The sequence below is a fragment of the Pseudomonas sp. D4-21 genome (assembly GCF_051132125.1).
Lineage (GTDB): Bacteria > Pseudomonadota > Gammaproteobacteria > Pseudomonadales > Pseudomonadaceae > Aquipseudomonas.
The window spans coordinates 5,539,643-5,597,313 of sequence record NZ_CP071664.1; the positions used below are offsets into that span (position 1 = coordinate 5,539,643).

At 59.6% G+C, this 57,671-nt stretch carries 41 protein-coding genes (2 of these 41 running past the window's edge); 24 read left to right on the forward strand and 17 right to left on the reverse strand.

Features of this window, described 5'->3' with window-relative positions:
• The 3 genes from J3Q04_RS25120 to J3Q04_RS25130 all read right to left on the reverse strand — a co-directional run.
• Positions 1-804, reverse strand: partial view of a 5-(carboxyamino)imidazole ribonucleotide synthase gene (locus J3Q04_RS25120; RefSeq protein ID WP_420767107.1) — the 5' portion only. It extends 282 nt beyond the left edge of the window; only the first 804 of its 1,086 coding nucleotides appear in the window; it begins with the start codon at positions 802-804; its stop codon lies off the left edge, out of view.
• 12 nt (positions 805-816) lie between these two features.
• Positions 817-1,308 (reverse strand): 5-(carboxyamino)imidazole ribonucleotide mutase, encoded by a 492-nt coding sequence (gene purE / locus J3Q04_RS25125; RefSeq protein ID WP_420767106.1) that lies wholly within the window; start codon positions 1,306-1,308, stop codon positions 817-819.
• Positions 1,309-1,640: 332 nt separating this feature from the next.
• Positions 1,641-2,558, reverse strand: a complete 918-nt coding sequence (locus tag J3Q04_RS25130) for a LysR substrate-binding domain-containing protein (RefSeq protein ID WP_420767105.1) — start codon at positions 2,556-2,558, stop codon at positions 1,641-1,643.
• 182 nt (positions 2,559-2,740) lie between these two features.
• On the opposite strand from J3Q04_RS25130, the gene aspA reads away from it, so the two are divergent.
• From aspA to J3Q04_RS25165, 7 genes are all read left to right on the forward strand, one after another.
• Positions 2,741-4,165 carry an aspartate ammonia-lyase gene (aspA, locus tag J3Q04_RS25135; RefSeq protein WP_434608793.1) on the forward strand — a complete coding sequence of 475 codons (1,425 nt, stop codon included), beginning with the start codon at positions 2,741-2,743 and terminating at the stop codon, positions 4,163-4,165.
• Between the two features lie 488 nt (positions 4,166-4,653).
• Positions 4,654-6,105, forward strand: a complete 1,452-nt coding sequence (locus J3Q04_RS25140) for an alanine/glycine:cation symporter family protein (RefSeq protein WP_434608791.1) — start codon at positions 4,654-4,656, stop codon at positions 6,103-6,105.
• A gap of 132 nt (positions 6,106-6,237) precedes the next feature.
• On the forward strand, positions 6,238-7,242 hold the full coding sequence (locus J3Q04_RS25145; protein WP_434608789.1) for an asparaginase: 1,005 nt from the start codon (positions 6,238-6,240) through the stop codon (positions 7,240-7,242).
• A 219-nt stretch (positions 7,243-7,461) separates the two neighbouring features.
• Entirely contained in the window at positions 7,462-8,454 is a 993-nt protein-coding gene (locus J3Q04_RS25150; RefSeq protein ID WP_434608787.1) for an AraC family transcriptional regulator, read from the forward strand.
• A 332-nt stretch (positions 8,455-8,786) separates the two neighbouring features.
• Positions 8,787-9,818, forward strand: coding sequence for a histone deacetylase family protein (locus tag J3Q04_RS25155; protein WP_434608785.1), 1,032 nt, complete (start codon positions 8,787-8,789; stop codon positions 9,816-9,818).
• 11 nt (positions 9,819-9,829) lie between these two features.
• On the forward strand, positions 9,830-10,930 hold the full coding sequence (locus J3Q04_RS25160) for a polyamine ABC transporter substrate-binding protein (RefSeq protein WP_434561574.1): 1,101 nt from the start codon (positions 9,830-9,832) through the stop codon (positions 10,928-10,930).
• Between the two features lie 132 nt (positions 10,931-11,062).
• A complete protein-coding gene (locus J3Q04_RS25165) occupies positions 11,063-15,649 on the forward strand; it encodes a dermonecrotic toxin domain-containing protein (protein WP_434608783.1) in 4,587 nt (1,528 codons plus the stop codon).
• A 41-nt stretch (positions 15,650-15,690) separates the two neighbouring features.
• Here the strand turns inward: J3Q04_RS25165 and J3Q04_RS25170 are convergent, their stop codons facing one another.
• Positions 15,691-17,235: a PLP-dependent aminotransferase family protein gene (locus J3Q04_RS25170; RefSeq protein ID WP_434608781.1), complete on the reverse strand. Its 1,545-nt coding sequence runs from the start codon at positions 17,233-17,235 to the stop codon at positions 15,691-15,693.
• A gap of 102 nt (positions 17,236-17,337) precedes the next feature.
• On the opposite strand from J3Q04_RS25170, the gene J3Q04_RS25175 reads away from it, so the two are divergent.
• From J3Q04_RS25175 to J3Q04_RS25185, 3 genes are read left to right on the forward strand one after another with little or no spacing between them, the layout of a single operon-like run.
• Complete coding sequence (locus J3Q04_RS25175; protein WP_434608780.1) at positions 17,338-17,979, forward strand: FMN-binding negative transcriptional regulator; 642 nt, start codon at positions 17,338-17,340, stop codon at positions 17,977-17,979.
• A 2-nt stretch (positions 17,980-17,981) separates the two neighbouring features.
• Positions 17,982-18,428: a GNAT family N-acetyltransferase gene (locus J3Q04_RS25180; protein ID WP_420766113.1), complete on the forward strand. Its 447-nt coding sequence runs from the start codon at positions 17,982-17,984 to the stop codon at positions 18,426-18,428.
• Between the two features lie 10 nt (positions 18,429-18,438).
• Entirely contained in the window at positions 18,439-19,107 is a 669-nt protein-coding gene (locus J3Q04_RS25185) for a GNAT family N-acetyltransferase (protein WP_420766112.1), read from the forward strand.
• Positions 19,108-19,159: 52 nt separating this feature from the next.
• Here the strand turns inward: J3Q04_RS25185 and J3Q04_RS25190 are convergent, their stop codons facing one another.
• From J3Q04_RS25190 to J3Q04_RS25200, 3 genes are all read right to left on the reverse strand, one after another.
• Positions 19,160-24,469 carry a dermonecrotic toxin domain-containing protein gene (locus tag J3Q04_RS25190; RefSeq protein ID WP_434608777.1) on the reverse strand — a complete coding sequence of 1,770 codons (5,310 nt, stop codon included), beginning with the start codon at positions 24,467-24,469 and terminating at the stop codon, positions 19,160-19,162.
• 158 nt (positions 24,470-24,627) lie between these two features.
• Entirely contained in the window at positions 24,628-29,523 is a 4,896-nt protein-coding gene (locus J3Q04_RS25195) for a dermonecrotic toxin domain-containing protein (RefSeq protein ID WP_434608775.1), read from the reverse strand.
• A gap of 265 nt (positions 29,524-29,788) precedes the next feature.
• On the reverse strand, positions 29,789-30,685 hold the full coding sequence (locus J3Q04_RS25200) for a homocysteine S-methyltransferase family protein (RefSeq protein ID WP_434608773.1): 897 nt from the start codon (positions 30,683-30,685) through the stop codon (positions 29,789-29,791).
• A 113-nt stretch (positions 30,686-30,798) separates the two neighbouring features.
• Here J3Q04_RS25200 and J3Q04_RS25205 point away from each other — a divergent pair, with 113 nt between their 5' ends.
• The 3 genes from J3Q04_RS25205 to J3Q04_RS25215 all read left to right on the forward strand — a co-directional run bounded on the left by J3Q04_RS25205 (position 30,799) and on the right by J3Q04_RS25215 (position 34,734).
• On the forward strand, positions 30,799-31,620 hold the full coding sequence (locus J3Q04_RS25205) for an ABC transporter substrate-binding protein (RefSeq protein WP_434608771.1): 822 nt from the start codon (positions 30,799-30,801) through the stop codon (positions 31,618-31,620).
• Entirely contained in the window at positions 31,617-32,453 is an 837-nt protein-coding gene (locus tag J3Q04_RS25210; RefSeq protein ID WP_434608769.1) for an amino acid ABC transporter permease, read from the forward strand. Before J3Q04_RS25205 ends, J3Q04_RS25210 begins: the two co-directional genes overlap by 4 nt.
• A gap of 190 nt (positions 32,454-32,643) precedes the next feature.
• The gene (locus J3Q04_RS25215) at positions 32,644-34,734 is read left to right on the forward strand and encodes an autotransporter outer membrane beta-barrel domain-containing protein (protein WP_434608767.1); all 2,091 of its coding nucleotides are present in this window, start codon (positions 32,644-32,646) and stop codon (positions 34,732-34,734) included.
• A 63-nt stretch (positions 34,735-34,797) separates the two neighbouring features.
• Here the strand turns inward: J3Q04_RS25215 and oadA are convergent, their stop codons facing one another.
• Complete coding sequence (gene oadA, locus J3Q04_RS25220) at positions 34,798-36,606, reverse strand: sodium-extruding oxaloacetate decarboxylase subunit alpha (RefSeq protein WP_305497698.1); 1,809 nt, start codon at positions 36,604-36,606, stop codon at positions 34,798-34,800.
• Between the two features lie 12 nt (positions 36,607-36,618).
• Positions 36,619-38,034, reverse strand: coding sequence for an acetyl-CoA carboxylase biotin carboxylase subunit (locus tag J3Q04_RS25225; RefSeq protein ID WP_420766105.1), 1,416 nt, complete (start codon positions 38,032-38,034; stop codon positions 36,619-36,621).
• A gap of 187 nt (positions 38,035-38,221) precedes the next feature.
• Between J3Q04_RS25225 and J3Q04_RS25230 the strand changes: the two genes are divergently transcribed.
• On the forward strand, positions 38,222-39,184 hold the full coding sequence (locus J3Q04_RS25230) for a LysR family transcriptional regulator (RefSeq protein ID WP_420766104.1): 963 nt from the start codon (positions 38,222-38,224) through the stop codon (positions 39,182-39,184).
• On the opposite strand, the gene J3Q04_RS25235 is transcribed toward J3Q04_RS25230, so the two are convergent.
• The 3 genes from J3Q04_RS25235 to J3Q04_RS25245 all read right to left on the reverse strand — a co-directional run bounded on the left by J3Q04_RS25235 (position 39,126) and on the right by J3Q04_RS25245 (position 43,397).
• Positions 39,126-39,335 carry a PA3496 family putative envelope integrity protein gene (locus J3Q04_RS25235; RefSeq protein ID WP_434561552.1) on the reverse strand — a complete coding sequence of 70 codons (210 nt, stop codon included), beginning with the start codon at positions 39,333-39,335 and terminating at the stop codon, positions 39,126-39,128. The two genes, J3Q04_RS25230 and J3Q04_RS25235, sit on opposite strands and share 59 nt — an antisense overlap.
• A 155-nt stretch (positions 39,336-39,490) precedes the next feature.
• Positions 39,491-40,357, reverse strand: a complete 867-nt coding sequence (gene hexR, locus J3Q04_RS25240) for a transcriptional regulator HexR (protein ID WP_003187110.1) — start codon at positions 40,355-40,357, stop codon at positions 39,491-39,493.
• A 175-nt stretch (positions 40,358-40,532) separates the two neighbouring features.
• A complete protein-coding gene (locus J3Q04_RS25245) occupies positions 40,533-43,397 on the reverse strand; it encodes a putative bifunctional diguanylate cyclase/phosphodiesterase (protein ID WP_420766102.1) in 2,865 nt (954 codons plus the stop codon).
• Positions 43,398-43,657: 260 nt separating this feature from the next.
• Here J3Q04_RS25245 and uvrD point away from each other — a divergent pair, with 260 nt between their 5' ends.
• The 3 genes from uvrD (at position 43,658) to J3Q04_RS25260 (ending at position 47,503) form a co-directional block, all read left to right on the forward strand.
• Complete coding sequence (gene uvrD, locus J3Q04_RS25250) at positions 43,658-45,841, forward strand: DNA helicase II (RefSeq protein WP_434608763.1); 2,184 nt, start codon at positions 43,658-43,660, stop codon at positions 45,839-45,841.
• A gap of 244 nt (positions 45,842-46,085) precedes the next feature.
• Positions 46,086-46,958 (forward strand): Tim44 domain-containing protein, encoded by an 873-nt coding sequence (locus J3Q04_RS25255; RefSeq protein WP_434561548.1) that lies wholly within the window; start codon positions 46,086-46,088, stop codon positions 46,956-46,958.
• A 137-nt stretch (positions 46,959-47,095) separates the two neighbouring features.
• Positions 47,096-47,503 carry an SMI1/KNR4 family protein gene (locus tag J3Q04_RS25260; RefSeq protein ID WP_003187120.1) on the forward strand — a complete coding sequence of 136 codons (408 nt, stop codon included), beginning with the start codon at positions 47,096-47,098 and terminating at the stop codon, positions 47,501-47,503.
• A gap of 21 nt (positions 47,504-47,524) precedes the next feature.
• On the opposite strand, the gene J3Q04_RS25265 is transcribed toward J3Q04_RS25260, so the two are convergent.
• Positions 47,525-49,288 carry a cation:proton antiporter gene (locus tag J3Q04_RS25265; protein WP_434608761.1) on the reverse strand — a complete coding sequence of 588 codons (1,764 nt, stop codon included), beginning with the start codon at positions 49,286-49,288 and terminating at the stop codon, positions 47,525-47,527.
• Between the two features lie 265 nt (positions 49,289-49,553).
• Between J3Q04_RS25265 and J3Q04_RS25270 the strand changes: the two genes are divergently transcribed.
• Positions 49,554-50,039, forward strand: coding sequence for an acyl-CoA thioesterase (locus J3Q04_RS25270; RefSeq protein ID WP_434608759.1), 486 nt, complete (start codon positions 49,554-49,556; stop codon positions 50,037-50,039).
• 45 nt (positions 50,040-50,084) lie between these two features.
• Here the strand turns inward: J3Q04_RS25270 and pdxY are convergent, their stop codons facing one another.
• Positions 50,085-50,957: a pyridoxal kinase PdxY gene (gene pdxY / locus J3Q04_RS25275; RefSeq protein ID WP_420766098.1), complete on the reverse strand. Its 873-nt coding sequence runs from the start codon at positions 50,955-50,957 to the stop codon at positions 50,085-50,087.
• Positions 50,958-51,076: 119 nt separating this feature from the next.
• On the opposite strand from pdxY, the gene J3Q04_RS25280 reads away from it, so the two are divergent.
• A complete protein-coding gene (locus J3Q04_RS25280; protein WP_434561546.1) occupies positions 51,077-51,499 on the forward strand; it encodes a DUF3301 domain-containing protein in 423 nt (140 codons plus the stop codon).
• Between the two features lie 12 nt (positions 51,500-51,511).
• Here J3Q04_RS25280 and J3Q04_RS25285 read toward each other — a convergent pair whose 3' ends face one another.
• Positions 51,512-52,477 (reverse strand): CobW family GTP-binding protein, encoded by a 966-nt coding sequence (locus J3Q04_RS25285; protein WP_434608755.1) that lies wholly within the window; start codon positions 52,475-52,477, stop codon positions 51,512-51,514.
• Between the two features lie 27 nt (positions 52,478-52,504).
• Here J3Q04_RS25285 and J3Q04_RS25290 point away from each other — a divergent pair, with 27 nt between their 5' ends.
• Complete coding sequence (locus J3Q04_RS25290) at positions 52,505-52,858, forward strand: NADH:ubiquinone oxidoreductase (RefSeq protein WP_434608753.1); 354 nt, start codon at positions 52,505-52,507, stop codon at positions 52,856-52,858.
• Here J3Q04_RS25290 and J3Q04_RS25295 read toward each other — a convergent pair.
• Together J3Q04_RS25295 and zigA are read right to left on the reverse strand one after the other, a co-directional pair.
• Positions 52,855-53,505 carry a DUF1826 domain-containing protein gene (locus tag J3Q04_RS25295; protein ID WP_434608751.1) on the reverse strand — a complete coding sequence of 217 codons (651 nt, stop codon included), beginning with the start codon at positions 53,503-53,505 and terminating at the stop codon, positions 52,855-52,857. The two genes, J3Q04_RS25290 and J3Q04_RS25295, sit on opposite strands and share 4 nt — an antisense overlap.
• On the reverse strand, positions 53,505-54,713 hold the full coding sequence (gene zigA, locus J3Q04_RS25300) for a zinc metallochaperone GTPase ZigA (protein ID WP_434608749.1): 1,209 nt from the start codon (positions 54,711-54,713) through the stop codon (positions 53,505-53,507). Before zigA ends, J3Q04_RS25295 begins: the two co-directional genes overlap by 1 nt.
• A 131-nt stretch (positions 54,714-54,844) precedes the next feature.
• Here zigA and J3Q04_RS25305 point away from each other — a divergent pair, with 131 nt between their 5' ends.
• From J3Q04_RS25305 to J3Q04_RS25320, 4 genes are all read left to right on the forward strand, one after another.
• Positions 54,845-55,237 carry a glutamine synthetase gene (locus tag J3Q04_RS25305; RefSeq protein ID WP_434561536.1) on the forward strand — a complete coding sequence of 131 codons (393 nt, stop codon included), beginning with the start codon at positions 54,845-54,847 and terminating at the stop codon, positions 55,235-55,237.
• 105 nt (positions 55,238-55,342) lie between these two features.
• Positions 55,343-56,239: a GTP cyclohydrolase FolE2 gene (gene folE2, locus J3Q04_RS25310; protein ID WP_434611692.1), complete on the forward strand. Its 897-nt coding sequence runs from the start codon at positions 55,343-55,345 to the stop codon at positions 56,237-56,239.
• On the forward strand, positions 56,236-56,904 hold the full coding sequence (locus J3Q04_RS25315) for a metal ABC transporter ATP-binding protein (protein WP_420766090.1): 669 nt from the start codon (positions 56,236-56,238) through the stop codon (positions 56,902-56,904). The genes folE2 and J3Q04_RS25315 overlap by 4 nt, the downstream gene beginning before the upstream one ends.
• Positions 56,904-57,671 carry the 5' portion of a metal ABC transporter permease gene (locus J3Q04_RS25320; protein ID WP_434608746.1) on the forward strand. It continues 99 nt past the right edge of the window, so the window shows 768 of its 867 coding nt (coding positions 1-768); it begins with the start codon at positions 56,904-56,906; its stop codon lies beyond the right edge, outside the window. Before J3Q04_RS25315 ends, J3Q04_RS25320 begins: the two co-directional genes overlap by 1 nt.

A 57,671-nucleotide genomic window follows, 5' to 3' on the forward strand; every position in this document is an offset into this window, starting at 1 on the left:
GGTCCAGTGCCCGGAGTTGTGGACACGCGGGGCGATTTCGTTGGCCTTGAGGCCCCCGTCCACTTCGAAGAACTCGAACGCCATCACACCAACGTAGTCAAGCTGCTTGAGCACGCGGCTGGAGTAGTCTTCGGCCAGGGCTTGCAGTGGATGGTCGGTGCTGGCGACGGACAGCTTGAGAATCCCGTCCTTGTGGGTGTTGTGCACCAGCGGGTAGAAGCGGATTTCACCGTCGCGGGCACGCACGGCGATGAGCGAGACTTCACCGGTGAACGGCACGAAACCTTCCAGCAGGCAGCCGACGCTGCCCAGCTCGGCAAAGGTGCCGGCGACATCTTCAGGGTTGCGCAGGACTTTCTGGCCCTTGCCGTCGTAACCCAGGGTACGGGTCTTGAGCACGGCCGGCAGGCCGATTGAAGCGACCGCGGCTTCCAGGTCAGCCTGGGACTGGATGTCGGCAAAGGCCGGCGTCGGGATGCCCAGGTCCTTGAACATGTTCTTTTCGAACCAACGGTCGCGGGCGATACGCAGGGCTTCGGCGCTCGGGTAGACCGGGACGAACTGGGACAGGAAGGCCACGGTTTCAGCCGGGACGCTTTCGAACTCGAAGGTCACCAGGTCGACCTCATCGGCCAATTGGCGCAAGTGATCCTGGTCGCCATAATCGGCCCGCAGGTGTTCACCCAAGGCAGCGGCACAGGCGTCCGGCGCCGGGTCCAGGAAAGCGAAGTTCATCCCCAGCGGCGTACCCGCCAGGGCCAACATGCGACCCAACTGGCCGCCACCGATTACACCGATCTTCATTCTTCAACAACCTCAGGCAATGCGTGGGTCCGGATTGTCCAGGACGCTGTCTGTCTGCTCAGCGCGGAATTTTTTCAGCACGGTATGAAATTGGGGATGCTTGGCGCCCAGGATACTCGCCGACAGCAGGGCGGCATTGATCGCGCCGGCCTTGCCGATGGCCAGGGTAGCGACCGGAATGCCGGCCGGCATCTGCACGATCGATAGCAACGAATCGACACCCGAGAGCATCGAGGACTGCACCGGCACGCCCAGTACTGGCAAATGAGTCTTGGCCGCACACATGCCTGGCAAGTGGGCCGCACCACCGGCGCCGGCGATGATCACTTCGATGCCACGCGCGTCGGCTTCTTCGGCGTACTGGAACAGCAGGTCCGGGGTACGGTGGGCAGACACCACTTTCACCTCGTAAGGGATGCCGAGCTTTTCCAGCATATCGGCGGTGTGGCTAAGGGTGGACCAATCGGACTTGGAGCCCATGATCACGCCAACCAGTGCACTCATCGTCGTGCCTCTTCTCTCTGGGCGCCCTGGGGCGCGTCAAAAAACAACAAGCCACGCAGGAAACCGGCGTGGCTTGTTGTACGAATGATGGTCGGATGAACCGACCGAAGGCCGGGCAGTATACCGAAAACGAAGGATTAAACGCACTTTCGCCGACCATCTGCTTTTTGTGGTGAAGCGGTGATTTTATTGACTTAGAAGTCAATGTTGCAGCACCGCAAATCCCTTTGTGGGGGCGGACCTGCTCGCGATAGCGGTGTATCAGTCGAGCAAGTATTGCCTGCTAGTCCGCCATCGCGAGCAGGCTCGCTCCCACAGGGTTTGCAGTGCTATCAAGATCCCGTGACACCCTGCACCACCCCACCCTCGAGCTTGCGCCACAGCAACCGCACATTGGCCTTGCGCACCAGGGCGCAGCGGTACAGGCGGATCTCCAGCGGGACATGCCATTGCGCCCCGCCGCAGATCACCAGCTCGCCCCGGGCCAGTTCGTTGCGCACGCTCAGGTGAGGCACCCAGGCGATGCCCAGCCCTTCCAGGGCCATGCTTTTCAGGCTGTCGGCCATGGCCGTCTCGTACACCGTGGTAAAGCGCAGCGCACGCTGGCGCAGCAATTGGTTCACCGAACGCCCGAGAAACGCCCCCGCGCTGTAGGCCAACAGCGGCACGCTGGCTTCGCCTTCGAGGTCGAACAACGGCCTTGCGTGTGGATCGGCCGCGCACACCGGCAGCATCTCGGTCTGGCCCAAGTGCAACGAAGGGAAAATCTCTGGATCCATCTGCATGGCTGAATCGGGGTCATAAAAAGCCAGCATCAAGTCACAACCGCCCTCGCGCAAGGCGTGCACGGCATCGCCGACGTTCGTGGCGACCAGCCGCGTGGCGATGTTCATACCTTCGTTACGCAGTTGAGCGATCCAACGGGGGAAGAAGCCCAGCGCCAGGGAGTGGGCCGCCGCCACCTGGATGACTTCTCCCTGCCCGCCTTCGAGATGATGCAAATGCCGCAGCACTTCGCCCAATTGCTCGACCACCGTGCGCGCCGTCACCAGAAATAACTGCCCCGCCGCCGTCAATTCGATCGGCGTGCGCGAGCGGTTGACCAGCGTCAGCCCCAGCGCCGCTTCAAGGCTGCGGATCCGTCGGCTGAAGGCCGGTTGCGTCACGAAGCGGCGTTCGGCCGCCTGGGAAAAGCTGCGCGTCGCGGCCAAGGCACTGAAGTCCTCGAGCCATTTGCTTTCTAGATTCATTACCGTCCTCCCGAGGGACGCACCAAAGCAGGTCACACGCTCGCCGCACTGTCGGCGTCACACGGGCATTATGCCGAATATGCATAGGCCAGTGTTTAACAGCATTGGCCCAAATTTTTCTGAAAGCCTAGGATTCACAGCGTTCCGGCTCTGACCGGGTCCTTATTGAGATGATTTCCATCATGTCCTCCGCTGCATCATTCCGCACAGAAAAAGACCTGCTTGGCGTACTCGATGTACCGGCGCAAGCGTATTACGGCATCCAGACCCTACGAGCGATCAACAACTTTCGTCTCTCCGGTGTCCCGATCTCGCATTACCCTAAACTGGTGGTCGGTCTGGCAATGGTCAAGCAAGCCGCCGCTGACGCCAACCGTGAGTTGGGCCAGCTCAGCGAAGCCAAGCACGCCGCGATCAGCGAAGCCTGTGCACGGTTGATCCGCGGAGATTTCCACGAAGAATTCGTGGTGGACATGATCCAGGGCGGCGCCGGCACGTCGACCAACATGAATGCAAACGAAGTCATCGCCAACATCGCGCTGGAGGCCATGGGTCACCAGAAGGGCGAATACCAGTACCTGCACCCCAACAACGACGTGAACATGGCGCAGTCCACCAACGACGCCTACCCGACCGCGATCCGCCTGGGTCTGCTGCTGGGCCACGACGCGTTGCTGGCCAGCCTCGACAGCCTGATCCAGGCGTTTGCCGCCAAGGGCGAGGAATTCAGCCACGTCTTGAAAATGGGCCGCACCCAACTGCAAGACGCCGTGCCGATGACCCTCGGCCAGGAATTCCGTGCCTTCGCCACCACCCTGAGCGAAGACCTGGCGCGCCTGAAGACCCTGGCGCCCGAGCTGCTGACCGAAGTGAACCTGGGCGGCACCGCCATCGGCACCGGCATCAATGCCGACCCACGCTATCAGGCCCTGGCCGTACAGCGCCTGGCAACCATCAGCGGCCAGCCGCTGGTGCCGGCCGCCGACCTGATCGAAGCCACCTCCGACATGGGCGCCTTCGTGCTGTTCTCCGGCATGCTCAAGCGCACCGCGGTCAAGCTCTCGAAGATCTGCAACGACCTGCGCCTGCTGTCCAGCGGCCCACGCACCGGCATCAACGAAATCAACCTGCCGGCCCGCCAGCCAGGCAGCTCGATCATGCCGGGCAAGGTCAACCCGGTGATTCCGGAAGCGGTCAACCAAGTGGCATTCCAGATCATCGGCAACGACCTGGCCCTGACCATGGCGGCCGAAGGCGGCCAACTACAACTGAACGTGATGGAGCCGCTGATCGCCTTCAAGATCTTCGACTCGATCCGCCTGCTGCAACGGGCCATGGACATGCTGCGCGAGCACTGCATCGTCGGCATCACCGCCAACGAAGCGCGCTGCCGCGAGCTGGTCGAGCACTCGATCGGCCTGGTCACCGCCCTGAACCCGTACATCGGCTATGAAAACGCCACCCGCATCGCCCGTGTTGCCCTGGAAAGCGGCCGCGGCGTGCTGGAGCTGGTGCGCGAAGAAGGCTTGCTCGACGACGCCATGCTCGACGACATCCTGCGCCCGGAAAACATGATTGCTCCGCGTCTGGTCCCGCTCAAGGCTTGATCGACGCCACCACCGCTCACCAGGTCGAGGGACTAGACACCTCTCACCTTTTGAGGGCTTGGGGACTCGTACCCCAAGCCCTTTTTTTTAACCGTCAACTGAGGCGCCAGCGAAATTTGTAGGAACAAGCCTGCTCGCGACAAACAACGACGCGCTGCCGTTGTACCCCGCGTCGCCAGCCATCGCGAACCGGCTTGCTCCTTCAGGAACCTGACCGAAAGGCCAGGAGATAAAAGGGTTCGTTTCGTCGTATGCACCACAACTGTGCAGACGGGCGTCGCACTGATAGGTATAGTGCCGCCCCTCTTCGCATGGGTGGTCGTCGTCAACGAGGCCTCGAAACATGCGAAAACCGAACTAATAACAAACCCGCGAAGTGGACCGGGACGAAACATCGCCCCCTCTGTCGAGCCGCGTGCCGACGGACGTAACACGATGTTTCCAAATGGCCAGCATTTGCTTTTAACAAAAAACAGCGAGGAATACTCATGCTCGAAGTCATCAACGACTTCCTCTCAGGGAAAGTGCTGATCGCGCTCATTGTCGGGCTCGGTGGCTACTTCACGATCCGCTCGCGTTTCGTCCAGTTCCGTCATTTCTTTCATATGTTCGCGGTGTTCCGTGACAGCCTGAAAAGCAGCACCGACCAGCTCAGTTCGTTCCAGGCCTTGATGCTCAGCCTGGCCGGCCGCGTCGGCGCGGGCAACATCGCCGGTGTCGGCATTGCGGTGACCCTCGGTGGTCCGGGTGCGGTGTTCTGGATGTGGGTGACCGCGCTGGTCGGCATGTCCAGCAGCTTCTTCGAATGCTCCCTCGGCCAGCTCTACAAGCGCTGCGACTCCGAAGGCCAGTACCGTGGCGGCCCGTCCTATTACATCCAGCACGGGCTGCAGAAGCGCTGGTTGGGCATGATCATGGCATTCCTGCTGCTGATCACCTTTGGCTTCGCCTTCAACGGCCTGCAAGCCCACGCCGTGACTCACTCGTTGAACAACGCCTTTGGCCTCGACACCACCTACACCGGTTTGGGCCTGGCGGTATTGCTGGGCCTGGTGTTCATCGGCGGGATCAAGCGTATCGCCAAAGTGGCCGACCTGCTGGTACCGGTCAAGACCCTGGCGTATATCGCCGTGACCCTCTACGTGATCGTGCTGCAGTTCGAACACGTGCCGGGCATGCTGGCGACTATCGTCAAGAGCGCCTTTGGCCTGGACCAGGCTTTCGGTGGCCTGATTGGCAGCGCCATTGTCATGGGCGTCAAGCGTGGCGTATTCGCCAACGAAGCCGGCCTGGGCAGCGCGCCTAACGTCGCGGCCGTTGCGTCCGTCGAGCACCCGGTCGCCCAAGGCGTGGTCCAGGCGTTCAGCGTGTTCCTGGATACCTTCGTGATCTGCACCTGCACCGCGCTGCTGATCCTGTTGTCGGGCTTCTACACTCCAGGTTTCGAAGGCGACGGCATTGCCCTGACCCAGAACTCCCTGGCGGCCGTGGTCGGTGACTGGGGCCGGGTCTTCATCTCCGTGGCCCTGTCGTTGTTCGTCTTCACCTCGATCCTCTACAACTACTACCTGGGCGAAAACAACCTGCGCTTCATGCTGGGTGAAAACCGCAAGGCGCTGATGGCGTATCGCACCCTGGTCCTGGCACTGATTTTCTGGGGCGCCATCGAGAACCTGGGCACCGTGTTCGCGTTCGCCGACATCACCATGACCCTGCTGGCGTTCGTGAACCTGATCGCGCTGTTCCTGCTGTTCAAAGTCGGCATGCGCATCCTGCGCGACTACGACGACCAGCGCTCGGCCGGCATCAAGGTGCCTGTCTTCGATTCGAGCAAGTTCCCTGACCTGGACCTGGACCGCAAAGCCTGGCCAGCGAGCCCGTCGGCGCCTGCCGCCGATTCCGGCAACGCTCCGGCAAGCCTGGCTGCAGCGCAACGCTGATCAACGGTCTGTTGGAAAAAAACCGGGCGCATCCCCTGCGTCCGGCGTGACACAACATAAGGTCGGCGTCATGCTCGACCTTATGTTGCGGCAGCGAGTGAAGCTGCTGTTTTCGTCCTCGGAGAACTTCCCATGAATGCCTCGACCTATCCTGCCGCCCAGCACGTCATGGTGCTCTACACCGGCGGCACCATCGGCATGCAAGCCAGCGCCAACGGCCTGGCCCCGGCATCCGGCTTCGAAGCGCGGATGCGCGACTACCTGCACAGCCAACCCGAACTGGTCGTGCCCCAGTGGCGCTTCCGGGAAATGGCGCCGCTGATCGACAGCGCCAACATGACGCCAGCGTACTGGCAGCAACTGCGCGAAGCGGTGGTCGATGCCGTGGATGTGCAAGGCTGCGACAGCGTGCTGATCCTCCACGGCACCGACACGCTGGCCTACAGCGCCGCTGCGATGAGCTTCCAGTTGCTGGGCCTGCATGGGCGGGTCTGCTTCACCGGTTCGATGCTGCCCGCCGGCGTGACCGACAGCGATGCCTGGGAAAACCTCAGCGGCGCGCTGGTCGCCCTCGGCCAAGGCCTGGCGCCGGGCGTACACCTTTATTTCCACGGTGAACTGCTGGCGCCGACCCGTTGCGCGAAAGTGCGCAGCTTCGGCCGTCATCCGTTCAAGCGCCTGGAACGTCAGGGCGGGGGCATCAAGGCGGCTTCCCTGCCAACGCAGCTGAATTACAACCAGCCCAAACACTTGGCGAATGTCGCGGCGTTGCCGCTGTTTCCCGGCATCGGTGCCGAGATCATCGATGGCCTGCTGGGCAGCGGCATCCAGGGCCTGGTGCTGGAGTGCTACGGCAGCGGCACCGGGCCGAGCGACAGCCCGGCGTTCCTCGCCAGCCTGGCACGGGCGCGGGACAGCGGCGTGGTGGTCGTGGCGGTGACGCAGTGCCATGAAGGCGGCGTCGAGCTGGACGTGTACGAAGCCGGCAGCCGTTTGCGCGGCGTTGGCGTGCTGTCCGGCGGCGGCATGACCCGCGAGGCGGCGTTCGGCAAGTTGCAGGCATTGATTGGCGCGGGGTTGCCGGTGGATGAGGTTCGCCGGCTGGTTGAGCTGGATCTGTGTGGCGAGCTGAGCTGATCCGAACCTGCACCGAGTTGTGGTGAGTGGCTTTTGTGGCGAGGGAGCTTGCTCCCGCTCGGTTGCGCAGCGACCGCAAGATTTAGGGGGCCGCTTCGCCCGAGGCGTCGGACCGGCCCAGCGGGAGCAAGCTCCCTCGCCACAATGGCAGTGTCCTGGCAGATACCGTTCGGCATACAACTTGCTCCGTCTCCCGTCTCCCCAGGCTGGAAACGGACCATGTTGCATTCCCACCTCACCACCCTCAACGCCGTCTCCCTGGTACTCGATGCCTTCAAGCACGATGGCCTGCCCAGTGATGCATTGCTGGCCGGCAGCGGCATCAGCACGGCGGACTTGAGCCGGGCCGACACGCGCATCACCACCAACCAAGAGATGCAGGTCTGTGCCAACGCCGTGGCCCTCAAGCGCGACATTGGCTTGGAATTGGGGCGCAACATGCACGTTTCTTCCTACGGCATGCTGGGATACGCCCTGCTCACGAGTGCCACCTTAGGTGACGCTTTGCGCCTGGCGTTGCGCTACCCGGCGCTGTTGGGAACACTTTTCGAGCTGGCCTTGGAGGACGACGGCGAGCACATCTGGCTCAGCGCCGGCGACTACCGGGAGAACCCGGCCCTGGCGGTGTTCAACGCCGAGTTCTGCATGGTGTCGCTGAAGGTGATCTGCAACGACCTGCTCGGTCACCCGCTGCCCTTGCGCGCGGCGCGCTTCGAACACTCGGCGCCGGACTACCAGGCGCGCTACGCCTACCTGTTTGACTGCCCGGTGCGCTTCGACAGCTTCGATAACGCCTTCGCCTTCGATCGCTACTGGCTGGAACAACCCTTGCCGCTGGCCGACCCCATCACCCACCAAGCCATGGCCGAACGTTGTCGGCGGCAAAACACGGAATTCACCGGCCGCCAAGCCTGGCTGGGACGAATCCGCCAACTGCTCGGCGCGCAACTGGACGCCGCCCCGGGCCTGGAAGGCCTGGCCGAGCAAATGAACTGCTCGGCGCGCACCCTGCGCCGGCACCTCAAGGACCTGGGTTGCAGCTACCAAGAACTGCTCGATGAACTGCGCTTCGAGCGGGCCAAGCAGATGCTCTGCGAGGATCAGCTGCCGATCTACCGGATCGCCGAACTGCTTGGCTTCAGTGAAACAGCGAGCTTTCGCCATGCCTTCGTGCGCTGGAGCGGCGTGGCGCCGAGTCGGTTCAGGGCGTGAAAGTTGGCTTCAACACGATCCCCGTGGTGAGGAAGCTTGCTCCCGCTCGGCGGCGTAGCCGTCGCAAACCGGCTGACGCGGATTATCTATAGAAACGCGTTGGATCGGTTGGGGCGGCTTCGCCCCCCAGCGGGAGCAAGCTCCCTCGCCACGGGTTGTGAAACTGCGAACCCGTCCACGCCCCGAATCGGCTCACACCCGCGCCAACAAGGGGCGATTTACGGTCAAACCTTTTGGCCATTTCGATCCCCTTTTGGCCTCTCCTGCCGTTCTCCGAAACGCTTCGCGCCGCAAGACTGTGTTCCAACGAATCAGCCCTGCGGAGAACAAGAATGCTGACGATCTACTCAGACGATCACCACCTGCACCACGGACGCTGCGAATTGATGGATGGGCAGTTGATGCCCTGTTTCGAAATGCCGTCCCGGGCCGACCATGTGTTGGAGCGGGTCAAGGCTCGGGCGTTGGGGCCGGTGGAGGCGCCGAAGGACTTCGGCCTCGCGCCGATCCAGCGTGTCCACAGCCCGGCGTACCTGGAATTTTTCAAAGGCGCCTGGGAGCGTTGGACCGAGTTCAATCGCGACGGTGACCTGCTGCCCTACACCTGGCCGGCCCGCACCTTGCGCTCGGTGATCCCGACCAGCCTGCACGGCCAGCTCGGCTATTACAGCTTTGATGGAGGAGCGCCGATTACCGCCGGTACCTGGCAAGCGGCGTACAGCGCAGCCCAGGTCGCCCTCACCGCCCAGGCCGACATCCAGCGTGGCGCCCGTAGCGCCTTCGCGTTGTGTCGCCCACCGGGACACCACGCTGCCAGCGACTTGATGGGTGGTTATTGCTACCTCAACAATGCCGCCATCGCAGCACAGGCCTTTCTTGACCAGGGGCACAAAAAGGTTGCGATCCTCGACGTGGACTACCACCACGGCAACGGCACCCAATCGATTTTCTACGAGCGCAGCGACGTGCTGTTCGCGTCGATCCACGGCCACCCGGAGGCCGAGTTCCCGTTCTTTCTGGGCTACGAAGATGAGCGCGGCGAAGGTGCCGGCGCGGGCTTTAACTTCAACTACCCTTTGCCGGCGGGCTCGGGTTGGGAAACCTGGAGCGCCGCGCTGGAGCAAGCCTGCGGCGAAGTCCAACGCTACGATGCCGATGTCATCGTCGTGTCTCTGGGCGTGGACACCTTCAAGGAAGATCCGATCTCACAATTCAAGCTCGACAGCCCGGATTACCTGGCGATGGGCAAACGCATCGCCGCCCTCGGCAAACCGACCTTGTTCGTGATGGAAGGCGGCTACGCAGTGGCAGAAATCGGCATCAACGCCGTGAACGTCCTTGAAGGTTTCCAAAGCGCCCAATGAGGAACAACAGCATGAACAGACTCAAGCGTTTGATGGCCCCGGCCCTGTGCGCCGCGCTGCTGTGTGGCGCCGCTCAGGCCGAGGAGCGCACATTGCGCGTCTACAACTGGTTCGACTACATCACGCCCAAGGCCTTGGATGACTTCAAGGCGCAGAACAGCCAGGTCAAGCTGATCTACGACATCTTCGACACCAACGAAGCCCTGGAGGCCAAGCTGCTGACGGGCAACGCTGGCTACGACGTGGTGGTGCCGTCCAACGTGTTTCTGGCCAAGCAGATCGAAGCCGGGGTGTTCCAGCCCTTGGATCGCAGCAAGCTGCCGAATTGGAACCACCTCGATCCCAAGCTGATGAAGCTGATCGAGGCCAACGACCCAGGCAACAAATTCGCCGTGCCTTACATGTACGGCACCATCCTGATCGGCTTCAACCCGGACAAGGTCAAGGCCGCGCTGGGTGAAAACGCGCCGGTGGACAGCTGGGACCTGATCTTCAAGGAAGAAAACATCAGCAAGCTCAAGCAGTGCGGCGTGGCCTTGCTCGATTCGCCCTCGGAAATCCTGCCCCTGGCCTTGCAGCACCTGGGCCTGGACCCCAACAGCAATAAGCCGGCGGACTACGCCAAGGCCCAAGCGCTGCTGTTGAAGATTCGGCCCTACATCACCTATTTCCACTCCTCCAAATACATGGCGGATATCGCCAACGGCGATATCTGCGTGGCCGTCGGTTATTCCGGCAGCTTCTCCCAGGCGGCCAACCGCGCCAAGGAAGCCAAGAACGGCGTGACGGTGGACATGCGCCTGCCCAAGGAGGGCGCGCCGATCTGGTTCGACATGCTCGCCATTCCTAAAGGGGCGAAAAACCCGGACGACGCCTACACCTTCATCAATTACTTGTTGCAACCGCAGGTGATCGCGCCGATCAGTGATTTTGTCGGTTATCCGAACCCGAACAAAGACGCTACCGAAAGCGTCGACCCAGCGATCCGCGGCAACTCCAACCTGTACCCGACCGAAGCGGCCATGGCGACGCTGTATACGCTTCAACCGTTGCCGAGGGATGCCGAGCGCGCACGCACGCGAGCCTGGACGCGAATCAAATCCGGCCAGTAACCACGTCGTATCGGCGCCAAGGTCATACGTCGGCCTATACATAGTTACCACCTGCCCCAGTCCGTGCCTCCCTAGCATGAAAAACCCGAAGCGTTCGGCTTCGGGTTTTCATGTTCAAGGAGGGACACGCAAATGACACTCGACTCGACTGACACAGGCCCTACGTCCGACGCAAGCATCAAGGCAGCATTGCTCAACCAATTGCTTGCAGGCCCCACCTACCCGGAAGTGGCCGCCGGACTCCTGCAAGGTGCGCTCAAGGACCTTTATCCGTCCTTGGACCTGGACCCCTACACAACCGTCCTCGCCGAACCGGCCTGGGACATCGTCGGCGGCGAAATCGTAGCGTTGCCAACCCGTTATGAGTCACTGAGCAACTTACTGGCCGATCAGATCGACCAGAAACATCCGACCTTGTTGATTGAGGGTTTGCACTTCCTGACCCGGCTGCCGATTACCGAACCCGAAGTGCATTTGCCGGTGCGCATCGAGCAAATCGGAAGGTTGATCAATGAGCTGGCGCCCGCGATGTTGAAGGCCAACCAGGAACAACAACTGGCTTACTGGAACATGCCATTCGGTCATTACGGTGCCCGCTGGCATGAGCTGTCCAATACATTGCGCAAATTCTGGGACGTGCGGCAACTCAAGGGCTGGACGGCGGACGAATGTGCCATGGCCAGGCAACTTTACCTGTACCCCGACCCGCAAGACCGTAAGGATAAATTCCAAAGCCACGCGTATCTGGTCGACGTCGATGCAGTCGCTGACACTCAGGTCACTCGCTTGAACGAGAACTCGCTGGTCGTCCTGATCGGTCAGATCGATGACAAGGAGGTCATCCTTACGCACTCGTTGTACAGCGGTTATGAGAAGTTCGAGACACGTGACGCATTGGGCCAGTCCCTTACCGATCATCTATCGCTCTCTCACCCCACCACCGCGATACGCTGGCGGCTCTATGAACCGCGCGCAAACATTTTCGACAGCAAGGCCTGTGGACTTATTGGTGTGCAGGTCAGGGTGCTCGGAAACCCTCGTACGGAGTCGGACGCTGTCGCTGCTGAGCCCGAAATACCCATCAGTGGAATCGCGGTCGGACCAGGCGAGGCGTGGTTCAAGCAGCAGATACCCGATTGGTTACGCAACGCACCAGTAGCCGACCAGACGTTGTTCGCTCAATACATGAAAAACCTGTCGGCGCTGGGCAGTTCCCACGCCGGCGAAACTTACCTGGAGGATATCCCTTCGATCAAGGACTACGCGTCAAATGCCTTGAAAACCCAGATGCAATCCGACCACAGCGATGTTTCGACTCTGAAACCGGAAACAATCGTCATCGAGATAACAAGCCCGGTGGTCTGGGGGACCTTTGTCGTTCCGTTCAAGTTCGACACAACCGAGTTCAACTTAATCGATCTCGCCTTGCAAAACCTGATTGCGCTTCCACAGGGCAACAAAACCGTGAAGTCCGTGGACGGGACCGAGCTCCCCGAATGGGTGACGGTGGACTACCTTGAGCGCCTTATTACCCAGGTCGATATCGGTCGCGTCTATCCAGAGCTGATCAAACGAAAACTACTCGACGATCCAACGCAATCGTCCCGTCGAGAGCGCCTGTTCAGTTCACAGCTACGCATACAGCTGCCCCTGCTTGCGCTGGAAAGTAAATTGAAGGGGCTGGGCGATATCGATGATCGCGGCTGTCGTTACGTCGCGGCGCTGATGGAGCCGCTGGAAGCCGACCGCAAGGTTGACGGGCAAGCCATTGTCCTGCGCAAGCTGGCGTTCGTGCCAGAGTTGCAGCTCGGTATTTCCGAGGACATCGTGGCCAATATGTTTGTGATCGGCCCGCAGACACCCAGCGCCGGCCCCTGTCTGCTCTACCGCCCTCTACTCGAACCGCAGCTGTGCCAGTTCCCCTCGTTCAGCAATTTGCTCTATGCCATCAAGCAGTCAGCCACGTTGCGCCAATCGGTACTGGCGTGGCTGCCCGATGGGGTGCGGGACACTTACAGCCGACTGGTTTTCCCGGGCGCCCTGCCTTCGCCCTGGGCCGCTTTGGAGTTCGTGGCGACCCCCATCACATCATTAGCCAACGCGGGGCCCATCACCTTAAGCGACGAATCCTTGGGAGCCGATTTCATGCCGCTGTTGTTCAAGGCCAACGCCAACGCCCTGGTGACACTCGCCGATAAACAATCGGTTTCCAACAGCGAGAGCCGTTGGGAGTCGTTCAAACAGACGGGGTGGTTGATTTTCAATCTGGCGTTGCCCTATCTCGGCACCACGGCGAACACCGCGACCTGGCTCTGGCAGATACTGGAGGACTTGGAACGGTTAGCGCAGGACGACGGAGAGCGCAAGGACCAGACCAAGTGGGAGGCCGTCGTGGATTTGCTGTTAAACGTGGCGTTAGGCGTGGTCAATATTGCTATCGATCGCTCCAAAGCAGGCAGCCGCGAACGACCAACACAAGCGCCTGAAGTAGCCCCGAAACAAAATGTGCCAGCACCACTTTCCAAACCAAGCATCGAGACACTTTCGCCACTCGTGCAAAAAGAACTGTCACAAGAGCACTACGAGTTCATCCATACCAGTGGCGCCTTGATGGGTAAATCCGGCAGTCACGCCGGGCTTCTCGCTAGCTTCAGCATCGATGCGCCCGATAACCTCGGGCAACCCGAGAGCGAAGGCGTGTTCAAAGGCCTCTACCCGAAAAATGGGAAGTGGTACGCAAAGCTGGCGAGCCAGTGTTTTGAAGTCAGCGTCGAGGGCGAGCAGGTCAGCATCATCAAGGACACACGCTCCGGCCCCCCCTTGCTCCGGGACGAGCGTGACCAGTGGAGAATCGATAGTCGCTTGCGATTAAAGGGCAGCGGATCGAAAGGCGTCAGGCAGAAAGTCGTCGTCGCGGCACAACGCCGCAACATCGAATTGCTTGCCGAACTCAATAAATTTGAAGAAAGCAGAACGTATAACGAATGGGCGCTGAATATCGGTGCTCAAAACATGGAGCGGGCATCGGCCGATACCAGGGACATTTTTGCTGAAGCTTATAGAGTCTCCCTGCAAACGCAGCGGCAAAACTATGAACGGGCATTGAGCGCTTTGATGGAGTGGCCGGTCTTCCAGGCGAGGCCGGATGCTCCGCGCGTGAGCCTTGGTTACCTGAACGCGCAAATAAATTTCACTTTCGCCGACATGGACATATTGCGGGAACAATTTCTGCCCGCCATGGCGCAGGCGAGGGACATGATCACCCCTCGCTTCCAAATGCGCGAGCAACGACACGTCGATGCTGCCAACAGCATGATTCAGCTCGGTGACAACATGATCGAGCGTCTGGAATATATTGAGACACGCTTTTCCAAGCTCAAGAAACTCGGGCTCGGAGGCTTTGAGTTTGTGCGCGAATACCGCAGAAAAATGCCTTCCTACACCAGCGACGATCTACGAATTCTTCAATTGGAAATGTATCGCCACCTCTGCCTGACCCTCGACAGCGTTAAAACAATGCCCGAAGGTTGGCTGGAGATTGACCGACTGATCGACAATGCGATGGTGGCCTTCCAAACCTTGCGCGAGGCGCTCGATGAAACAACCAAGATCCGGCTGGACGAACAAATCGATGCACTCGGCAGCCTGACGGAACAGTTCACGGCCATCCAAGAGCACCTGGACTACATGGGAAACGAATATCAGGACAGCGCTAACACTCAACAACTCAAGCATCTGGGTAATCGAATAACCAAGGCAAAAGAGCGAGCGTTGCGTCATTTGGCCAAGGCCCTCGACGAGCGAAGCAATAAACGACAATCGCTGACTGTGTATGAGGAACGCCCCCGCTCCAGGAGGAAGTTCATCAGAGGCCGCTTCTGGGGAGTCGTCAGCGGCGTGGCTCGCCTGACCAGCTCGTACGAAGAAACGGGTTGGGTCGAGGTGAGGAATCCGTTATCCGGTGAAATGATCGCTTTATTCCACCGCAAAGAAACCGGTGAATGGGTCCCCCATATCGAGGCCAACGAACCTCCGGCGATCCCCGCTCTGAAAACCAGCGTCAAGAAAGGCAAAGCCCTGATCAAAGGACTCTCTGCCTTCAAAACACAAGTCCAAGATGACGTGCAGCAGCCAGACCGTACACCGTCCGGTATTTCATTGATCATGGGCGCCCATGCGAGCCGGTTCGATACAGTCGCCAATGCAATCGAAAAGGCGCTCGACCGGGCCAGGAACGAAACGGTCGAACTTGCGCCAGAAGAACGGAGTTCCGCCGAATCCTTGCGATTGCAGCTCAAGAGCGAAGCGACGGCGCTACGCGCCGAGGAACACGAGACCGTACTGGGGCTCATCAAACGAAGCCCGCCCAACATGAGCGGCGTCACTTGGCTAAACGAACGAAACCTCATCCACGTGACTAAACGAATCAACCGAAAGCGCATCAAGACCCCGGCGGGAAAGAGATACCTCGACCGGTATGAAATTCAGGACAAACAAAGCGGCAAGCCGCTATGGTTCGCGGACTTTCACTACTCCACCTTTTGGGGGGTCGACCTTAAGTTTCTTTCGGCACACCTGAGAACCCCTGAGCAGGCCAAGTCAGGCATGGCAGACATCTCCTTGGATCGATTGAACCAACGTCAATTGATTGATCGTTACCGCAGCGAAATTGCCGTGGATCAGGCCATACATGTGTTCTTTCCAAAGAAACGGCCATGAAGCCGAGCCTGGCCTGCAATTGATGTCCCGGCCGCGGGCCGTCAGACATCCCAGGCCTTAGCCAGGCTCGCCAGCGCCGTGCCGATCGCCGCGGGCGGGACTGCCGCGAACCCCAGCACCAGCCCGGCGCGGACCTGCGCAGGCGTGGTAGGCAACCAATAGCCGCTCAGGCCATTGATCTCCACGCCGATGCTGGCCGCCTGGGCAATCAATTCACCTTCACGCTCGACGCTGTCCACGGGCACCGTGACATGCAGCCCGGCGACGACCGTGGGCATGGCGCCAACACCCTCGACAGCCTTGGGCCAACCCGCCAACAACGCATCCCGCCGAGCCAGGGCCGCCCGACGCATGCGCCTGATGTGTCGCTGGAAATGCCCGGCGGCCATGAACTCGGCCATCACGGCCTGGGTGCTGACTTCGGAGTGGCGCACATCCACGGCGCGCCGTCGGGCGAAGGCGTCGACCAGGCCCGGCGGCAACACCAGATAACCCAGGCGCAGGGCCGGGAACGCCACCTTGCCGAAGGTGCCGACGTAAAGTACCCGGCCCTGGCGATCCAGCGCGGCCAACGGCGCCAGCGGCGCGCCGCTGTAGCGGTATTCGCCGTCGTAATCGTCCTCGACGATCCAGCCGTCGTTGCGTTCGGCCCAACCCAGCAGCTCCAGCCGCCGCGCAAGGCTCATGACCACCCCGGTCGGGTATTGATGGGAGGGCGTGACATAGGTCAGCCGACAATGGCTCAACGCCGCGAGCGCCGCGCAATCCAAGCCATCGCTGTCCACCGGCACGCCTCGGACGTCGGCTCCAGCCACCGCAAACGCATGCCCCGCAGCGCGATAACCTGGGTTTTCCACCGCCACCACGTCACCGGGATCGACCAACAGCTGTGCACAAAGGCTGATGCCCTGCTGCGCGCCGCTGGTGATCACAATTTGTTCAGCCGTGCACTGCAGGCCCCTCGAACTGCGCAGGTAAGCCGCAATCAGGCCACGCAAGCGTTCGTCTCCTTGAGAATCGCCGTAGCACAGCTGTTGAAGATCCGGCTTGCGCCAGAAAGCCCCGTTCAGCTTGGCCCAGACATCAAAAGGGAACAGGTCGAAGGCCGGCACACCCACCCGGAATGCACGCGGTGGTCCCGCCGGCGGCTGGGCCAGATGATGCTTTTCGACACGTAGCAGCGCGTCGCTGTGGATAACTTTACTGGATGGGCCCACAGGTAAATCGAGCCATTCTGTGGATAAACCTGTGGGTAAGCCTGTTGAAAAGCCTGTGGATGCTTTTGTGGATAATTTCTTCAGCGGCAACGCCACTGCGGACAGATTCGCCACATAGGTTCCGTCACCGACGCGTCCTTCGATAAAACCTTCGGCAAAGAGCTGGTCGTACGCACGCACCACGCTGTTGCGGGAAATGGACAAGGCCGCCGCCAGGTCGCGGCTAGCTGGCAGGCGCGTGCCGCTTGCAAGGCGACCATCCAGGACGCGGGCCCGCAATGCCTGATAAAGCTGCCGGCTGAGCCCGTGGCGGCGATCCAGTTCGATTCCAGCGGGGTTGAACGACAGCGGCGGCACGGGGTTGTTCATCACACAGCCTCAGGAATGGACCTATCAAACTGGCCTGGAGTGGCTCTTACAACAGACCAATAGCCTGCCTAGGATGCTGGCATTCGCCAAGGAAAAACTTTCATGTACAACCCAAAAGCCTTCGCCGTCCAAGACATACCCCAGTTACATCAAATGATGAACGATTGCCGCTTGGCCGTACTGGTCACCCAGGGTGAACACGGCCTACAGGCCAGCCACTTGCCGCTGCTGCTGGATACGCGACAGGGTCCCCACGGAAGCCTGCGCGGGCACATGGCCCGGGCCAATCCGCAATGGCGCGACCTGGAGGCCGGGGCCGAGGCCCTGGTGATATTTCCCGGCGCCGATGCCTACGTCAGCCCGGGCCTGTACCCCAGCAAGGCCGAACACGGCAAAGTGGTGCCGACCTGGAACTACCTGGCCGTACACGCCTATGGCACAGCCGAAGTTTTCAGCGACGCCCATCGCCTGCGCGAAGTAGTCGGCGCCCTCACCGAACGTCACGAAACCGGCCGCGCCCAACCCTGGAAACTCGATGATGCACCGGCCGAGTACGTCGAAGCGATGCTCAAGGCCATCGTTGGTTTTTCGCTGCCTATCCAGCGCCTGGAAGGCAAACGCAAGCTCAGCCAAAACCGCAGCCCCGAAGATATCGCCGGAGTGCGCAACGGTCTCGCCACGAGCACCGATCCGCAAGATCAGGCGCTGTCACGCCTGATGCCTGATGCATCCACCAAGGAGTGAACATGAGCCACACCGAGATCCGCCTCGTCACTGCTGAAGACCACGCTGCCTGGCTGCCGCTATGGCAGGCTTACCTACGGTTCTACAACACCGAACTGCCGGAAGCGGTGACCCACAGCACCTGGCAGCGCCTGCTCGACGATCGCGAACCAACCCACGGCGCCCTCGCCTGGCACGGCGATACGGCGGTGGGCCTGGTGCATTTCATTTACCACCGCTCGAACTGGAGCATAGAGAACTCCTGCTACTTGCAGGACTTGCTGGTGACCGAGCAAAGTCGGGGCACCGGTGTTGGTCGGCAATTGATCGAATTCGTCTATGCCACGGCCAAGGCCGACGGTTGTGCCAAGGTCCACTGGCTGACCCACGAGACCAACACGACCGCGATCCAACTCTACGAACGCATCGCCGAACGCCCAGGCTTCATTCAATTTCGCAAAGCCTTGTAAGGAGCACTGCATGTCGACCCCGCTTACCGATTGGAAAGGTGTCTCGGCGCCATCTACGCGCTTGCTCGAAGGGCGATTCATCCGCCTGGAAAAACTCGACCCGGCGCGTCATGCCGAGGGTCTTTGGCAAGCCCTCGAAGGCCCCGGGGCCGATCCGAAACTCTGGGACTACTTGCCCTACGGTCCCTTCAAGGTTCGTGGCGACTTCGACGCCTGGCTGGACAACCATGCAGCCAACACCGACCCGTATTTTTTCAGCGTGATCGACCGTGCCAGCGGCGAGGTGCAAGGGATCCTCAGCCTGATGTCCATCGTGCCGGCCCACGGCCGCATCGAGATCGGCCACGTCACTTTTGGCGCGCCGATGCAGCGATCGCCGAAAAGCACCGAGGCGGTTTATCTGCTGGCCAAGGAGTCGTTCGCCCTCGGCTACCGTCGCCTCGAATGGAAGTGCAACAACGGCAACGCCCGCTCCAAATATGCCGCCGAGCGGCTGGGCTTCACATTTGAGGGGGTGTTCCGCCAGCACATGGTCGTCAAGGGCCAGAACCGCGACACGGCGTGGTATTCGATGCTCGACTCGGAGTGGCCGGCGATCGGAGCGGCATTTGAACGATGGCTTAGCGAAGAAAATCAACGCGAAGGCGGGCAGGTCCGAAGCTTGGCTGCTTGCCGTTGAGCAAGAGCAGACGGCTATCGCGAGTGGCCTTGCGATAGCCATTGCTCTGTCATTATTTATATTTTTTGTATTGCCATGCCCAGTCCGGTATTCGGTTAAAACAACTCACGTATTCTGCGAACATCAGAAGGCTGTGTTCCGCTCGATTCGCCGTAAAGTCAAAGCGATACAGGTGATTCAGTACCTGCGCCGAGGTCGTGGGATCGGCAAAGACACGGTCAATCAGCTGGTGCGCGCGTGCCACATCCTGCTGGAGAGCGTTGATCAACGCCGAGGTGAAATTCGCTTCGGAGTTCAACGGGCGGACCTGCCCAAGCGCGTCGTAGATATTCAGGTCACTGTAGTAAGGGCTGATCAACTCTGTCCAAATACTCCTGGCTTCCTCGCGGGTAAAATTGTGGGTCAGATTAGCCAACAAGTTAGGGACGTCGAGCAAAATAATAGTTCTGGAGTTCGACGGAACGCCATCGGGGCCGGTTAGCAATCTGGCGATACCCGCCATACCGATATCTGTAGCACTTCCCGATTGTGGCTCCAGGAAACGAACAAAAGCTGCTAGCGGTGCTGAATGTATTTCGATGGTTCTCAGCGTCTTGTCGGTGAACCCGTGGATCCATCGGATATCGATATCGCCGGTATTCAATAGCTCCTGCACACGGGTTTCGGCATATCTGGCAATAAACTCAAGCTTCGCCGAGCTGAGCGCCGGATGACTTATCCACCTTGAAAATACAGAGACGGGCAACGCACCGCCAAGATTGGTTTCGATCACACGAGAGGCTAGAACCCGCTCAGCCCGGGCCAACAACCTACCTTTATTGCGCAGGGCACCTCGAAGTAACCCAACGGTGCGTCCAGTCATTTTTCTATAGCGGAATAACTCGATCATTCCGCTGGTCGGCCTTCCCTTGCCGGGATTCAGGTTAAGTGTATTGGCAAGCTCGGCCAACTGATGTGGATGCACCAACTCCCTGCCGTTAAGGAGCCCCCGCACATCCCCAGCACCCGCCTCGCTGCTCGGAATATAGGCTGTCGGGCTCTTGGGATAAAATTTGTACCACTCATCGATACCTACGCCGTACTCAAGCAAGATATGAATCGAATCCCGGTTCAACTGAAAATAGCCATCCCTGGCCAGAAGATCGATCGTTCTCCCACCTTCGTTGCCGACCAGCGTCATATCCAGGAGCTCTTCGACAACGCTTCTCTGGGCGGGTGTGTAGGGCGTGAATGAGGTTGCCAATCCATACAAAGGCCGGACCGGCGCCAACTGCTCGATTTGCCTCCAGAGTTCCGACGAGGAACCGACCGCAGCCAAACCTGCACGCAGCGACAGGCGTACCCGCGGCGATCTAAACAACCTATAAGGGTTAGGCGCGCCAGCGAGCAGCCTCGTTACAACATCCAGGGTCTCCCTGCCCAGAAGATTTTCAAGCGTGGTCTCCGTTTTCACAAACACCTGCCCCGCCTCCGCGACCGCCTCCTCCCCCTGGCTACCCGACGGCTGCATTCGGCGGGGGGCGTCCTGAACTTCCAGATGGCGAAACGATTCAAGGTTTTCGCGAATGTATCTTGCCGACGCCAGGCGCAACTCTGTCGGGGAGAAAACAACCCTTCCCTCAAGTTCGTCCAAGCCCTGGGTAACCGCCGAGAAGAAACAGTCACCGAGGCTTCGGATTGGAATGACACGACCTGCCTGGATCAAGTCATAGTGGCTGTCGCTCGACCGTCTCACCACCACATCCGTGGCGTAATCCGGACGGCTCGACAAACGTTCCGGGCCTGCCTGGTGCGAGAACCGCAGGGTGGAAGGGAGCCTCCCGGGCCTGACATCCATGATGACCAGGCCCCGGTTTTGCGGCCAGTTCGGAATACGGGGCACGAGTTCGGGAACGATATCCATCAGCAGAAAATCCCATTGGCCGGGCTGTTCCAGCACAGCGATCATGTCCTCGAGCGTCTGGCCAGCAGTGCCCGAGCTTGACGGGCCCGGCCGCGAGGACTGCCGCGTTGGACGGTCCCCGCCACCTCCCCGGCCGAACCCGACCGCACGCCATTCCCCATCCGGCATGCGTGCCACGGTGCTTCTCATCACGCCACTGGAGCGGATGCTCGACCCTGAAACGGGATCGACCAAGGTCGCCTCGGTTGCGTTCAGCTTGGTATTGTCGTGCACCCGGAGCACCATTCCCTCCGGTTGTCGCACATACACCGGGCGAGCGGAGACAGCGCCTGTCGCTGCATCCCGAACGGTAACGCGGTAAAACCCACCAGTGTCCGGGGTTAGCCCTCGTATAACCGTTGCATCCTTCACCGCGTAGGGGCCGTAGATTGCTTGTTCCAATGGCAACCCAATCGGTTTTTCCTGTTGGCTTAGACGAGCCAATACCTCTAGGGAGAACGATCTATTTCGTGAAGTGCCCATCGCACCTCCGATGGGTCGCGGCGCGATGCCGGAGCGGATCAAGTATTTGACAATGTTCAGGTGAAGCGGGATTTGGCCAGTCTTGGCGACCATCAAATACAGCTGCAACGCGGCGTAAGCGGGTGCCAGAAACGAAACCACGTCCAGGACCGTTTCGAACGCCATCACGGTAAGGTTGAAAATGGTTTGGTGCAGGATGTTGCGGTTGCTGTTGGAACGATGATCGGCATGGGCAATTCGAAATCTTACATGCGCCTGATGCAGCGCTTCAGACAAATCACCGCTGATCAACGCGCCCCGAACCAAGGGGCGACCGCTTCGCGTTCCGAATATTTGTTTCAGTTCTTCAGGATTGTTAGTGGCGATGCGGGAGGAGAAATAGACCTGCCATTCTTCCCGCTGAAGAAGCTGCGCAACACCATCATTGAGATTGGCAAACTCATGGAGATCATCGCCACCGGGACTGTCCGGAAAATAGACGCCAACGGTTCCCTGTATTGTCGGCCCGTCCTGATCTGAAAAAATCAACACACCGTCGACACTGGTTGCGTTGCCCAAGTTGCCATGCTGGCCTCCAACGCCTACGGTCCCGCACAACAGCAGACCGTAAACATGCACCTCCCTTCCCTGTACTCTTGCGCGATCCTTTGCCCTCGTTGATTTGATAACCGCATCCTGCCAGAGCACGACCCGTTTTTCGGTGCGTGCTGGATGGACGCTCACATCCGTCACGGTCTCTTTGAGTACATCATCATCTTTGAGGACGGCTTCGTAGCCCTTGAGGGACATATTGGCCAGGTAAGCGTCCCACCAGGCCTCCTTGTAGTCGGGCGCATTCATTTTTTCCTTGAGGTACGTCTCGTAGCAGCCGCCGATATCAAGGCTTGTCGCCATCTCGGCAAGCTCAGGCCCCTTTAAAAGAATGAAACGACGGGTCAGTGGATGGCTGATGGGTTGGCCGTCCTGATCGACCAGATAGACAGGCCGGATTTCCTTCATGGCATTGGGGTACTGCGAAGGGCGCGTATTCTCGATCATCAGTTGGGTCAGGCTGGTGGCCCGCGAGTCCTTCGAGGTACACGCGCGCCCTTGAAACAGGGTAATCAACGTCCGGTCTGGATCGGGATCAATGTCCTTGTGCAGATGCTCCTGGAGATAAGCGACGATTTTTTCGCGAGAGAACTCCGACAGTGTCTTAACGCGTCTTTTGGCAATTTCGCCTTCCGCTGTCAGCGCCTCATCTTCGAGGAAGCGATAAATGCGCTTCTGCGCAACCGTCGCGATTTTGTAGGCGCTCGGACGACTGTTCTTGAACAAGGTTTCGCTTCGGGCGATCAGCACACCGTCGAGCGCCAGCATCGGCAGTTCCAGCGATTTCTCAGCATCCAGGGCAAAGCGGGCCAAATCGAACTGCACCCGTTCCGGTGCTTTTAGAACGGCTTGTAACGCCGCGTACTGAAGATCAAGCAGGTCGTTTGCTGCCTGCTCGAATACATGCTCAGGAAGCGCCTGGTCAATACTTTGGATTTTGCGCTGCTGTCCTTGATAGACCGGGCTTACCGAATTCACCAACTCGTGGAACTCATCGAACCGCTGTATGCCTCCTTCCATGGAGTACAGAAATAAAGCCGGCTGATCACTTTGTTTGATCACCATCGCGGCCGGCCACTTCTGCGACAAGTCGCCCTCCATTTCAAGCATGACCTTATATACATGGGGAAGATGCTCTTTCCTCATCAAACTTCCCCTGGCCGACTCTGAAGGGTGAGTCGTGATGATGCTCAGCAGGCGATCCTCGTCATTGCGCAGGATCTGCTCCGCATGGGTTAACCGTGCAGAGGGATCTCGATCGGCTTTGTATAAATCGAATAAATACAGGAATCGTTGGGAAAGCCTGAGCACCAGCTCATCTTGCGCGGTAGAGGGGATAACCGGGTCGAGGGCATCTCTCACGGTCTCCTTCATGCGAAATGCGGCCAGATCATCAAGGAACTGACGTCTCAGGTGAATATTGGTGGTCGGGTTCTCGATATGGAACGCCGACGTCATGGCCGCCAGGATATGCGCATCCACCGGGTCGACGAATAGGCTTTCGGTCTCTTGCACGGTGTCCGAGCGAGTGAAAAAACCTACGCTTCCCTGGGCGTATACAGGAGGCTCGTCAGTAGACAAACAGTCCATCATGACTTCGCTGAAACTCATTGAAGAAACCCATGAGCGCGCCCCGAGGGAATCTGTCGTGAAGTGATTCACATAACAATTGTCCGGGTCGATCGCCAATAGCGCTGCGCCACGGAATTTGTTCGGCTCGATCTTTTCCCTGATCGAATTGACCAGCAAATTCTTCAGCGCCGTGTCGAACGTGGGCAAGCCTGCGAACAAACGATCCAGATCGGCCTTATGGGGGGCCAGATGTTTCAGCTGTTTAGGGCGAGCCTCTTCTTGAGGGGCAAGCGGGTTAACTTGATTGACGGAATCGGTCTCGAAAGCGAGCCCAGGCCCCCTGTAGCCCGGCGGCACGCCTGCTTGCAACTTCTGCAACAGGTTTCTTGGAAGCACAAAGCCGTCGATACGAAGTGCCGAAAAATCCCGCTTCATATGGCTTCTGTGGGGATACTCGATCCAATCCTCGCATCGGTTGAAAGCCGCGAGGGAAGCAATAAGCTTGCTTTGATAGGCCTTGAGAAAACCCTGCGTGACAGCGGCACGCAAGGGAACCGATGCGATTCTATCTTCAGCAGCCAAACCAGCGGCTCCAACTTCCCGGTAAGTCACACGAAGCGGTGTATCACCCAGCAGTCCCAACTCCAGCAACCACTGATCGGCGAACGTGTGCGGCTCGAATGCATGGCCGTCGGGTAGTGAATGAATAGGCGTTAGCGTGATGCCAGGCGCCTGGAGCGGCACGCCTGGTTCGTCGTTAAGAAATAAGGTCATGGGAGGTCCCTTTGTTTATTGAAGAACCCGACCCTATCCTTCCGTCGCCGCCATGAAGCCATACATATATATAGGCAACCTTGGACAGCCACGTGCATATGTGAATACGTGTTTCCGCAGGGTTGCCATCGCGAGCCAGCCACGCGACGGCGATTGGATCACTCCGCTTTTGGTGGTCGTCTCGTGGTTAGAAATCGACTGAGGGATTCGGGTGTCACGCCCTCGTTGGCATACTGCCAGGCCCATTCGGGTATTCCCCCGTGATGACTCAGGTAGCGTGCGAAGCTCAGACGACTGTGCTCCGCCCGGTTGCCTGAAAACCTGAAGCGCCGCAGCAATTGCTGGGCCTCTCCTTGGCTCACTGCGTAAGTCCCCAGAAGCAGTTGGTGCGCACGAGCTTCCTCGTTTAGCAGGCTGTCCACCAACGCGCCCGCGAAAGCCGATTCGGACGCCAGCGAACCAGGCCGCTGGAGCGTTTCGCGAATCAGGTCGTCGCTGTATTGCACGCTGACCAGATCGTCCCAGAGGCTTCTGGCCCCCTCGGCTGTGATTGCGGCCATATTGTGAATCGAGCTCCAGACGGCAGGGGTTTGCAACAACAAAGAGACCCGGCTATTAGAAGGAGGATTTCCTGGCGTGCTGAACAGTCTGGCGACGGCGGGTAGATCGTTGTCCATCAGGTTCCCGCGCACGCCGCCAATGAATCGCATGAAGTTCACCAACGGCCGCTGATGGAAAATAATGTCCCGGACGTTATCGTCGTCAAACGCCCGCATCCAACCGATATCGATATCGCCGGTAATCACGACTTCCGTATAACGAGTAGTGGTATAGGCGGCAATGAGCCGAAGCCGCCCATCGGTAAGGCTCGGATCGCGTATCCACTGCGACACCACGCTCAATGGCAGCATGCCGCCCAGGTTGGAAGTGATAACTGGGGACTGCAAAGCGATTTCGGCGCGCCTGAGCAAATCGGGAAACCGGCCAAGGGCTACCCTGAGCAAGTCGACAAGGTCTTCGGCGCGGTCATAGTAAATGTACTGATCCATCAACCGCGCATCGTCACTAACAAGCTTGCCTGTTTCGCGCTCAAGTCTGCGCTGGACATCCTTGAGGTCACCCCGATCTATCAGATAAGCATCCCCCACCAGCTCATCCAACTGTTCATGGCTCATTTCGCCGTGCAAGGCCTGGTCAAACTTGACGTAGGCCATGAGATTCCGGGGATGGTGATCGGTCAGCTCCCGGGCCCTCAGGCCGTATTCAAGCATGATGTGCAAGACGTCCTGGGAGAGCATGAGGTATTCGTTGTTCATCAGTTCGAGAATTTCTCGATCAACAATTGGACCCAATAATATGTCCTCGAAAAACTTGATCAGGTCGTCTTCGTTGGCCTGGTAAAAAGGAAAATCGCTCTGTATCAATTGGCCAGGCGTTCGTGGCGAGAAATGTCTGGCGATGCTATGCAGCATTTCCGGAGGCAAGCTCAAGGATTGTACATTTCGCAAATAGTCACGCAGCGAAGCTTCGGCGTATGAACGCAAATAGTTCATGATCGGTTGGAACAAGCGATGCGGATTGGGGGCCCCATGAATAATTTGCGTCAGGTCAAGCACCGCCGCCTTTCCCAGAAGTTGCTCCAACGTTGGCGCATTATCGACAAGCGCCTGCCGTATCCCGGAGACTTGCGGCGTTAGAAAACTACGGATATTGGGGTGCTGATCGATGTAATCGGCGGCGGCATTACGCAGCCCTCTTATCGAGAAGTCCCCCTGTAGCCTCCCATCATTCAGGCCGCGAGCAACGGCGTTAAAAAAGCAGTCACCGTCGGCGGTGATCTCCATGACGCGATTGCCCAAGACCAGGCTGTAATGATTTTGGCCCGTGCGCCGCAGGACAACATCCGTGTTCGCTCTGTCGGGATGAACACTGCTTGGATATACACGTTCGTCCCGCCCTGGGGTGTAGCGCACTGACCATGCGCGGCTGGCGGATACTTCATCAATGATCAACAAGCTGCGACTCTGTGGCCAACTCGGTACCTGCGTGATGATGGAGGGGACCAGGTCCATGATCTCGTTGTCCCAGTTGCCCAAGGTACGAACGGCGTCGGCGATACCCGGGTCAGTCAGGGCAGGGACCTTGGGCTTGGAAGGGCCCGACGGAGGCGGCGTTTGGGAAGGCCGTTTACCCCCGCCCTGGCCGAATCCCACGGCGCGCCATTCGCCATTGGGCATGCGTGCCACGGTACTTCTCATCACACCACTGGAACGGATACTCAGACCCGTCAATGGATCGACGATCGTGGCCTCGGTGGCGGTCATCTTCGTGTGATCGTGTACGCGAAAAACCGTCCCGTCGGGTTGCCGCACATAGACCTGTGCCGTGCCGTCATTGTTGAGCCTGGGACGATAGAAGCCTTGGGCATCAGGGGTCAGCCCTCGGATCGGAGCCGTGTCCTTAACGGCGTAACGATGATAGATCGCGTCCTCCAGGGGCAATCCGGCCAACGCTTCGTCTGCCTGTTGACGAGCTTTCACCGCCAAAAACGAGGCTTGGCCTCGTGATGGGATCATCCATCCGTGGGCACCGCCCTGCCCAAGACGGTTAGCCACTTTGTCGATGAAGACCAAGGTATCGAGATCCCGAGGAACCACACCGCTCCTGAGCATGAACGAGCCGGTTCTCACGGCTCGCTTGAATAGCTGGACACCCGGCACCGCCAGCACACCTGCTACTTCCAACAGAATACCGACCGTCATCAAGAACACCCGGACAGCGTAGTGACGCTGGACGTCCAGGTTGCTGTTGGACAAGTGATCGGCATGGGCGCTATGAAAATCTACATAAGCTCGATGAAGCGCCTCCAACAAGTCACCCGTAATCAAGCAGCCCCGAATCAACGGCCGACCGCGCCGCTGCGCTGATGAACCCTTCAATTCGTCAGCATCGGGCGCGGAAATCCGCGAGCGGAAATACGCCTGCCATTTTTCTTGCGGCAGAAGCTTCCCGACGCCCTCACCCAGATCGGAAAATTCCTGGAAGTCGTCGCCATCAGGGCTGTCTGGAAAGTACACCCCGACGGGGCCCTTGATTTCTGGTCCGAGCTGATCGGTAAAAATCAGCGCGCCATCCACGCTGAAGGCGTTGCCCATCGTTCCATGCTGCCCTCCCGCCCCCACGCTTCCTCCGAGCAGCAGGCCATGGACATGCACCCTTCGTCCGAAGACTTGGGCACGAGCCTCCGCCATCGGAGACTTCAACACGGCGGCCAACCAGAGAGGCACCAGCTTTTGCAGCTTCGGTGGGTTGCCGGTCTTGTCCAGGCCAGTAGCCTTGAACACGCTGTCGCCCCTCAGCCCGGCCTCGTAGCCCTTGAACTTCAAGTTCGCCAGATACGCCGCTTGCCATGCCGCCTTGTATTGCGGTTTGTTCATCTCCTCTCGCAGCAGGATTTCATAGTTGCCGCCGGCATCCAGGCTCTTGGCCATGCGGGCGAGTTCGCTCCCGGTCAGGGTGAGCGGAACGTCATTATCCGGGTGTCGAATGCGCTGGCAGTGCTGATCGACAAGATAGACCGTCGACACTTCGCTCATTGCCTCCGGATAATCTGGCGGGCGGAGATTATCTAGCATCAGCTGGGTCAGGCTGACGGTGCGCGACTGTCTTGGGTTGGCTTTGTTGCCAAAAGACAGCGTCACCTGGGTCCGATCCGGATCGGGCTTAATGGCCGGGTGCAACGTTTGCTTAAGGTATTGCTTGATCTTCTCCTGAGTGAATTGCACGAGCGACTGGACGCGACCACTCAGTTCATAAACCCCCTGGTACACCTGCGCTTCCAGACGACGATAGGTCGCTTGCTCAGACAGTGTCGCGGATGCGTAGAAGACCGGACGGTTGTTTTCGACTCGGGTCAACCGACGCACCGCCAATGGCCCGGAGAGCGATAGCACAGGCAGACTCAGGGCTTCTTCTGCCTGTTGGGCAAAAGCTTCCAAGGTCATCGTCCCGTCGATGGGTGTGCTCAGGAATTTCTCGAGCGCTGCGCTTTGCCGCTGGAAAAGAGCCGAGGCCGCCACTTCAAACACATGTTCGGACAGCTCGGAGGAAATATTCAGGATCGTGCGTTCCTGCCCGTCATAGAGCGGCTTCACCGCAGCGGTCATTGCCTCGAAGGACGGGAAGCCCTGCAAGCCGCCTTCCAGGGAATATAAAAACAACCGTTGTCGTTCAGTTTGTTTGATCACCATTGCGGCGGCCCACTGCTGCGGCGTTGCGCGCCCCATATCGAGCATGACCGCATAGACATGCGGGATGGGCGCTCGCTGCAAGCGCCCCCTGTCGAGCATGGAGGGGTGAGTGCTGATGATGTTCAACAGGCGGTCATCCTCGGCCTGCTGCGTTCGCTCATTCGGTGAGGCAGCCGGCTTGCGGTCGGCTTTGTACAGGCTGCAAAGGTGCAGGAAGCGCCTTGAAAGCAGATGAGCGAAAACCGCTTGCGCCGTCGATGAGCCTGCCCTGTCGAGGATGCCCGCCCAGCGCTCGCTGTTGCGAAAGAGACTGAGGTCGTCACGCAATTGCTGCCTCACCGTCTCGTTGGTGGTCGGGCCAGCTATGTAAAACGCCGACTCCATCGCTTGTAGGATTTTGCTATCCGCAGGGGAGGAAAAAATGCTGTCAGCTTCGTCCACGGTATCCGGGCGAATGTAGAAACCCACGGCACCGGCCGTATAGGTGGGCGGCGTATCGGTTTTCAAACTGCTACGCATCACGTCGGTAAAACTCTGCGAGTGCGTCAACGCGCGCCCGCCATTCGGATCGATGGCGAAGTGATTCACGTAGCAATGATCAGGGTCGATGTGTTCAAGCAGCGATGGACGGAGCTTACGCTCGGGTATTTTTTTCTTGATCGAGCTGACCAACAGATTATTGATCACCGAATCGAAATTCGGCAGGCCGGCGAATAGAAGCGCCAGGCTCTTCTGGTTGGCGTCCAGCAGCTTTGATTGCCGCAGCTGCTCTTTGCCGGCGGCGCTCAGGTCGCCGTCTGGCATGAGCGTTTCTGTTGGTACAGGCTCGCAGGACGGCTGGCGGTCACCACTCAATGGCGCCGCGTTGGGTATCGGGAGGGGGCTGGGTTGATTTGTCGAATCAGAGGGCATTGGACTGTCCAAGGGTTGATTGGAAAGTCCGGAAACCTAACGCGTCAGTCGCGCAGCACGGCCATACATATGTATGGCGTCGCTGTCGTTTTGGGTAAAAATCGTAAGCGGGGATGAACGAGCGGTCGGCCAATTCCTCGGCCAACCGCCACGCCTCTCAACCCAATCGTCGCGCCAGGACGGCGATATGCTCCGGCCCGATTCCGCAGCAGCCCCCCAGGTGACTGGCCCCGCGCTTTTGCCAGTCCGTTGCCCACTGAAGATACCCCGGTGGATCAAGGTCGTCGCGCAATGGGTCCAACCCGTCGTTGGCGGTCGCCTCCTTGGGCTGCGGCGGAAACGCGTTGGCGTAGGCACCGATGTGGATTTTCACGCCCAGGCGCTCGAACGTCTGCCGCGCGGCATCGATGGCGCCACCGATCACCTCCGGCTGACTGCAGTTGAACAGGAGCGTCTCGACGCCCAGCTGCGCTGCGACGGCCGCGGCATCCGCCACGGGTTCACCGGAACGCAGGCGCGGCACTTCATCCGTGTCCTCGTCTTTCAAGGTGAACGAGAGCCAGAACGGCTTGCCATCCCGTGGGATCCCGGCACGGATGGCTCGTGCCTCGACCGTTGAGCTTTGGGTTTCTGCCAGCCACAGGTCGACGTGGGGCGCCAGTCCCGCCATCAAAGGCGCCAGCAGCTCACTTGCACGGGACGCATCGAACAGATCGGGACGGTAGGAACCGAACAGCGGCGGCAGCGACCCGGCCACTCGTACGGTTTTGCCTGAAGCCTGCACCGCCCGCCGCGCCAGTTCACCGGCCAAAGCCGCCAGTGCCTGACCTTCGGCGGCAAAACGCGCCTCGCCAATATGGAACGGCACCACGGCGTAACTGTTGCTGGTGATCACGTTGGCGCCGCTGGCGATATAAGCGGCATGGACATCTTCCACTGCCTGGGGCGCTTCGCTCAATGCCAGCGCCGACCACTCGGGCTGTCGAAACGGCGCGCCACGGCGTTGCAATTCACGGCCCATGCCACCATCGAGAATGACTGTTGCTACGCCCATATGCGATTCACTCATAAGCTTATGAAAAATACTCACTACCGGAGTAGTTCTTATAACTATTTAATGCGCACTCTTTCGCCAATCACAACCTCTTTTTCAACCAGGGATCGCCCATGAAATTTCAACCGTTGCTGGCCCTGGGCCTGGGTCTGCTGGCTGCGTCTTCCCAAGCGCTCGCAGGTATCACCCTGGATCGTATCGAACAGAAAAAAGAGCTCGTCGGCGTGTTGATGGAAAGCTATCCCCCTTTCTCGTTCCTCAATGACCAGAACCAGCTTGACGGTTTCGACGTGGACGTCGCCAAGGCCGTCGCGCAGAAACTGGGTGTGAAGCTGCGCCTGGAAACGCCGTCCTGGGACGTGATTGCGACCGGTCGCTGGAGCGGGCGCTACGATATCTGCATCTGCTCCATGACACCGAGCAAGGCCCGCGCCGAGGTGTTCGATTTCCCGGTGCAGTACTACGCCTCGCCAGCGGTCATCGTGGTCAATGCCAAGGACGACAGCATCCATGGCGCCAAGGATCTGAGCGGCAAGAAGGTCGGCCTGACCAGCGCGTCCAGCTATGAGAGCTACTTGAACAAGAACCTGGTCATTGAAGGCGCGGAAGATACCCGGTTGAGCTATCCGTTCGAGAACGTACAGATCGCCCCGTATGACACCGATAACGTGGCGTTCCAAGACCTCGGCCTGGGCGCCGGAGTGCGCCTGGACGCGGTGCTGACCAACCTGGTGACCGCTCAGCCACGCCTGACCGAAGACAAGCGCTTCAAACTCGCTGGCGAAGCGCTGTATGCCGAGCCGAACTCGGTCGCCATCGAAAAGGGTGACGCCGAGTGGAACAGCAAAGTGCAAGAAGTCTTCGCCCAACTGAAACAGGACGGCACCCTGAGCAAGCTCTCGCAAAAATGGATCGGCGCCGACATCAGCCAATGACTTCCATTCCGCCTCCTGTCCAGCTACCGCCACCGGTGACTGAGTCGCGCCTGCATAAAATCTTCGGCTTTCGCACACGCTTGTACGTGACGTGGGCGGTCATGCTGGTGCTGTTCGCCAGTTTTTTCCTGAGTTTCGACCTGAAGTTCTCGATCATCCTCGACAAACTGCCGAACCTGCTCGGTTTGCATCTGGCCCCCAACGGCTTCCTGCAGGGCGCGGTGCTGACGTTGTTCCTGTGCCTGTGCTCGATCGTCGCGTCGTCACTCCTGGGCTTCATCACCGCGCTGGCGCGGCTGTCCAGCAGTGCGGTGGCGTTCGGCATCGCCAGCTTCTATGCGTCGTTCTTTCGCGGCACCCCGCTGTTGATCCAGATTTTGCTGATCTACCTGGGCCTGCCCCAGCTGGGCATCGTTCCTGGCGCCATTGCCGCCGGCATCATCGCGTTGTCACTGAACTACGGCGCCTACCTGAGCGAAATCTTCCGCGCCGGCATCCTCGGCGTTCCCCACGGCCAACGCGAAGCCTCCCTCGCCCTGGGCATGGGCGAAACCGTGATCTTCTGGCGCGTCACCCTGCCCCAGGCCATGCGCACCATCATCCCGCCGACCACCAACCAATTCATCTCCATGCTCAAGGACTCCTCCCTGATCTCGGTGATGGGCGTCTGGGAAGTGATGTTCCTGGCGCAATCTTATGGTCGCTCCAGCTATCGCTATATCGAAATGCTGACCACGGCGGCGATTATCTACTGGCTGATGTCCATTGCGCTGGAGCTGATTCAAGCGCGGATGGAGCGGCATTATGGAAAGGCTTATCTAAAGCGCAGCTGATCGATCGTGTATGAACCTGCTGTAGGGTAAAGCTACAGGCTCCGCCAGCCATCGCGACGATGGAGGGAACCGAGCACGACCGGCCTACGCTCTTCATCCGCCAATTCGCCTCTGCGGCGAGAAGATGGCTGGCATCGCCGCTTTCGGTGAATTTTTAAAGTGCGACCTTCTCCACTACAGGTCGCATTCAATGCCTACCCAACACCTATTCCTGCCCCACCATCTTGCCTTGGCAATAACCTTGACCCTCGGCTGTGCCGAGGTTTCGATGGCCCAGTCAGTTACCGAGGACGCCCGCCCCGTTGAAACAACCGCGAAGATGCAGGCGAGGCTCAAGGCGTTCGCGGCGGCGCCGGATACAAACATCGAACCGGTCATCAAGGCGCAGGAAGCGCCCCTATCGATGAGCGACGGCAATGACCTGGTGATTGTCAGTAAGCAAGGCGAACTTTTCGGGCCCACTGACGGCGGCGGCGGTACCAATGTTCTGCAGTTGGATATCAGCAAGGGAGGCGTAATCGGCCCAACCGGCAACTTCAACGATCTATACCTCAAGCAAGGCGAATGGTCGAACGGTGGCGCGCTCACCGGTGCAAGCCTGGTTGACTCAAAGGCAAAGCTGGCCAACACCGGTCAGATAACGGGCGCGGTGCATGTGCTTGGCGTATTCCATAACCCAGGTACCGTGACCGGGCCTGTGTTCGTTGGAAAAAACGGCACGTTCAGCGGCAACGGGACGGTCGACGCGCTGGATGTGGCGGGTTTGATCGAAGTCGCTCCAGTCATGGGTGCCCCCTCGGTTACCCATGACCTCAAGCTGTCCAAAAGCGCGACGCTGGCTTATGCAGTCGACACGGAGAAAGGCGGCGCCACGATCAAGGTTGGCGGTACCGCGACGTTAGGCAATGCGACGTTGAAGATCACGTCTCTGTCGGGCGAGTCCATCGCTGAGAACAAACACGTCGTGATAAAAGCGCAAAAAGTCGAAGGGAAGTTCGGGAACGTCATCAACGAACTGGCATTGATGACGGCAACACCTGAGTACGCCACGGGAGAGGTAGGATTGACCCTTGCGCTTAAGGACAAGGTGCCCAACGAGATCGCGCCCACGGTTAATAGCCAAGCGGTTATAGGCAGTATCGTGGAACACCATGCCGAAGCAACGGAGGCTGGCCCCGTCGTCGCTTTACCCGCTGAACAAATATCCGCCACAGAATCGCAAACCCGTCATCCCGAGTCATATCCCAACGAACCCGCGAAAGTGGCAGCCAACCCCAAACCCAACGCCGCCATCAATGCCCTGCTCGGTACCAACATGGCCACCGCCGCCGATGCCATCGACCAACTGGGCGGTTACGACACGGCAGACCTGGGCAGTGCTACTTTAAGCAGCGTCGCACCGATCAGCTCGGGAATGCTCTCCGCCATGGGCCGGAACAACCCGACGGGTGAGCATGGCAATGGCCAGGTCTGGGTCCAGGCCATCGGCAACAACGGCAGCCTCGCCAAGCAATTGGGCAGCTTTGCCCTGAAGCATTCGACCAAAGGTTTGATGCTGGGAACCGACTGGGCCGTCAGCCCCGATTGGCGCCTGGGCGTCATCGGCAGCAAAACCCAGACACGGCTGGACAGCTATCAATTCGACGGCGCGCTCGACAGTTGGCTGGTGGGTGCCTATGCCTTGCGCCAGGATGGGCCAGTGGCCCTGCGCCTGGGTGCCATTTATGGCAGCCATGACGGAAGCACCAAACGCCATGTTGCGTTCAATGGTTTCAGGGATCACCTCAAGGGTCGCTACGACGCCACGACACAACAGATCTTTGGACAGGTCGGCTACAACCTGGACGTCGGACACTTCGATATGGAGCCCTACATCCAGGTGGGTTACCAACGCTACCAACGCGACGCCTATGCAGAAAAAGGTGGCGATGCTGCATTGCAATACCACGACCAGAGCCAGGAACACTTCAGCAGCGATCTCGGCCTGCGTATCGCCCTCCCTTTTGCGTTCGACCAAGGCATGCGGTTGACGCCACGCGTGGATGTCGGCTGGAAACACCTATACGGCGACATCAGGGGCAGCTCCCATCAACGCCTGGCTAACGGTGGCAGCACCTACATCATCCAAGGGGTGGAACTGGACCGGGACAGCCTGCTCTTGCAAGCGGGGTTGGACCTGGCCATGTCGCCACGTCACACCCTGGGGTTGAGCTACAGCGCAGAAACGGGCCAGGACAACCGTAACGGCGCGTTGACCGGGCAATGGCGGATGGCGTTCTAACGGGCAAAAAAAAGGGGAGCACCTGCTCCCCCGAGGTAAAACGTTATATCGCGGCTGTTCGGATCAGCCTTCGATTTCCACCAGGATTTCGCCCGGATTGACCCGGTCGCCCTTGGCTACATGAATCGCCGTGACCTTGCCTGGGATGGCGGCCTGGACTTCGGTCTCCATTTTCATGGCTTCGGTAATCAGCACTGCTTGGCCGGCCTTCACCACGTCGCCCTCCTTGACCAGCACATCAACGATGTTGCCTGGCATGGTGGTGCTGACGTGGCCCGGCGCGGTGGCTTGCTTGCGCTTGCTGCTGCCGCCGCTGACGAACTCATTGAGCGGTTCGAACACGACCTCTTCCGGCATACCATCGATGGAGAGATAAAAATGCCGCTTGCCCTCGGCCTTGACGCCTACGCCGGTGATGTCGACGCGATAGGTTTCGCCGTGGACATCGATGACGAATTCGGTCGGTACACCTTCGCCGCCAGCGGAGCTCACGCTGCCCGCCTCTGGGATAGGCAGCAGTACTTCGGGGGTCAAGGTGCCGGCTTCACGCTCCTCGAGGAACTTGCGCCCGATGTCCGGGAACATCGCGTAGGTCAGCACGTCTTCCTCGGATTTGGCCAAGGCACCGATTTCACCACGCAACCGGGTCATTTCCGGCTTGAGCAAATCGGCCGGACGCACGTCGATTACTTCTTCGCTGCCGATGGCCTGGCGACGCAGCTTCTCGTTCACCGCGCCAGGTGCCTTGCCGTATCCGCCTTGCAGGTAGAGCTTCACTTCGTTGGTGATGGTCTTGTAGCGCTCACCGGCCAATACGTTGAAGAACGCCTGGGTGCCGACGATCTGCGAGGTCGGGGTCACCAGCGGCGGGAAGCCGAGGTCTTCGCGTACTCGTGGGATTTCCGCCAGCACTTCGTTCATGCGGTTCAGTGCGCCCTGCTCTTTCAACTGGTTGGCCAGGTTGGAAATCATTCCACCCGGAACCTGGTTGACTTGGACGCGGGTGTCCACCGCGGTGAATTCACTCTCGAACTGATGATATTTTTTGCGAACGGCGTAGAAGTACAGGCCGATTTCCTGCAGCAGTTCCAGGTCCAGGCCGGTGTCGAATTCGCTGCCCTTGAGAGCGGCGACCATCGACTCGGTGCCTGGATGGCTGGTGCCCCAGGCGAAGCTGGAGATCGCGGTATCGATGTGATCGGCGCCGTTTTCGACAGCCTTGAGCTGGCACATCGCGGCGAGGCCGGCGGTGTCGTGGGAATGGATGAAGACCGGCAGCGATTGCTCGGCTTTCAGGGCTTTGACCAATTCGCCAGTGGCGTAGGGGGTCAGCAGCCCGGCCATGTCCTTGATCGCCACCGAGTCGCAACCCATGGCTTCCATCTGCTTGGCCTGGGCCACGAATGCTTCGATGGTGTGCACCGGACTGGTGGTATAGGCGATGGTGCCCTGGGCATGCTTGCCGGCAGCCTTCACCGCTTCGATGGCGACCCGCAGGTTACGCACGTCGTTCATCGCATCGAAGATACGGAACACATCGATGCCGTTGACCGCAGCCTTGGCCACGAACGCCTTGACCACGTCGTCGCTGTAATGGCGGTAGCCCAGCAGGTTCTGGCCGCGCAGGAGCATTTGCAGGCGGGTGTTGGGCAGCGCCGCACGCAGTTGGCGCAGGCGCTCCCACGGGTCTTCCTTCAGAAAGCGCACGCAGGCGTCGAAGGTTGCGCCGCCCCAGACTTCCAGCGACCAATAGCCGACTTTGTCGAGCTTGTCGCAGATCGGCAGCATGTCTTCGGTGCGCATGCGAGTGGCGAGCAGCGATTGGTGGGCGTCGCGCAGGATTGTGTCGGTTACGTGGATCTTCTTGGACATTGTCATGATTCCTTACAGGCCTGCGTGGGCGGCAATGGCGGCGGCGATGGCCAAGGCCAGCTCTTCGGGTTTGCGCTTGATCGAGTAGTTGGTCAGTTCCGGATGGCTTTCAACGAAGCTGGTATTGAACTGGCCGCTGCGGAACTCCGGATTGCGCAGGATTTCCTGGTAATACGCGGCGGTGGTCTTGACCCCTTGCAGGCGCATGTCATCCAGGGCCCGCAAGCCGCGGTCCATCGCTTCTTCCCAGGTCAGCGCCCAGACCACCAGCTTCAGGCACATCGAATCGTAGAACGGCGGAATGGTGTAACCGGTGTAGATCGCCGTGTCGGTGCGCACGCCCGGGCCACCCGGGGCGTAGTAGCGGGTGATCTTGCCGAAGCTGGGCAGGAAGTTGTTTTTCGGGTCCTCGGCGTTGATGCGGAACTGCAACGCAAAGCCGCGGTGCTGGATGTCTTCCTGCTTGACCGACAGCGGCAGCCCGGAGGCGATGCGAATCTGCTCGCGCACCACGTCGATACCGGTGATTTCTTCGGTAATGGTGTGCTCTACCTGGACCCGGGTATTCATCTCCATGAAGTACACCTCGCCTTCGGCGAGCAGGAACTCAACGGTACCGGCATTCTCGTAACCGACAGCCTTGGCGGCGCGCACAGACAGGTCGCCGATATAGGCACGCTGTTCGGGGGTCAGTTGCGGGCTGGGGGCGATTTCGATCAGCTTCTGGTTGCGGCGCTGGATCGAGCAGTCCCGTTCGAACAGGTGCACCACATTGCCGAAACTGTCGCCCAGGATCTGCGCTTCGATGTGCTTGGGATTGACGATGCATTTTTCGAGGAACACTTCCGCCGATCCAAACGCCTTCGTGGCTTCGGAGATGACACGCGGGAAGGCCTGTTCGAGTTCTTCGCGGCTGTTGCAGCGACGGATACCCCGACCGCCGCCACCGGACGTAGCCTTAAGCATTACCGGGTAACCGATTCGGTCGCCTTCGGCCAGGGCTTCTTCGATGCCCGCGACGTTGCCTTCGGTGCCTGGCGTCACCGGTACGCCCGCCTTGATCATGCTGCGGCGCGCTTCGGTCTTGTCGCCCATCCGCCGAATGACTTCCGCCGACGGACCGATGAATTTTATTCCGCGTTCAGCGCAGATATCTGCCAGCTCGGCGTTTTCCGACAGAAAGCCATAGCCGGGGTGCAAGGCATCGCAGCCTGTTTCCACGGCGAGGTTGACCAATTTGCGCGGGTTGAGGTAACCGGCCAGCGGATCGGCGCCAATGCTGTGGGCCTCGTCCGCGCGCTTGACATGCAGCGCATGGCGGTCCGCGTCGGAGTAGACCGCGACCGAGCGAATGCCCATCTCGGCGCAGGCGCGCACGATGCGGACGGCAATCTCACCACGGTTGGCGATCAGGATCTTTGTTATCAATTGGAGGTTCCCTTGAGCCGGTGATACCACGGCCTGGGATCCAGGCCGACGCGTGACCAGATGTAACAATTGGTCGCAGCCCCACACTAGTCCTGGCTGGGGATTAACAAAAATGAATAATTATTGGGTCACGCATAAGCAAACACTTATAGTTGGGTGATCAGTCTCGGACCAGAGTGCTTGAAAAATGCGTAAGTCATTGATGCGTATGACGTTGCGTCAGCTGCAAATCTTCAATGAGGTGTGCGATCTGAGGTCCTACAGCCGTGCGGCGGATGAAATGTCTCTCACGCAACCGGCCGTTAGCCTACAGATTCGATCCCTGGAAGAGCTGATCGGCCAGCCGTTGTTTGAGTATGTCGGCAAAAAACTCTACATGACCGAAGCCGCCGAAGCGCTGCAACGCGCCAGCCGGGATATCTTCGGGCGTTTGGAAAACCTCGATATGCAGCTTTCCGACATGCAGGGCTCGCTGCAAGGCCAGCTGAAGCTTGCGGTGGAGTCCAGCGCCAAGTACTTCGTCCCGCATCTGTTCGCCGCGTTCAAGCGCCAGCATCCGGAGGTCAACCTGAACCTTACGGTGGTCAATCGCGGCCAAGTCATCCGCAGGCTTTCGGATAACCGGGATGACCTGGTGATCATGTCCATGGTGCCCCAGGACATGGGCCTGGAGTTTCTGCCGTTTCTCAATAATCCCATCGTTGCGGTGGCGCCGCCCGATCATCCGCTGTGCCACATGGGCTCATTGCGCTTGCAAGACCTGGAACCCTATACGCAGCTGTTGCGCGAGCCGGGTTCAGGCACGCGGCTGGCCTGTGAGGAATATTTCAAGGAGAAACGGGTGCATTTCACCCAGACGCTGGAGGTGGCGTCTGCCGAAGCCCAGCGTGAATGCGTGGTGGCCGGGCTGGGCGTGGCGCTCTTGACGCGCCACGCCGTGAGCCGGGAATTGTCGTCGGGCGCGCTCATCGAGTTGCCGGTGGAGGAGCTTCCGCTGTATCGCAGCTGGTGCCTTGTACAGGCCCGGGCCAAGCGCCTGTCACCGGTGGCTCATGCGTTTCTGGCATTCGTTCGCGGCGAACGTGCGCAGATCATCGGCTTGGTTGAGCGTTTCGACGGGAAACCGCCGGCGTTGCCTGCCAGTAATTGATTTCCATCAGGTCAGGATATTCGCTTATTTGCGCCAGGAGCTGACGCTGCTCATAGCGGTCTTCGATGGCACGACGGAACGCCATGCGGCGCTGGTCTTCCTGCTGGCGACGGGTTTTGGCGGCGCTGCGTTCTTCGTAGGACTGGGTCATGTCGAGACTCCCAAGACGTATACGGGAGCTTCACGATGACGGTGAGGGATGACGGTTTGGCGGCGCGAGCGTTACAGAACGATGAATTCGGCCAAATGCCCCGTGGCGAGGGAGCTTGCTCCCTCGCCCAAAAGCCCTGACTTCCAAGGCCGCGTTCAGTCGTCCAGCGCCTTCACCGACTTGGGTGACAACCGCAAGCTGCGAAGGCTGCGCTTCACGCTCTTGAGGTGGTTGACCAGGCTTGGGCCACGCGCCATGGCGACGCCCATCGCCAGCACATCGATAACCACCAGGTGGGCAATGCGCGACGTCAACGGCGTATAGATTTCCGTGTCTTCGTGCACGTCGATCGCCAGGTTCACGGTGGAGAGCTCAGCCAGCGGTGTCTGGCTCGGACACAAGGTGATCAGCGAGGCGCCGCTTTCACGCACCAGATTGGCAGTGATCAACAGATCCTTGGAGCGCCCCGACTGGGAAATACAGATCGCCACGTCGGTCGGCTTCAACGTGACGGCCGACATGGCCTGCATGTGCGGGTCGGAATAAGCCGCCGCCGTCAGCAGCAACCGGAAAAACTTGTGCTGGGCGTCGGCCGCCACCGCACCCGAGGCGCCGAACCCGTAGAACTCGACACGTTGGGCCTGGGACATTGCCGTCACGGCTTTCTGCAGCGCGACCGGGTCAAGTTTCTCGCGGACCTCCATCAGGGTGTGCAGCGTCGTGTCGAAAATTTTCAGGCTATAGTCGGCGACCGAATCGTCTTCATGAATAGCGAACTGCCCGAAACTGGCACCGGCCGCCAGGCTTTGCGCCAATTTGAGCTTCAAGTCCTGGAAACCCGAGCAACCGATAGCCCGGCAAAAACGCACGATGGTTGGTTCGCTGATGCCAACGCTGTGGGCCAGATCGGCCATGGAACTGTGCATCACGGCCGCGGGATCAAGCAGTACATGATCGGCGACTTTCAGCTCCGATTTGCGCAGCAAGTGGCGTGACTGGGCAATGTGTTGCAACAGGTTCAAGGGGCTGGACTCTTGTTATGGGCAGGTGCCGGGATGTAGCAGGCTTGTAGTTATACTACAAGAATCGGCTCTTCGCCTGTCCAATACGTAACTGAATTGACCTTGTTGTCCCTTGTTTTGGCGGGCGACGCTCCTTGTAGCCGTCTCGCAGGCTCGGCGCACGCCAAGTCCAATCCTATCCCTGCTCCCGCAGCAGACGGGCGAGGCCTTCGGCTCCAACCGGTCGACTGATGAGATAACCTTGGACTTCGTCGCAGTGCTCATTCTTCAGGAACTCAAGCTGTCCCTCCCGCTCGACACCTTCGGCCACAACCTTGAGCGACAGTCCGTGGGCCATGGCAATGATCGCGCGGGTGATGGCCGCGTCCTCGCCCCCCTCCTCCAGCCCACGAACGAAGGCCTGGTCGATCTTCACGTAATCCACCGGGATGCGCTTGAGGTAGCTCAGGGACGAATAACCGGTGCCAAAGTCATCGATGGCCAGCTTGACTCCCAGATCCCGCAGCTGTTGGAACGTAGCGATGATGTGCTCGACGCTGTCAAGCAACTGGCTCTCCGTGAGTTCCAGCTCCAAATAATGCGGAGCCAGGCCGGTTTCTTCGAGCACTTGGCGCACCAGGCTGACCAACTTGCCCTGGCGCAACTGATGCACCGAAAGGTTGACCGAGACACGAATGGACTCCAGCCCCTGGCGCTGCCATTCACACGCCTGCCAACAAGCCTGGCGCAGCACGAACTCGCCGATCGGACCGATCAGCCCGGTTTCTTCGGCGAGACCGATAAACTCCCCGGGTGGAATCTGGCCCATGCTCGGATGCTCCCAGCGCACCAACGCTTCGGCGGCATTCAGACGCCCCGTCGCCAGGCATAGCTTGGGTTGGTAGAACACTTTCAGTTGTTGTTCTTCCAACGCCTTGCGCAACTGGTTCTCCAACTGCAGACGCTCCAGCGTGCTGGCTTGCAGGCTGTCGGTGTAGAACTGGAAATTATTCCCGCCCAAGTGCTTGGCGTGTTGCATGGCCATGTTGGCCTGGCTGACCAGGGTGGAAATTTCCCGCGCGTTATCCGGCAGCAGGCTGATGCCTATGGAGGCGCTGACCACCAGTTCGTGACCATCGATCGTCACCGGCACGCGAAGCTTGGTGGCCAGTCGGGTCGCCACTCGCGCCAGGCTCGAAAGATTGCCGTAGGCGTCGAACAGTACCGCAAACTCATCGCCGGACAGCCGGGCGATGGTGTCGGCTTCGGGCAATGCGTTGATCAGGCGCCGAGCCATTTTCTGCAAAAGCTGGTCGGCGATGTCATGGCCGAGGCTGTCGTTGAGCAGTTTGAAACGGTCGAGGTTGATGTGCAGCAAGGCCAGGCTACGCCGTCCTCCCTGGCGCACCCGCTGATGGGCTTCGTTCAAGCGCTCACGGAACAGCGAGCGGTTCGCCAGCCCGGTCAGCTCGTCATAATGGGTCAGATAGCGCATCCGCTCTTCGGATTCGCGCCGCGCTGAAAGATCGGCGAAGAAACCGACTATATGGCTGATATTTCCCCGCGAGTCCCGCACGACATTCAACTGGAGCCACTGTGGGTAGAGCTCGCCGTTGGCGCGCGCCTCAACCAGCTCGCCTTGCCAGGTGCCGTGCTGCTTGAGCGCTTGGCGAATCACCGGATAGTGCCGACGCGCGTCGCGACTGCAAGGCAGATCAACCACATTGCGCCCCAGCATGTCCGCGATATCGAAGCCGGTCACTCGTGTAAACGCCTGGTTGGCGGCAAGCAGCGCGTAATTGGGATCCAAAATCACGATACCCTCACTGGCGGCCTCGAACACCGTGGCGGCCAGTTGGCGCTGCTGTTCCAGCTCCTTGCTGACGCTGATGTTGCGGCGCGTACCGACCATGCGCAGTACCCGCCCATTCGCGCTGCGCTCCACGGCCCGGCCGCGGTCTTCGATCCAGACCCAATGGCCGTCGCCGTGGCGCACGCGGTATTCGATCTGGTAATCCTCGCTGCGGCCCTTCAGATGTTCGACAAGGGCACGCTTGAGTGCCGGAAGGTCTTGGGGATGCAGGCGCGGGGTGAGATGACTGAGCATGGCCGTGATGTATTCAGGTTCCAGGCCAAACAGCTCCTTGAGCTGGGTGTGATGAACCTCGTCGGTCTGCAGGTTCCAGTCCCACAACCCCAGCTCACTGGCCTTGAGGGCCAACGCCAGGCGCGCTTCACTCTTGACCAGGGCCTGGCTGGCCGCTTCCAGTTCGAGGCTGCGCTGCGCTACCCGCGCCTCCAGGCCAACCTGCGCCGTGCGCAATTGGGCCTCGGCGGAGCGACGCTGTTCGACCTCCCGGGCCAACGCCTCGTTGAGCTGCGCGCCGCGGCTTTGTGCCTGCTGCAAATGCTCGATCAACGCCTGGTTCTGGAACCGTCGCAACATCCCGTTCTGTATCAGCCGGTTGACCTGCCAGGCCACCACGCTCAGCGAGACCAGCACCACCAGCCCGAGCCAACCCCAGCCACGTTGATGCTCGTCCGGCCCCCAGAAAAGATAAGCGATAGCCGGCAAAAGACAGGGCAAGGTAAAGGACAGGAACGCCGGTAGACTCACGGCGTAAGCGACACTGGCAGAGAGGGTCGCGGCGCCGATCAGGCCGAACACCCAAGCCTGTTGCTGGAAACTGTCTGCCGGCACCAGGGCAATGCCCGCACCGGCCAGCGTCAGGCCGGTCATGGCCGAGCCCAGAAGAAACATGCGCAACCAGACCGGGTGGGCCTGGCGGCTTGGTATCGCCGAATCGAAAGCGGCCACCTGGATCACCCGCAGCGCGACCAGCGACAGTAACCAGACCAGCCACACGCTGACCAGGAAATAGCGCTGAGGCTCCCACAGCAGCGCCGCGCAGACCAGACCGTTGATCAGCATGAACAATGTGGGCAGCAGCGAGCCCTGGTACAACAACCTGGTGCGTTCGACCGCCATTTCCGTGGCGTACTGCTTGCAGATAATCCGCGGCTCTACACGCGGGCCTGCCAGATCGGAATTGAAGGTCATAAATGTTGTTCTTGTTCTTATTCAGGGGAGCATGGTGAGCCCGAAACGATCACCGAGCATACACAAGCCAAAGGCCATCCCACACTGCCCTGGTTCATAAAAATACTGAAAAAACGCGGATCCAATTGCGCGCCGGCCACCGTAACCGAGCCCCGCCGATGCTTGCGGGCGCTGACTGACCGGTCGTCCGCAGGCGGTGTTTTGTCGGCCAATGCAAAGCTCGGTTTGCCCGAGGTGGCGCCGCACCCTAGAATGCCTCGATGCGCGATGATCTCTCCCTTCTGCTGAACTCCCTAAACGATGCCCAACGCCAGGCAGTTGCTGCCTCCGTGGGCCGTCAATTGGTCCTGGCCGGTGCCGGCTCCGGCAAGACCCGAGTGCTGGTGCACCGTATCGCCTGGTTGATCCAGGTCGAGAACGCCTCGCCCCATTCGATCCTGTCGGTCACCTTTACCAACAAGGCTGCCGCCGAGATGCGCCATCGCATCGAACAGTTGATGGGCATCAACCCGGCTGGCATGTGGGTCGGTACGTTCCACGGCCTGGCCCATCGCCTGTTGCGCGCCCATTGGCAGGAAGCCGGCCTGAGCCAGACCTTCCAGATCCTGGACAGCGACGATCAACAACGGTTGGTCAAGCGCGTGATTCGCGAACTTGGGTTGGACGAACAACGCTGGCCCGCCCGCCAGGCTCAGTGGTTCATCAATGGTCAGAAGGACGAAGGCCTGCGCCCGCAGCATATCCAGGCCAGCGGTGACCTGTTCCTGGCAACCATGCGCAGCATCTACGAAGCCTACGAGGCGGCGTGCCAGCGTGCGGGGGTTATCGACTTCTCGGAACTGTTGCTGCGGGCGCTGGACCTGTGGCGTGACCACCCGGGGCTGCTGGAGCATTACCAGAGGCGCTTCCGGCATGTCCTGGTGGACGAATTCCAAGACACCAACGCCGTTCAATACGCGTGGTTGCGCCTGCTCGCCAAGGGCGGCGACAGCCTGATGGTCGTGGGCGACGACGACCAGTCGATCTACGGCTGGCGTGGCGCCAAGATCGAGAACATCCACCAGTACTCGGCGGACTTTCCCGACGCCGAGGTGATTCGCCTGGAACAGAACTACCGCTCGACCGCCGGCATCCTCAAAGCCGCCAACGCCCTGATCGCCAACAACACCGGTCGCCTGGGCAAGGAGTTGTGGACCGAGGGCAACGAAGGCGAGGCGATCAATCTCTACGCCGCGTTCAACGAACACGATGAGGCCCGCTATGTGGTGGAAACCATCGAGAGCGCGTTGAAAACCGGCCTGGCCCGCAGCGACATCGCCATCCTTTATCGCTCCAACGCCCAGTCGCGAGTGCTTGAAGAGGCCTTGCTTCGCGAACGGATCCCTTACCGTATCTATGGCGGCCAGCGCTTCTTTGAACGCGCCGAAATCAAGAACGCCATGGCCTACCTGCGCCTGATCGAAGGACGAGGCAACGACGCGGCCCTGGAGCGGGTAATCAATGTGCCGACGCGGGGCATCGGCGAGAAAACCGTCGAGGCGATTCGCGACCATGCCCGTCACAGCCATGTGTCGATGTGGGAAGCCATGCGCCAGCTGGTGGACAACAAAGGCGTCACCGGCCGTGCCGCCGGCGCCCTGAAGGCTTTCATGGACCTGATAGAAGACCTGACCGCCAAATGCGGGGAAATGCCCCTTCACTTGATGACCCAGACCGTCATCGAGCAGTCCGGCCTGATTGCCTACCATGAAGCTGAAAAAGGCGAGAAAGGCCAGGCCCGGGTGGAAAACCTTGAGGAACTGGTCAGCGCTGCGCGCAACTTCGAAAACACCGAAGAAGATGAAGACCTGTCGCCGTTGTCGGCCTTCCTCGGCCACGCCTCCCTGGAGGCCGGCGACACCCAGGCGGACGAGCATGAAGACAGCATTCAGCTCATGACCCTGCATAGCGCCAAGGGCCTAGAATTCCCCTACGTCTTCCTGGTGGGCATGGAAGAAGGTCTGTTTCCCCACAAGATGAGCCTGGAAGAGCCCGGACGCCTGGAAGAGGAACGGCGCCTGGCTTATGTCGGCATCACGCGTGCCATGCAGAACCTGGTGATGACCTACGCTGAAACCCGGCGTTTGTATGGCAGCGAGACCTACAACAAAGTGTCGCGATTCGTACGTGAAGTGCCGAAGGGTCTGATCCAGGAAGTACGTCTTTCCAACAGTGTCAGTCGACCGTTCGGCGGCAGTCAGCAACAAGGCACCAGCAGCCTGTTTGGCGGCAGCGACATCCCGGAGACCGGCTTCAGCCTGGGCCAGGCCGTCCGACATTCGGTATTCGGCGAAGGCGTGATTCTCAACTTCGAAGGCGCCGGTGCCCAGGCTCGGGTCCAAGTCAACTTCAGCGAAGGCAGCAAATGGCTGATGCTGGGGTATGCCAAGTTGGAAGCGATCTAAAAGCCTCGGTAATCCTCTTTGTGGGAGCGAGCTTGCTCGCTCCCACAATTATTCTGAAAACATTAAATATTTCCGATAGAACTTGTTCACCTTTCCTACAGCCCAAAGCGAACAAGGCTCCTTGCGCGAGCCGAACCTGAACCTTGGCTGTCACGCAAAAGCCCGAAACACTCTGCTGCTAGCCAGCAACAGTTCACCTGTGCAACATGGCGCGCGTGCTATCCACAAATGGGAATGCCTTTATATGAAACGTTTTCTTAGCATCGCCATGGCGTTGTGCATCGGCCTGACGATGGCCATCGACGCCAATGCCGCCAAGCGTTTTGGCGGTGGTAAAAGTTCGGGCGCAGCCCCGACTCATCAGACCAGCCAGATGGCGCCGTCGTCTGCCGCCGGGTCCACTGCCGCCACCGCGGGCGCGGCAGGTGCTGCTGGCGCGGCCACCAAGGCCAGCGGCGCTTCGCGCTGGCTCGGCCCCCTGGCCGGTATCGCGGCCGGTGGTCTGCTCGCTTCCATGTTCATGGGCGACGGCTTCCAGGGCATGCAGATCTTCGACATCCTGATCATGGCGGTCATTGCCTTCCTGGTCTTCCGTTTCATCGCAGCCCGTCGTCGCAAGCAGCAGGAGCAATTCGCTCCGGCCGGCCATGCGCCGATGCAGCGTGAAGTGTTCAACCAACAACCTGCCGGTGGCTCGATCTTCGGTGGCGCGGCTGCTCCAGTGGCGCGCCCGGTGATCAACGCACCTGCCTGGTTCAACGAAGAACGCTTCATCGAAGCGGCACGCAGCCATTTCATGTCCCTGCAGCAGCATTGGGACGCAAACGAAATGGACAAGATCGCCGAGTTCGTCACCCCGCAATTGCTGGAGTTCCTCAAGCGCGAGCGGGCCGAGTTGGGTGATGGCTATCAGTCCACCTACATCGACAACCTCCAGATACAACTCGAAGGCGTCGACGATCGCGCCGACAAGACTATCGCCACCCTGACCTTCGTCGGCGTGTCGAAAGACTCTCGCTTCGACCAAGGTGAAGCGTTCAGCGAAAGCTGGAACATGGAACGTGCCCAAGGCGAAAACCAGCCTTGGCTGGTCGCAGGTATCCGCCAGAACGGTTGAACCTTTGCGCGTTTCGCAGGTTGAAATAAAAGAACCCCGGCACTTGCCGGGGTTTTCTATTTCGCGGTTGCATCTACAGCGGGCTACTGTATAAACCGCCCTATAAAACCGCGCCATCGAGAAAGAGGATCCCGGACGTGGAAGAAATCATCGAACAATTACGCGAAGCCAACGAACCCGTACCGGTTCCATTGGAATTGCCCGACGAAGACTTGCTGGTGGAAATCGAAGAGCAGCTGTTCATCGATATCCCGTTCGTGTTCCGGGAGTTTTTGCTCACCGTCAGCGATGTCGTCTACGGCAGCCTGGAGCCGGTGACCGTTACCGATCCGCAGTCCCATACCTACCTGCCGGATGTGGCCGCCAATGCCTGGGATGCCGGTGTTGATCGAAGCCTGATTCCGATCTGCCAGGACGGCGATGACTACTACTGTGTCGAAGAAGACGGCACCGTAGTGCTATGGCAGGCAGAAGAGGAGCTGATCGCCGAGGAAACGTGGGAATCGGTATGGCACTGGGCAAGGGATGTCTGGTTGGAAAGTTGATGCTCTAGCGTCCGGCGCTGATCAATGCCCGGACGATCCCTTGTGATTGTCCAGCGTTTCGAGCAAGGCCACCTGCATTCGTGTATGCAGGCGGACAAACCAGCGCCAAAGCAGGGCCGCCAAGGCAATCGCGACCACTGCGATCCATACCAGCAGCTTGTTGGTCGGCAAGATACTGGCTGACAAGGCTGCCAGCAGCAGGAAAATCACCAGCAGCGAAAGGAGCGGAATCACTTCGGCGATCACGCGACGCACGCGCTGGGTGTGGCGGCCGGCCATCTCCGGCTTTACACCCATTTCCGCCAGCAGCATCGACAACGCCTTGAGCTTGCGGTACGCCGCGATCAGGAACGGTAGCGACAGGAACAGCGAGCCGCCCCAGATCAACGCTTTCTGCCAGCTCGGATCGCTGATCCAGTCTTGCAGATAGGCAGACACTCGTTCGGCAAAATACCCCCCCGAGACAAAAATCGCGATCACCAATGCCAGGTTGACACCCACCTGCAGCATGATGCGCCTGATGATGGAAGCCAGCATGGCTCCCTCACCCTGTGGCTGGATGCTGCGCAACCATTCTCCATACATGCCCAGCACGCGCGTCAATCGCTGCGGCATTGCCGACGCCAATCTGACCGACAACGGATCAGCGGCCCGAATCAGATAAGGGGTCGACAATGTCGTGAGCACCGAGACAGCCACAGCGACCGGATAAAGGAAATCGCTGGTCACCTGCAGGGTCATCCCCAACGAAGCGATAATGAAAGAAAATTCGCCAATCTGTGAAAGCCCCATCCCGACTCGTAGAGAGGTGCGTCCATCATTTCCCGCGACAAAGGCGCCGAGACCACAAGAAAATATCTTGCCCAATACCACCGCGCAGGTAATGACTGCGATCGGCCACGCATATTGAAGCACAATGGCCGGATCGAGCATCAGCCCGATAGCCACGAAAAATATTGCGCTGAACAGATCGCGCACAGGCTCCACCAATCGCTCGATCTTCAGCAATTGTCGAGACTCGGCCATGATCGCACCGATCAGGAACGCCCCAAGCACCATGCTGTATTCCAGCTTTACCACCAGCAGGCAGAAGCCGAAACAAAGCCCCAGTACGGTAATCAACAACATCTCGTTGCTGTCGAACTTCGCCACGTACGCCAGCAATCGCGGCACCAGCAGGATGCCGACGACCAACGCGACGATCATGAACAGCGACAGCTTGCCGACCGTGGAAAACACCTCGCTGGAGCTTACGGTGCCGCTGACAGCGATGCTCGACAGTAAAGCGATGATACCGATGCCGAGAATGTCCTCGACGATCAATACCCCGAAGATCAACTGCGCAAAGCGCTCGTTTTTCATCTTCAGGTCATTCAAGGCTTTGACGATAATCGTGGTTGAGGAAATCGCGAGGATCGCGCCGAGAAACAGCGAGTCCATGGCGCTCCAGTCGAACCAGCGACCAATTTCATAGCCGATCCATATCATCAATACGATCTCTAGGAACGCAGCGATAAACGCCGTGGCTCCCACCTTGAACAGTTTGCGCAGGCTGAACTCCAGGCCCAGGGAGAACATGAGGAAGATCACGCCGAGCTCGGCCAGGGTCTTGATCGTTTCTTCATCGTGAATGAAGCCGAACGGCGGCGTATGCGGGCCGATGATAAAGCCGGCGACAATGTAGCCCAGCACCACCGGTTGCTTGAAACGATGGAACAGTACGGTGACCAACCCGGCCGCCAGCAAGATGATCGCCAGGTCTTGAATGAAACTGATGGCGTGCATTGTGGGGCTCCTTGTCGAAACGACTCCAGGTGAAGTCGGGTACGTCCGTTTCTTTTGTAGGAATACCCGGCATGACGGGTTTTTTGCAGGTTAACACCGGGACTTCTTACGAAAAGACGGTGCAATATATGGAAACAGATCCACCCAAGCGTGACGGCAAGTCGTGGCGCAGCGTCCCGATATGAGTGGTTTGAACCCGCTCACCACATTCCAGCGCCCGCAGAGGCGCGCCCTCGAAACTGCTGCCTTGAACCGTGAGAACGTTATGGAACCCGGAAACGCCCAGCTGTCGATGACGGTGTTGATGACCCCCGATATGGCCAACTTCTCTGGCAATGTCCATGGCGGCACCTTGCTCAAGTACCTGGATGAGGTGGCCTACGCTTGTGCCAGCCGCTATGCCGGCCGATACGTGGTGACATTGTCGGTAGACCAGGTGATTTTTCGCGAGCCGATTCATGTCGGCGAGTTGGTTACCTTCCTGGCGTCGGTGAACTACACCGGCAATATCTCGATGGAAGTGGGCATCAAAGTCGTGACCGAGAACATTCGTGAGCGCTCGGTTCGCCATACCAATAGCTGCTTCTTCACCATGGTAGCGGTGGATGACCAGCGCAAGCCCGCGCCCGTCCCGCCGCTGCAACCGCAGAACAGCGAAGAGAAGCGCCGCTACGAACAAGCGCAGCAACGTCGCCAGATTCGCCAGGAACTGGAGAGGCGTTATCAGGAAATCAAGGCGGACGGGCCGTAACCCGCCGTCGAAATCAAGGTGGGAGCGAGCTCGCTCCCACAGCGATCAAAGGCTGATCGGCATGGCCTCGAATCGCACGCGCGGATGGGCAATACGGTCCTGGGCGCGGACCAGCTGCAATTCGTAGCTTGCACACGCCTGGGTTTCCAACAGCACCTCATGCACGGCCGCAGCGGTGAATTCAAAGGCTGCCGACAGGCTGTCCCCCAACAGTATCCGCGCCAGGAACAGCCCCGACGTCAGGTCGCCGACTCCGACCGGTTGGCGGGGGAACGCCAGCAATGGACGGCGCAAGTGCCAGCTGCCTTCAGCCGTGACCAACAGCATCTCGAAGCTGTCTTCGGGCTTGCCGGGATAAGCCAGGTGCTTGACCAGCACGACTTTCGGGCCACGGGCCAACAGCGCACGGGCCATCGCCAGGCAGTCGAGTAGTGATTGCGCCTTGCGGCCGGAAAAACTGTCCAGCTCCAGCTGGTTAGGACACATGATGTCAGCCACGGCAGCGGCCTCTTCCAGCAGGAACCTGCCCACCTCGGGCGCGACAATGCAGCCCTTCTCCGCATGCCCCATGACCGGGTCGCACAGATACAACGCCTTGGGATTACAACGCTTGATGCGCGCCACACCCGACAGGATCGCCTGTCCCTGGGCTGCGCTACCCAGATAACCGGACAGCACCGCGTCGCAATTGCCCAGCTCGCCAATGGCCGCGATACCCTCTACCAACAGCGGTATCTGGTCCGGCGGGAGCACTTCACCGGCCCACTGCCCGTATTGGGTGTGATTGGAAAACTGCACGGTATTGAGCGGCCACACGTTTACGCCGACCCGCTGCATCGCAAACACGGCGGCGCTGTTGCCGGCATGGCCGAATATCACGTGGGACTGTATGGCAAGCAGATGGGGCGTGCGTTTCATGCGGGAAATGTCCGTAAAACGATTGAAATTCAAGCCGCGCAGTATGCGACTAAACGCAGCCTGTACGACAGACCGGCGACACAGTTAAGCTGACGGCAACTTGTTGGAGCTCTTCGTTCATGCTGACCCTTGGAAACATTTTCGTGCTGATGCTGCTGGCTACCGGCGGCGCCTGGCTGTGGCACAACCATGGCTTGCGCGAACGAGCCTTGGCGAGGGTCATGCAACATTGCGCCAACCTGAAGATCGAGCTGCTGGACGGCAACGTGGCGCTGCGAAAGATCGGATTCGTCAAGGACGCCAACGGACGGCGGCGCCTGGCACGTATCTATAATTTCGAATTCACAGTGACGGGCGAGACCCGTCATACCGGCACCATCACTCAGTTCGGTGCCCACAGCGCGCATATCGAACTGGCTCCCTACCCGATGCCCTTCGAAGAGGCCCCGCCCACGCCAGTTGAGCCGGTGCAGACCCGGCCCAGAGCTGAAGTCATCGAACTGAGCCAGTGGCGTCAGGAGCACAACAAATGGAAGCCTTGAAGCAAAGCTGATTCAGGTGCACCGAGCAATCAACAGACCCGTTTGCAGGCGATCAATGTCTTGCGGCTGGTCGAATATCAGCTCGATCCGCGAGTCTTCGCGCCGTTCACTGGCTTGCCATTGCAGTGCCGCCGCTTCCAATGCATTGGCGGAAACCCAACCGTCGGCACTGTGGATAACCATCTTCGCGCGCTTCCAGTGATGATCTGTTAGCCAATGCGTAAGCGCCGCTGTGTCGAATTGCTGGCTGGGGTGCCAGCGCCAGCCGATACTCCAGCCGCCCTCCTGCTGCTGATACAGGCGGATCGGCACCGCCGGGTCGGTCCATATGGCCGCCATTCGACCCAGGCTTTTGGGCAGGCTCAAGTTATCCACAGCCTCGCTGCCCCGAGCCGCCAGGCCAGGCAATTGGTCGATCGGCAACGCTGCGTGCTGCGTCCAGTACAGCGTCCGTCCTGGCAGTTGCATCGCCAGCCGTTCCCGGTCGGCTTGCGTAAGGGTCTCGGATTTGTTCAGCACCAGCAGTCCGGCATCCGCCAGGGTTTGTCGCTGCGCATCGGGCAACGGCTTGCCGTCCGCCATCGCCTGGGCATCCAACACCAGCACGCAGGGTTGCACCGCCAGTACACCAAGCCAGGGTGCTTCGTTCAGCTGCCGCACCAACTGCACCGGATGGCCGAGGCCCGAGGGTTCGATAAACAGCCGATCCGGCCGAGCCTTGCGCAGTAGACGCCCAAGACCGATCTGAAACGGCGCGCCGTTGACGCAGCACAAACAACCGCCGGCCACTTCGCCCAGTGCGATACCATCGCCAGCCTGGGTCAGTAACGCGGCATCCAGGCCGATCTGACCGAACTCGTTGATCAGCACCGCCCAGCGCTCGCTGGCCGGGCGCTGGGCCAGAAGATGCCTGATCAGGCTGGTCTTGCCGGCGCCCAAAGGGCCGGCTATGACATGAGTGGGGATGTGCTGCAACATAATCGACGGCTTTCGATGGAGGTGAACATGCGAATGATCGGCTGGTTGTTACTGGCGATGACGTCGAACCAGGTACTGGCCCAGGCTTGCGTGGTTCACAGCCAGGCGGAGCGGCTCGATGTGAAAGTCTGCCAGCAGAACCGCAACATTCCGCAGAAGCTGTTTGCCGATGGCTTCTGCCAGCCAAACCTGGCCGGCCAGAAGGTCGAGGTGCAATACGTCGATCAGTGCCCCGGCGGCGCGTTCGGCGTTTGCCGCAACGCTCAGGTCGCCAATATGCCTTACCGCCAGGATATTCACTACTACGGCGTGGCGACCGATGCCGCTTACCTACAGCCATTTTGCGAAGGGCAAAGCCAGGGCACCTGGCATAAGCCTTAAGCCAACCAGTCCAGCGTGAGAATCAGGCGACGCTCTTGCGGGGCGGGTTCCGGTGAGCGGTGGATCAGGCCAAACCCCTCGTTGCCGTGCCATTTCTCGCCTTTAAGCAAGCCGACATCACCGCAACAGAACTGCTCGATCACTTGTGGATCCACCGGTTCGGCCTCAGGTTGCCCCAGGCGCTGGCGATCCATGACGCCCTCCTTGAGCCACTGGCTGCCGACGCCCCCATAGGTGGTCAGCAGCCGCACCGGTACGTGATCAACGTGAAAGCGCGGGCACATGGCCTTGTCCAACGTGCGAAGACGCAGACCGACCCGTTGCGCCCCCAACAGGCAAGCAAATGCGCAAACCAGCCAAGAGACGTCGGCGATAAAGCCTTCATAGCCGTGCAGGTCGCTGAAGCCTGCAGCCAGGCCTTGCAGCGCTGGCTGGGCGTCATCATCCGGCAAGTCGAGCACCCGTGATTCGGTCAATGGCTGGTCCAACGCAAGTACCAGTGCCGCGAAATCGCCGATGTGCGCGGGAAGCTGACGTTGCCAGACCGCCAGGTTGGTGCCGTCGTCCAGGATCTTCGTGAGTATCTCCGGTGTATCGCCTTGGACCTGCTGTACCTGCAATGCCCTTTTCAGACTCGGCGCCAGCATCACGCTACCGCCTCTTCATGCCATGGGCCGAATGGATCGGACAATAGCCGCCAACTTTCGACACCAAGGGCCAATTCCTGGTCGGTGAGCAGGCAGGCGTCCAATTCGGCGGTGAGTTGACCAAAGTCGATGTCCTGGCCAATAAACACCAGCTCCTGACGGCAATCGCCGGTGACTACAGACCAGTTCTTCATGATGGCCGCTGTGCTCTCTTGGTCCTGCGGCCATTGGTTTTCTGGTACGAACCGCCACCAGCGCCCGGCAAATCCGTGGCGCATCAGGCCGCCGGCCTGGGACCAGCTCCCCGCCTCCTCAGGTTTGCTGGCCAACCAGAAGAACCCCTTGGAGCGCAGGAGCTTGCCATTTGGCCACGGACGGTCGATGAAGTTGAAGAAACGCTGGGGATGAAACGGCCGACGTGCCCGGTAGGCGGTCGAGGCAATGCCATATTCCTCTGTCTCAGGTACATGCTCGCCACGCAGTTCCTGTAGCCAGCCAGGCGCCTGGGCGGCGCGCTCAAAGTCGAAAAGGCCGGTGTCGAGAATACGGCCCAGCGGTACCTGACCCATGACCATTGGAATGATCTGCGCCTGGGCGTTGAGACGCTGCAGAATCGCGGTCAACTCTTCCCGCTCGTGTTGGCTGATCAGGTCGATCTTGCTGATCAGAATCACGTCGGCAAACTCGATCTGTTCGATCAGCAGGTCGGTGATCGAGCGTTCATCGTCCTCGCCCAGAGTTTCCCCCCGTGACGCCAGGCTTTCCGCGGCCTGATAATCCAGCAGGAAATTCACCCCATCGACCACCGTCACCATGGTGTCGAGCCGCGCCACATCGGCCAGGCTTCGGCCCTCCTCGTCACGAAACGTGAAGGTTTCGGCCACCGGCAACGGTTCGGAGATGCCTGTGGATTCGATCAGCAAATAATCGAAGCGCCCTTCCCGGGCAAGTTGCCCGACTTCTTCAAGCAAGTCCTCACGCAACGTGCAACAAATGCATCCGTTGCTCATTTCCACCAGTTTCTCTTCCGACCGGCTCAAGCTGACGTCTCGCTGGACTTCGCTTCCATCGATGTTGATCTCGCTCATATCGTTGACGATGACGGCAACGCGAAGGTTATCCCGATTGCGCAGGACGTGATTAAGCAGGGTACTTTTTCCGGCACCGAGAAATCCGGAAAGCACGGTCACAGGGAGACGCTTGGTCATCAGAGGATCCTCGTTGGGACGCCGTTATTCACGGGGAGTCTTCAGGCATTGGTTCGATGAAAGGCTGGTCGATAGACATGTTATAGTATAACAGTGCAAGCTGACCAAACGATTTCCATGGGCGACACCGTATGCCGAGCTTTTCGAATCTTTTGCCGATAGGGCTGTTATTGCTATTTTCAGTGGGTGCTTCGGCTCACCCTCCCACGCCGGCCAATTGCACGCGCAGCGCCAATCTGCTCGCGTGCGTCGATGCACAAGGCAATGCCTACAGCGTTTTCACGGCAGGAAATACCTTTTATTTACGAGGTTTTGAGGCTACCGGACGGCGCTATTGGTCCCAGACAAATAGCCGTTATGGTCAGCTGACGTTTTTCACCGGCTTCGCTTCTGATGGCGAAGCCTGGGTTGGATATAGCCGGCGCGTGGGTTGGACCACTATCAATCGCTTTTCCAGCTCCGGCGGGGGCGGTGGCCGGTTTGTATGCGGCCGTATGAGCGGGTGCGAGCAACCGAAACGCTGATGTTTCACGTGGAACGCTGCCCATGAAAAAGCATTCATGAAAAAGGCCTCGTCGCTTTTATTGTTATACTATAACATTCAAGCGAACCTCTTCTGGACCTTCAAGATGAATGCGTTAACTCTGCCAGACGTCGCGGCACAGGCATCTCGCCAGAACTTGCCGCTAGATTGGGTCGGCATGTGCGGCATTGCTGTACCGCTGTTGATCGACGGTCAACGCTTGAGCGCAACTGCTGACGCGGGCGTCAGCCTCGATGATGGCGAAGCTCGTGGCATCCATATGTCACGCTTGTATCTGGCGCTGGAGCCGCTCGAAAACTCCCCACTTTCGCCGTCTCTTTTACGACAGATTTTACAGAGCTTCCTTGATAGCCATGGGGGATTGTCCCGGCGCGCCTCGCTTAGCCTGAAGACGGATCTCATGTACAAACGCTCCGCCTTGATCAGCCCTCTTGCTGGGTGGAAGCTGTACCCCACCAAGGTGGACGCTCACTTGGACGATTCGATGTTCCACGTGGAACTTGAGATTCAAGTTCCGTATTCATCCACCTGTCCCTGCTCGGCAGCGCTCGCGCGTCAGCTCATTCAGCAACAATTCATCGAGGATTTTGCAAACAAAGCGCTCGAGCATGCCGACGTGCTCGCTTGGCTGGGCTCATCAAAAGGCATCGTCGCTACCCCTCATAGCCAACGCAGCCTCGCCACCTTGAAAGTGCGGCTGAACACCGATATCCGTGAATTACCATGGCTGGCTCTGATCAACGAGGCCGAGGCTGCCCTGGGCACCGCTGTACAAACCGCCGTGAAGCGTGCGGACGAACAAGCCTTTGCCTTGGCCAACGGCCAGAACCTGATGTTCTGTGAAGACGCTGCGCGTCGATTGAACGTCGCGTTGCAAAAGATGCCCTGGATCTCCTCATTTGACGTGCGGGTGGTTCACGCTGAAAGCCTCCATGCCCACGATGCCGTCGCCCAGAGTCACTGGGTCCGGGAGGCCTCATGATTCGTTGCCAAGCCTTGAGATGGGGTGCGCCGGGTCAACCGCTCACGCCCCCGCTGGACATGGAACGACCTGAAGGCAGCCTGACCGCCATCATCGGCGCCAACGGCTCCGGAAAAAGCAGCCTTTTAAAAGTGCTGGCCGGGTTGCAAAAGCCGCTATCGGGAACAGCTTCATTGAATGTGCCTCGGCGCGGCGGTGTTTCATTCCTGCCCCAGCAACAACACTTGGACCGGCATTTCCCGATCAGCCTGCAAGAGCTGGTTGCAGCAGGCTCATGGGGCCTTCGACAAAATCCTGCGACTCGAAACCAGCGACTCAAGGCCGTCCTGGACGATTGGAATCTAAGCGGCCTCGAACATCGCCCGCTGATGGCTCTGTCGGGTGGTGAGCTACAGCGTTCCCTGCTCGCCCGGTTGAGCTTGGCCGAGGCACCCGTCCTGCTGCTCGACGAGCCTCATGCTGCGCTCGACGAAATGGGCCAGGCGCTGTTGTGGAAACATATTCACCAATGGCACCGAGAAGGTCGGACCTTAATGGTGGTCTGTCACGACCTCGCTGCGGTACATCGGCATGTTCCCCACACCTTGCTGATCAGTCCTACAGGTTGCGCATTGGGCCGCAGCGTCGACTTGATCGAACGGCCTCAGTACACGCAGGTCGCCTGATGCTCAGCGCAACCCACCTATGGCAGCCCTTCCTGGATTTCCTGTTCATGCGCCGGGCGTTGTTGGGCGGACTGGTACTGGCGTGCAGCACGGCTCCACTAGGGGTGTTTCTGATTCTGCGGCGGATGAGCCTGATCGGCGATGCCGTGGCTCACGGCATCCTGCCGGGCGCAGCGCTCGGGTTCTGGTTCGCCGGCTTGAGCCTGCCTGCCCTGACCGTCGGAGGCCTGGGGGCCGGCCTGAGCATGGCCGGGCTCGCAGCGTGGATTACCCGCCGCACTGGACTGCGAGAGGACGCCAGCCTGGCGGCGATCTATCCCATATCCCTGGCGGCCGGCGTACTGATTCTCGGCATGGCCGGCAAACGCCTGGACTTGCTGCACCTGTTATTTGGTTCCGCACTGGCAGTAGACAGTCCGACACTCACCGGCATGCTCTGGGTTTGCGCCGCAAGCCTGGGTGCAATGGCGCTGATCTATCGCCCGCTGTTGCTCGATACTCTGGACCCCTTGTTTCTGCGGACAGTCAGTCGTCTGGGTCCGTTGGCCCACGGCGTGTTCCTGACACTTGTGGTGTTGAACCTGGTGATCGGCTTCCAGGCCATCGGAGCACTGATGGTTGTGGGCCTGATGATGTTGCCTGCCGCGGCTTCGCGGTTCTGGAGCCGCCGCCTGCCGACCCTGATGGCTTTGGCCGCACTGTTCGGCTGCCTTTCAGTGTGGCTGGGCCTACTGCTGTCCTTCTACTTTTCGCTGCCCAGCGGACCG

Coding starts and splice junctions, on each gene's coding strand:
- purE (WP_420767106.1), bottom strand. CDS start 1,308: ATGAGTGCACTGGTTGGCGTGATCATGGGCTCCAAGTCCGATTGGTCC.
- J3Q04_RS25130 (WP_420767105.1), bottom strand. CDS start 2,558: ATGAATCTAGAAAGCAAATGGCTCGAGGACTTCAGTGCCTTGGCCGCG.
- aspA (WP_434608793.1), top strand. CDS start 2,741: ATGTCCTCCGCTGCATCATTCCGCACAGAAAAAGACCTGCTTGGCGTA.
- J3Q04_RS25140 (WP_434608791.1), top strand. CDS start 4,654: ATGCTCGAAGTCATCAACGACTTCCTCTCAGGGAAAGTGCTGATCGCG.
- J3Q04_RS25145 (WP_434608789.1), top strand. CDS start 6,238: ATGAATGCCTCGACCTATCCTGCCGCCCAGCACGTCATGGTGCTCTAC.
- J3Q04_RS25150 (WP_434608787.1), top strand. CDS start 7,462: ATGTTGCATTCCCACCTCACCACCCTCAACGCCGTCTCCCTGGTACTC.
- J3Q04_RS25155 (WP_434608785.1), top strand. CDS start 8,787: ATGCTGACGATCTACTCAGACGATCACCACCTGCACCACGGACGCTGC.
- J3Q04_RS25160 (WP_434561574.1), top strand. CDS start 9,830: ATGAACAGACTCAAGCGTTTGATGGCCCCGGCCCTGTGCGCCGCGCTG.
- J3Q04_RS25165 (WP_434608783.1), top strand. CDS start 11,063: ATGACACTCGACTCGACTGACACAGGCCCTACGTCCGACGCAAGCATC.
- J3Q04_RS25170 (WP_434608781.1), bottom strand. CDS start 17,235: ATGAACAACCCCGTGCCGCCGCTGTCGTTCAACCCCGCTGGAATCGAA.
- J3Q04_RS25175 (WP_434608780.1), top strand. CDS start 17,338: ATGTACAACCCAAAAGCCTTCGCCGTCCAAGACATACCCCAGTTACAT.
- J3Q04_RS25180 (WP_420766113.1), top strand. CDS start 17,982: ATGAGCCACACCGAGATCCGCCTCGTCACTGCTGAAGACCACGCTGCC.
- J3Q04_RS25185 (WP_420766112.1), top strand. CDS start 18,439: ATGTCGACCCCGCTTACCGATTGGAAAGGTGTCTCGGCGCCATCTACG.
- J3Q04_RS25190 (WP_434608777.1), bottom strand. CDS start 24,469: ATGACCTTATTTCTTAACGACGAACCAGGCGTGCCGCTCCAGGCGCCT.
- J3Q04_RS25195 (WP_434608775.1), bottom strand. CDS start 29,523: ATGCCAGACGGCGACCTGAGCGCCGCCGGCAAAGAGCAGCTGCGGCAA.
- J3Q04_RS25200 (WP_434608773.1), bottom strand. CDS start 30,685: ATGGGCGTAGCAACAGTCATTCTCGATGGTGGCATGGGCCGTGAATTG.
- J3Q04_RS25205 (WP_434608771.1), top strand. CDS start 30,799: ATGAAATTTCAACCGTTGCTGGCCCTGGGCCTGGGTCTGCTGGCTGCG.
- J3Q04_RS25210 (WP_434608769.1), top strand. CDS start 31,617: ATGACTTCCATTCCGCCTCCTGTCCAGCTACCGCCACCGGTGACTGAG.
- J3Q04_RS25215 (WP_434608767.1), top strand. CDS start 32,644: ATGCCTACCCAACACCTATTCCTGCCCCACCATCTTGCCTTGGCAATA.
- oadA (WP_305497698.1), bottom strand. CDS start 36,606: ATGTCCAAGAAGATCCACGTAACCGACACAATCCTGCGCGACGCCCAC.
- J3Q04_RS25230 (WP_420766104.1), top strand. CDS start 38,222: ATGCGTAAGTCATTGATGCGTATGACGTTGCGTCAGCTGCAAATCTTC.
- J3Q04_RS25235 (WP_434561552.1), bottom strand. CDS start 39,335: ATGACCCAGTCCTACGAAGAACGCAGCGCCGCCAAAACCCGTCGCCAG.
- J3Q04_RS25245 (WP_420766102.1), bottom strand. CDS start 43,397: ATGACCTTCAATTCCGATCTGGCAGGCCCGCGTGTAGAGCCGCGGATT.
- uvrD (WP_434608763.1), top strand. CDS start 43,658: ATGCGCGATGATCTCTCCCTTCTGCTGAACTCCCTAAACGATGCCCAA.
- J3Q04_RS25255 (WP_434561548.1), top strand. CDS start 46,086: ATGAAACGTTTTCTTAGCATCGCCATGGCGTTGTGCATCGGCCTGACG.
- J3Q04_RS25265 (WP_434608761.1), bottom strand. CDS start 49,288: ATGCACGCCATCAGTTTCATTCAAGACCTGGCGATCATCTTGCTGGCG.
- J3Q04_RS25270 (WP_434608759.1), top strand. CDS start 49,554: ATGGAACCCGGAAACGCCCAGCTGTCGATGACGGTGTTGATGACCCCC.
- pdxY (WP_420766098.1), bottom strand. CDS start 50,957: ATGAAACGCACGCCCCATCTGCTTGCCATACAGTCCCACGTGATATTC.
- J3Q04_RS25280 (WP_434561546.1), top strand. CDS start 51,077: ATGCTGACCCTTGGAAACATTTTCGTGCTGATGCTGCTGGCTACCGGC.
- J3Q04_RS25285 (WP_434608755.1), bottom strand. CDS start 52,477: ATGTTGCAGCACATCCCCACTCATGTCATAGCCGGCCCTTTGGGCGCC.
- J3Q04_RS25290 (WP_434608753.1), top strand. CDS start 52,505: ATGCGAATGATCGGCTGGTTGTTACTGGCGATGACGTCGAACCAGGTA.
- J3Q04_RS25295 (WP_434608751.1), bottom strand. CDS start 53,505: ATGCTGGCGCCGAGTCTGAAAAGGGCATTGCAGGTACAGCAGGTCCAA.
- zigA (WP_434608749.1), bottom strand. CDS start 54,713: ATGACCAAGCGTCTCCCTGTGACCGTGCTTTCCGGATTTCTCGGTGCC.
- J3Q04_RS25305 (WP_434561536.1), top strand. CDS start 54,845: ATGCCGAGCTTTTCGAATCTTTTGCCGATAGGGCTGTTATTGCTATTT.
- folE2 (WP_434611692.1), top strand. CDS start 55,343: ATGAATGCGTTAACTCTGCCAGACGTCGCGGCACAGGCATCTCGCCAG.
- J3Q04_RS25315 (WP_420766090.1), top strand. CDS start 56,236: ATGATTCGTTGCCAAGCCTTGAGATGGGGTGCGCCGGGTCAACCGCTC.